Raw genomic sequence first — 55695 nt, 5'->3', positions numbered from 1 at the left:
ACTGGATCATCGAAGTCGTCGACGGCCTTGCCGCCAACGGCGAAGAGGGCAACGCCGCTGTTGAAGTCAAGGTCAAAGCCGAAGTCGAAGCCATGTGCGCTCGCTTCCCGATCTATCCCAACCTCTGAGCGAAGCAGCAACCCCGCCACAAAACAACAAAGGCTCCGACAGAAATGTTCGGGGCCTTTTGTTTTCTTTTGGGCAGCCAAAAGCTGCTAAGCTGACTTTGGCAACCGCGTGACCAATAGCAGCTTTCGTAGAGCTAGACATGCAGCGAAAAACACAATGGGCGGCAAATGCCTGGGGTGAGCTTGAGCCGAAAAATCTATCTGCGATGTCGCAACGTGGTTTGAAGTCAATTTTTCAAACACTTTGCACCGCCGAAAATATAGCGTGCTCCTGCCAGCTGTTTTCAACGCATGACAAAAGGATTTGCCATTGGGCTGTTAGACGTATCGATCCAAGTGGTTTTCGTGCGTGTATAGTCATGGATCGCATCGACCCCAGCCTCACGCCCGTAACCTGACTGATTGTAGCCGCCAAACGGAGCAATGGGAGAAATTGCACGGTAGGTATTCACCCAGCAAATGCCCGCATGCAGCCGCGCTGATACGCGGTGGGCGCGCGCAAGGTTTTGCGTAAAGACACCTGAGCCCAGTCCAAAGGGCGTGTCGTTGGCAATTGCAATGGCCTCTTCTTCAGTGTCAAAGGCTATCAACGACATCACGGGGCCAAACATCTCAACCTTCAGTGTATCGGTATCCGCGCCTGCGCATTCAACTAGGGTCGGGGCCATATAGTTGCCAGCCTGAGCAAGTGGCGCACCACCAAAGTGAATTTTCGCGCCCTGAGTTCTTGCTATGGCCAGTGTCGTCTCGATCTTATTGATCTGCGCCGCCGTGCAAACGGGGCCGAGGTGGGACTGGCCGTCCATTGGGTCGCCCACATTGATGTGCGCGGCTTTCTCAGTGATTTTCGCTATTAGCGCATCTAGGATCGGGCGATGAATTAACCCGCGCGACCCTGCAACGCAGCTTTGCCCTGACGCCCCAAAATTGCCTGCGATCAGGCCATTGGCGGCACCTTCCAAATCGGCATCATCAAAGACGAGAATCGGAGACTTCCCACCCAACTCAAGCGAAGTGACGGCGAAGTTTTCGGCGGAGTTTCTCACGACGTGCCGCGCGGCTTCTGGCCCGCCGGTAAATGCGATCCTGTCGACATCGGGGTGCAGTGTCAGCGGGATTGCGCAGCTTTGAGCGTCGCCAGTGATGATCGAAACCACGCCTGCAGGAAAACCTGCCTGATCAATCAATTTGGCAAACGCGAGCATCGGGGTAGGTGCGACCTCTGATGCCTTCAAAACAACCGTGCAGCCGGCGGCAAGCGCCGGCCCTATCTTGGTTGCCGCCAGAAACATCTGCGCGTTCCAAGGCACAATCGCCACCACAACACCAATGGGTTCGCGGCGGGTGAATACATGCATATCGGGTTTATCAATCGGCAGCACAGCGCCTTCGATCTTGTCAGCGAGGCCTGCATAGTAACGGTAATAGTCCCCAACATAGGCTGTTTGTCTCGATGTTTCGGCCAGTAATTTACCACTGTCTGTTGTTTCCAGACGGCCCAGTTCTTGCGCGTTTTCCTCAATAAGTTCCGCCAAACGATAGAGCAACTTTCCCCGCTTCGTCTGTGTCATGTCACGCCATGCGGGATTATTCAGTGCCCGCCGTGCACCCACAATTGCCCGATCTACATCGGCAGGTGCAGCACATGCGAATGTTGCCCAATCTTCACCCGTCGCTGGGTTTTGGCTGGCCATCGTTTGGCCTGCGGCCCCTTCAGTCCACGCACCATCGATATACATCTGAAAATGTGGAAGTTGTGTCATGGTGGTCCTCATGTAAAAGCGGGCATTACGTCATCAATGAACCGCGAGAGCGAAGCGCGTTTGCGCTCTGAACTCATGCCGCTATCGATCCAGAATGCATATTCATCGTAGCCTAAATCTTCATAGCGCCTAATTTGATCGATCACTTCCTGCTTGGTCCCAATGGTCAAATCACGCAGCATATTCTCGGGCGACATCATGGTGTTCTCTGCCATTTCTGCCTCGGTCAAAGCTTCAATCAACCCTTGACTGACTGGGCGCTTGTTTTGAAACCAAGCTCCAAAGTAGCAGTAAAAATCCGACAGCTCTTTGGCAGCAATCGCAACATCATCTGCGTTCGCACCTACATATGTGTGATGCAGCAACATGATCTTTGGGCGCGGGCCACTATAAGCAGCACAGGCGTCGTTAAATTTTGCCATTAAGTTTTCTATCTCCCCGATCCCCTGCCACAGCGGTGTCACCTGAATGTTGAAACCATGATCAACACCAAAAGAATGACTATTGGCATCTCGTGCCGCAATCCAGATTGGTGGGCCGTCTGGTTGCACCAGTTTGGGCACGGATGTCGTGGCCGGAAATTGATAGTAGTGCCCCTCATGCGCACAATCGCCAGCCCAAATCTGCCGCAACAAAGGTGCGCTTTCGCGCATCCGTTGGCCCGCGTTCCACGCGTCCATGCCAGGCTGAAGCCGTTCGTATTCATAGGAATAAGCGCCCCGCGCGATCCCCAACTCGATGCGTCCGTCAGTTATCAGATCGGCTGCTGCCGCTTCGCCTGCCAGCGCAATCGGATGCCAAAACGGCGCAATTACCGTGCCAGTGCCTAGCCGCAGGTTTTTGGTGTGATAGCTCAAGTCGACGAGGCTGATGAACGGGTTCGGCGCGATAGTGAAATCCATCCCATGATGTTCCCCCGTCCAAATCGCCCGCATGCCACCTTCGTCAGCTATCTTTGCCAGCGCAATCAAATCGCTGCGCAAGACGCGTTGATCTTGATCGGGGCGGGTCCGTTCCATATGTGCAAAAAGCGAGAAATCCATGGCTACATCCTTGTCGTCGCATTGTGGATTGCACCGTCGTCGGTGTTTCCTAGGTAAAGGGCGAAATTGCGGGTCTGCTGCTCAAGGGCGAAACGGGTCATCATCCGGGCGATAGGGGCGCTGGCAAAGCTCTGATTGGCAAGGTCCGCGATTGGCACAGCAACGATCCCGGCAGTGGGGTCTCAATATGACCTGTCGCCAAAAAATAGGTGTGATGCGCACGCGGCTTGACGCTTTCAAAAACCGAATAGGCTTGACCAGGTTCGGCCACGATCCCTTTACTCACGAGGGTCTCGCGCAGGTCGTTGATCAACCGCCCCCGCTCTGAATGGGTGCAATGTGATGGTTGCAATCCGTCCACCGTTTGAACCATCAGGACAGTGTCCCCATCTTCAACAATGGCCCCACAAATCGCCGTGCCACTTGTCTCGTCAAAGGCGGCACGCTCCAATCCAAGGCTAAAATACTTCCCGTTAACATAGCCAAGCCCTGACCCGTCGACATGTGTAAATCCTTCGATCCTGCCAATCAAAATGCAGTGGTCACCCGCGGAAATAATCTGTTCCGTGGTGAACGAAAATTGCACGATAGCGCCATCGATCAATGGCACGCCATGGGCATCAAGATGATGCGGCACCTGTGCAAAACGATTCCCTTTCGAGCTCGCGAATGTGTTGGAAATCGCCTCCTGCCCCTCGGACAGAATATTGACGGCAAAATGCGTGCAATTGGCAAAGGTCTCGTAACTCGACAAGAATTTCCCTGGACACAAGAGCAATAACGGCGGTTCAAGTGACACTGACGAAAATGAATTTGCAGTGAACCCAACTGGGGCGCCGTCGCCGCGAACAGCCGTCACGACAGTTACGACCGTCAGAAAACCACCAAATGCATTGCGTAGGGCGCGTGGATTATTTTTCGTCAATTTGCGTATCCTGAATGAACTTTTCCAAAATTGCGGTAACCTCTGTGGCATGGGTCATCGGCAACATATGCGCTGCCCCCTTCAAAACGGCGGCCCTACCAAATGGGGTCGATTCCGCCATCCGCCTAGACATTTGCGGGGTTGAATTTGGCTCGTCTTCGCCCGTTAAAAATAATGCGGGACATTGCAGGTTTCTGAGCGCCTTGTCCGATGGACCATCTTCAGCAGCAAACACGTGGTAGGCGTCGCGGTAGCCCGCTGGATCGACCTCACTGAGCCATTCTTGACAGGCACTCCGAGCGCCTGACGGCTCTGCACCAAACCAGCGGATAAGCGTCGCGTTTGGATCGGCAGTTATCTTGCCATCCAAACTTGCGGCACGCGCCAAGACGGCATCCTTTGCGGCCACATCTCTCTGAAAAATGCCATTCAGGGCGGCGACCCCAAGCACGAGATCTGAATACCTACTTGCCATATCCAAAGCGATCATCGCGCCAAAGGAGTGACCGATCACCACCACAGGCTCGGTCAGGGTCATCACAATAGCGTCGGTGAAATCGGCCATTTGCGGATTGCTAGCCAAACGAGAACTTTCTCCATGTCCAGGCATGTCCACCGCCATAACACGACACGTGCGCGCCAAGATTTCCAATTGCCCGCCCCACGCCTCAGCCCGTAAGCCGACTCCGTGAACAAGCAAGACCTTTGGGCCAGACCCACCCGTAATCGCGGCAAGCCTCCCGAACTTAGACCGCGGCTGGATTGTCCAAGTCATGACCCAAATCCTTCAAATCCTGGTATCGGTCGCCAATACGGTGATGTGGACGGCCACCTGTTGCGGCACCCAGCACAACAACGATTTCGTCGTCACGGGGCGCGTCAGGGATCGCGAATTGTATCGTGAGATAGTGAGAACGGCGGCCAGCGTCATTTTTATCCATCAACGGCACCATGATCGGCGCATTCGCCCCGCCACGTGTGTTTGTGAATGCAAGATAGGACTTCGCGCCCACGGCTTCACGGTAGTGATTGCCAAAGCGCAGCGTGTGGATCAGCCCCGAAGCATGTTCAATTTCGCCATTTAGCCCGACAACAGCAGCTTTGCCGTAAGCCTCAATCGCGTCACCTGAGCCTGCAAGTTTGATCATGCGCTCGGTCATCATTTCACCTAGAACAGGGCCGAAGGCATGGATTTCAGGCTTTAGATCCTCAACAAACCGACCGGCCCATGGGTTATGCACAACGGCGGCAACAGCAAACAATCGCCAAGGGTGCTTGGCCGGGCGAAACCCCTCGATAAGAACTTCCTCATCGTAGGTTACAATTTTTCGTATCTCTGGATGCATGCCGATGTCTCCCTGCAGTGTTAACGCAAAGTATCGAACGCGGGAGCATAATTTGACTAATAAATGATTATGATGCTTAGGTATTAGTATTACTAATGGGTAACTTGATCATGGTAAAAGCTTTACCTCCGCTCGCGTGGTTTCGCGCATTCGAGGCCGCCGCGCGGCAACTAAGCTTTACCGCTGCGGCGGCAGAAATCGGCATGACGCAATCAGCAGTCAGCCAACATGTCAGATCGCTGGAGACATCACTCGGTGTCGCTTTGTTTATCCGTCACGCACGCGGGCTCTCCTTAACGGATGACGGACGCAAATTATTGCCCCAAGTCGGTTCCGCACTTGAGACGCTGACCGCCGCCGCCCGCGCGTTTGAGACCGTACCGACTGAAAACGTGTTGACCATCGCCTCTTCGGTAAGCGTGGCGCAATGGATCATCTCACCGTATCTTTCTGAATTCACCAACAGTCACCCGAAGATACGATTGCGCTTTCTCAGCACTATTTGGCCAGACGATTTTCACACCGTCAGAGCTGACATCGAAATCCCGTTTGGATCACAAAAACAAGTTGGGCGCGACGCGGTTATGTTGGAGCCTAACGGTCTGATTGCCTTGAAATCGCCGACCCTTAAAGGCACCCTCGCAACCCTGCCATTGATTGAATCCGTCGGCACCTCTGACGGCTGGAAAGCATGGGGCGAGGTTGCGGGCGAAAATCCAAAACCCGAGATATTTGTAGATACCTACGGCGCGGCCCTAAACCTTGCAGTGCACGGAAACGGTGTCGCCCTTGTAAGCAAAGTATTGGCCCGGCATGCTATGCAAATGGGGCAACTAGTGCTGGCTCATGCAGCGGTCGTCCCATGTAAAGAAGGCTATTACTTGCGAGTTAATGAAGCTAACTCTACAGCAAAACAGTTCCGAGACTGGCTGCTTGGAAAAATCAGCATCAGTATCGAGTGAAAGCACTTAAAGCACCCCCTATGGATGACTGTCGCCCAAAGAGTCAATTTGCCTGTCCATCATCTTCGAAGCTGACATATTATCCAACTTCCCGCCGTGCAGATGGGCCTGTTGGACGGAAAGGTTAAGTATAAACATGCTGCGAATTGCACCTTGGGCCAGCTAAAGGCCTGCTTTGGGTTGATTTTTATTGGTTGCTTTGTAGGCTTCGCGATACCCGACATTCGCTGTAAGGTAGGAAATCAGCAAATTGGGCTCAAAGCTGACTTGTGCTGCACTGCGCATCACCCTTCCTATATACTGCCAACCAATGCACTATCACCACCACACACCCAACAAGACGAGGCCCACCCATGATCATCCATCCCGCAGGTTCCCGCCCCTCTGGCAAAGGCCCAGCCGAGTATTTCACCGGTACCGTGCGCATGGACCCGCTGATCACCGCACCTGACCCTGCGCGCCTGCGCGGCCTTACCGTCACGTTTGAGCCTGGCGCGCGCACGGCGTGGCACACGCATCCGCTAGGTCAGACGCTAATTGTGACGGCCGGCCTTGGGCTGGTCCAACGCGAGGGTGGTCCGATTGAGCAAATTCGCCCCGGTGACACCGTTTTCTTCGAGCCGAACGAGAAACACTGGCACGGCGCCGCCGCGGACGTCGCCATGACCCACATCGCGCTTCAGGAAGAACTGGATGGTTCCGCTGTGACGTGGATGGAACATGTCACCGATGCGCAATACGCAGGCTAGACGTAACCGCGCCACCAGAGCCAGATGACAAACAGCACCGCCACCACAATGATGTTGGCGACGATGGCACCTGCTAAACTCAGGATGCGGGCCTTACGCCTCTCGCCCACATCAACCGCCTCAAGGTGCGCGCGCACGACTTCATAGGCGCGCTCAATCGCTTCGGCATCCAATTGCCGCGCTGTCTTGGGGTTATGGGCCTGCATCTCTGCCCGCATCAACTCTGCCCCGCGTTTTCGTACCGCACGCGGCAGTTGCCTTCCCGCGCGGCGAAAGCTTTGGCGCAGATCACGCCCGCGCACATCCAGCTTTTGCTGCATTAGTCCGCGCAGCTTGCGCGACTTTGCGGCCATATCGTTATTCGTGATCATGAAATACTGTGTAAGCTGCTGGCCTTGGTGCTGCAATGGCGCTACGCCTTGGGATATGTTGAGCTTTACCGAACACGGGGACAACTTCCCCGATACGCCGCCTCTTGTGATCGCCCACGGACTTTATGGATCGGGGCGCAACTGGGGTGTGATCGCCAAACGCTTGTCTGATACGCGCCGCGTCATCACCCCTGACATGCGCAACCACGGCAACAGCCCGCGCGAGACTACGCAGAGTTATGAAGACATGGCAGGCGACCTTGCCGAACTGATCGAGCATATCGGCGGACCTGTTGACCTGTGCGGCCATTCCATGGGCGGCAAAGCGGCCATGGTGATGGCCCTGCGACATCCGCACCTGCTGCGCCGCCTCATCGTGGCCGATATCGCGCCAGTTCCATACGGCCACAGCCAATCCCACCAGATCGCCGCCATGCGAGCCGTTGATCTGAGTAGAGTGGCCCGCCGCTCCGAAGCGGCAGAGCAATTGGCCGCGCTAGGGGTGGAACCCGCGCTGCAAAGCTTCTTCACGCAGTCGCTGGACATCGCGGAAAAGCGTTGGCGGCTGAACCTTGATGTGCTTGAGGCAGAGATGGACAAAATCATCGGCTTTCCGGAGGTTTCCGGCAGCTTTGGCAACCCCGCACTGTTCCTGACCGGCGCTGACAGCGAATATGTCCGTCACGAACACCGCGAATTGATCAAGCGGCTGTTTCCTGCTGCGCGCTTTGCCAAACTACCAAACGCCGGTCACTGGCTGCATGCCGACCGGCCACGCGCGTTTGAAGCGGCTGTGCGAACATATCTGGACGCCTGAGCAAACAACCCCAATTCCGTCGAGATTCACTACCTAAAATAACGGAGAAATTTTGCCGCCGCCGTTCGTCTGCAAAACTGGGTATGATTCCGCCTTGCACCCGCTGTCCCCATGCCTATAACCCACAACAATTTGCACATTATAGGGGGTCCGGAACCATGCCAAAGAGAACCGACATCAAGTCGATCATGATCATTGGCGCAGGACCTATTGTCATCGGACAAGCCTGCGAGTTCGACTATTCGGGCGCACAGGCCTGTAAGGCCCTCAAAGAGGAAGGCTACCGCGTCATCCTCGTCAACTCCAATCCAGCCACCATCATGACCGATCCGGGCCTCGCCGATGCGACATACATCGAGCCGATCACCCCTGAGATCGTCGCCAAGATCATCGAGAAAGAACGCCCTGACGCCCTGCTGCCCACCATGGGCGGCCAGACAGGTCTGAACACCTCTCTCGCCCTTGAAGAGATGGGAATCCTTGAAAAATTCGGCGTCGAAATGATTGGCGCCAAGCGCGAAGCCATCGAGATGGCAGAAGACCGCAAGCTGTTTCGCGAAGCCATGGACCGCTTGGGCATCGAAAACCCCAAGGCGACCATTTGCACAGCGCCGAAAGGCGCAAACGGCAAGAAAGACCTCGCCGCGGGTGTTGCCATCGCGCTCGAAAGCCTCGAAGAAATCGGCCTGCCCGCCATCATTCGCCCCGCCTTCACCATGGGCGGCACAGGCGGCGGCGTGGCATACAATCGCGAAGACTATGAATTCTTCTGCCGCTCCGGCATGGACGCCTCGCCGATGGGACAGATTCTAATTGATGAGTCGCTGCTGGGCTGGAAAGAGTTCGAAATGGAAGTTGTGCGCGATACCGCCGACAACGCCATTATTGTCTGTAGCATCGAAAACGTGGACCCGATGGGCGTGCACACGGGCGATTCCATCACTGTGGCTCCTGCCCTCACGCTGACGGACAAAGAATACCAGATCATGCGCAACCACTCGATTGCAGTGCTGCGCGAAATCGGCGTGGAAACGGGCGGCTCGAACGTGCAATGGGCCGTGAACCCAGCCGATGGCCGCATGGTTGTGATTGAAATGAACCCGCGCGTTTCACGCTCTTCCGCGTTGGCGTCCAAAGCAACCGGTTTCCCGATTGCCAAAATTGCTGCGAAGCTGGCTGTTGGCTTCACGCTGGACGAACTCGACAATGACATCACTGGCGTGACTCCTGCCTCCTTTGAGCCGACAATCGACTATATCGTCACCAAAATCCCAAAGTTCGCCTTCGAGAAATTCCCGGGCGCCGAACCCTATCTGACGACCGCTATGAAATCCGTCGGCGAAGCCATGTCCATCGGCCGCACCATCCACGAGAGCCTGCAAAAAGCACTGGCGTCGATGGAATCAGGCCTTACCGGCTTTGACGAGGTCGTCATCCCCGGCGCGCCGGACAAAGCGGCCATAACCAAAGCAATCTCCAAAACCACTCCAGATCGCATGCGCACCATCGCCCAAGCAATGCGCCACGGCATGTCTGATGAAGACATCCATGCCACGACCATGTTCGATCCATGGTTCCTTGCCCGCATCCGCGAGATTATCGAGGCCGAGGAGATTGTGAAAACCGACGGCCTGCCCACCGACGAGACAGGCATGCGCCAGCTCAAGATGATGGGCTTCACCGACGCCCGCTTGGCCAAACTTACCAGCCAGACCGAAAAGCAAATCCGCGCCGCGCGTCTGTCTTTGGGCGTCAAGGCCGTGTTCAAGCGGATCGACACCTGCGCCGCCGAGTTTGAGGCGCAGACGCCCTACATGTACTCCACCTACGAATCCCCCATGATGGGCGATGCCGAGTGTGAGGCACGTCCATCGGATCGCAAAAAGGTTGTCATCCTTGGTGGCGGCCCGAACCGGATCGGCCAAGGGATCGAGTTTGACTATTGCTGCTGTCACGCTTGCTATGCCCTGACGGATGCGGGCTATGAGACGATCATGGTTAACTGCAACCCCGAGACTGTCTCGACCGACTATGACACCTCGGACCGTCTGTATTTCGAGCCGCTGACATTTGAACATGTGATGGAAATCCTCCGCGTCGAGCAAGAGAACGGCACGTTGCATGGCGTTATCGTCCAGTTTGGTGGCCAGACTCCGCTGAAAATCGCCCAAGCGCTGCAAGACGAAGGCATCCCGATCCTTGGCACCACGCCCGACATGATCGACCTTGCCGAAGACCGCGAACGCTTTGCCGATCTGGTCCGGTCACTGGGTCTGAAGCAGCCACACAACGGCATCGCCCACTCCGACGAAGAAGCCTTTGAAATCGCCAAGGTCATCGGCTTCCCGCTTGTGATCCGCCCGTCCTACGTGCTGGGTGGCCGTGCGATGGAGATCGTGCGCGATCAAGCCAATCTTGAGCGCTACATCTCCGAAGCTGTTGTCGTCTCGGGTGACAGCCCCGTGCTGCTGGACAGCTACCTGTCTGGCGCGGTTGAACTGGACGTAGACGCGATCAGCGACGGCAAAGACGTGCACGTTGCAGGCATCATGCAGCACATCGAAGAGGCCGGTGTCCACTCCGGTGACAGCGCTTGCTCACTGCCGCCCTACTCACTTTCCAAAGAGCTGATTGCCGAAGTCGAGGTCCAGACCAAAGCCCTTGCAAAAGCGCTGAACGTTGTGGGCCTGATGAACATCCAGTTCGCGATCAAGGACGGCGAAATCTACCTGATCGAAGTCAATCCGCGCGCCTCCCGCACGGTGCCTTTCGTCGCCAAAGCTACGGACAGCGCCATCGCCTCGATCGCCGCGCGCATCATGGCGGGTGAGCCTTTGTCCAACTTCCCGCTGCGCGCACCTTATGACGCCTCAGCGGCTTATGAAGATGTCCTGCCCTTGGGCGATCCCATGACGCTTGCCGATCCCAACATGCCTTGGTTCTCGGTCAAAGAGGCCGTATTGCCCTTTGCCCGTTTCCCCGGTGTTGATACTATCCTTGGGCCTGAAATGCGCTCTACCGGCGAAGTTATGGGCTGGGACCGCGACTTCCCCCGCGCGTTCCTCAAGGCGCAAATGGGCGCGGGCACAATGTTGCCGCGCAGCGGCACGGCCTTCTTGTCGATCAAGGATGACGACAAAACCGCCGATGTCCTGACCGCCGCCCGCATCCTGATTGAGCAATCCTTCAAGATCACCGCCACGCGCGGCACCGCCGCATGGCTGTCAAAGCATGACATACCATGTGAGATCGTGAACAAAGTCTACGAAGGGCGCCCTGACATCACCGATATGATGAAGGACGAGCAAATTCATCTTGTGATGAACACAACCGAGGGCACGCAAGCCGTCGAGGACAGCAAGAGCATTCGCTCCATCGCCCTATTTGATAAGATCCCCTACTACACGACCGCCGCGGGCGCGTATGCCGCCGCTCTTGCCATCAAAGCGCAGGCGGAAGATGAAATCGGTGTAAAATCTCTGCAGGGATAACCGCGACTTCCAAATAGAAATCCCCGCAGCAGGTGCGGGAATTTCCTTGGAGGGGCAGCACAGTTGGTCTCTTGTTTGTTAAGATCGAAGGTGTTCGGTCATGCGGTTTTGAAAGCTCGCCCGCGCGTGAGAGCCGTTGAAGTTTTCTCGTCTTTCTTAACGAACCCTTTCAGCCCTTCGATGCAACGTTCACTCGGGTTGATGCCAGCGCAGCTCAACACCGTCTGACCATCACGGGACGCGGCCCAACGCGCAATACTCTCAGCACCGTTGCCACGCTTCTGCTCATCCAAAATTGCATCGCCCAAAACCGCCAGGACAACAGCAGCAAATAGCTTTCGGTGTGGTTCACCGCTATTATTGAGGCTCGTATTTGTCATCTGCTTCTCCTTTTGCGGGTGCTAATATGTGAGTGCGCCCTCAAGAGGCACGACGACAACCTCAAGTAGAATAACGGCGATGTCTGGCAAAGGATCAGTGTTCTTTTTGGCTACATCTGGGTTATTATGGGGCACCACCCGATTTTTTTTGGGCTGGAGTTGCGTTAAGCGCATCCAAAGCCTTTGCCTACATGACCGCCGCATCAACTTACCTAGTTACCCAAGGCATATTCAACTTGGTTTGCGGCCTCCCTTCGGCTTTGTAATTCGCCATAGGCACTGATCTAAAAAACGGCTAGAACATCCTTCACATCAGGTGCAAAGGCGTATGCGACGACGCCGAGTGAAAGGCTTATCCACAGATACTTCTGGGGATAGCCGACTGATATTAGAGAGGAATACGAGATGTACACACCCGCAATTACCGGCTCCGGCGTTTTCACCCCTTCCGAAGCAATCACCAATGCCGAATTGGTCGAAGCCTTTAACGCCTATGTGGACATCTACAACGCCGAACACGCAGCAGAGATCGCCGCCGGCGACGTTCCCGCTAAGGAGTATTCTTCGGTCGAATTCATCGAGAAAGCCTCCGGCATAGAACAGCGCTATGTCATCGACAAAAAAGGCATCCTTGACCCGCATGTGATGCATCCACTGTTGCGTCAGCGCAGCGATGACGAACCTTCTTTGATGGCCGAAATGGCCTTGGACGCTGCGAAAAAGGCGCTTGAACAAGCCGGTAAAACAGCTGCCGATGTGGACGCGGTCATCTGCGCGGCCTCCAATCTTGAGCGGGCCTACCCCGCCGTTGCCATTGAGATTCAGCAGCTTTTGCACGTTAACGGTTTTGCTTTTGATATGAACGTCGCCTGCTCCTCCGCCACCTTCGGAATTCAGGCCGCAGCCGATATGATCCGCTCCGGCTCGATCCGCAGCGCATTGGTTGTGAACCCCGAGATTTGTTCGGCCCACCTCGAATGGCGGGACCGCGATTGCCACTTCATCTTTGGGGACGTGGCCACCGCAGTGCTCATCGAGCGGGCCGAGGATGCCGATGGTCCCTATTTTGAGATTAAATCAACGCGCTGCGCGACAGAGTTCTCAAACAACATCCGCAACAACAACGGCTTCCTGCGCCGCTCTCGTCCTGATGTCGTGGCGGACCGCCGCGACATGCAGTTCATGCAAAACGGGCGCAAAGTCTTCAAGGAAGTCCTCCCGATGGTCAGCGATCATATCGCCAATCATATGGCCGCGGAGGGTATCGAGGCTTCTGATCTGAAGCGCCTCTGGCTGCATCAGGCCAACAAATCCATGAATGACTTCATCGGCAAGAAGGTCCTCGGCCGCACTCCAGAACCAGGTGAGCAGCCTAACATTCTTCAAGACTATGCCAACACTTCTTCAGCTGGCTCAATCATCGCGTTTTCCAAGTATTCCAAAGATATTAAAGAAGGCGATATCGGACTCATCTGCTCGTTCGGCGCAGGCTATTCGGTCGGATCGGTGATAGTACAAAAGCACGGCTAGATTTCTTTGAGCGACACCCGCTCATGGACGTCTTCCGCGCTTTCCACACGTTCCGAGTACCGGTCCACCAGATAATCAGCACGGCCACGCACGAGCCATGTGAACTTAACCAGTTCTTCCATTACGTCCACCACACGGGCGTAAAACGGGCCCGCAGGCAGGCGGCCAGTCGCGTCAAACTCTAGCCATGCCTTTGGGATACTTGACTGGTTAGGGATAGTAACCATCCGCATCCAACGCCCCAAAATCCGCATCTGATTAACTGCGTTGAACGATTGCGACCCGCCTGAAACCTGCATGATTGCCAGCGTCTTACCCTGCGTGGGACGAATCCCGCCTTGCAAGGATAGCGGCAACCAGTCGATCTGAGATTTCATGATCCCCGTCATAGCTCCGTGCCGTTCTGGACTGGACCAGACCATCCCCTCTGACCAGACGGCCAAATCCCGCAGCTCTACCACCTTGGGGTGATCAGGCTCCGCATCATCCAGCTGGGGAAGCCCGCGTGGATCAAAAACCTTTGTCTCGCAACCAAGGTGTTGCAGGATTCGTGCAGATTCTTCGACGGCGCGTCGCGAATAGCTTTGCTCGCGCAGCGAACCGTAAAGCAGCAAAATGCGCGGTTTATGTCCGTCATCGTCGGGTGATTTCAGAAGAGCCACATCAATTGGTGGCAACGCATCGTGGACGAGCGCAGTTAGGTCGTCAGACACTTTCGTCTTCTAGATGTAGCTTCATGTCCACCAGCACCTGCTGCAACATTGTCGTCTCTTTCAACAGGCGCTTTGCTTCGTTCATGGTGATCTTACCATCTGCGATGGACTGCTGATATTCTGCCATCAACATCGCAAACCGCTGGGCCAACGCAATAACATCAGCGTTTACCCCGCCTTTGGAGATATCGTTCGGGCGGCGTTCATCAAAACCAAGATGGGCGCCTGAAAGTTCTGCAAGAGCTTGTGTCAGGTGCGGATAGCCTGCCGCCTCTTCAAGCGCCGCCACAGCGTCAACGGGCATGAACCGATCAGAGTGTTCGTAATGGTCCGAATAATAGCGGCCCAATGTCGCTTTCGACTTTCCGGTCACTTCACAGGCCACTTCAACACCTACAGCTTTCACCAAGGATTCTGTATGCTTTTTCAAATAGTTGCCGGCTGCGCCCATAGCGATACCCTTACTCCTGCCAATTCATAGCATAACATGAAGCCCATAATACCCTAGTCCTAGTGCAATCTCCCTTACAACATGTCAACTAGTCACAGTTTGACTTGCACTGGCGCTTTTGAAGCAGATAAATACCCAAATGGCTAAACTTTACTTCAATTACTCCACAATGAATGCCGGCAAATCGACGGTTCTATTGCAAGCGGCACATAATTACCGCGAGCGTGGCATGGTGTCTTATCTGATGACGGCACAGCTAGATAATCGCGCGGGTGAAGGACGTATAGCTTCGCGAATCGGGATTGGCCAAGGCGCCGACACCTATAGCGACAACGAAGACCTCTTCGCCAAGATCGCCGCACGACTTAATGCGGGTCCATGTGCGTGCATTTTCGTGGATGAAGCGCACTTTCTAAGCGAAGAACAGGTATGGGAGCTTGCTCGTGTGGTCGACGATCTGGGCGTGCCAATCATGTGCTATGGCTTGCGCGTAGACTTTCGCGGACAGCTATTCCCGGGATCGGCCGCGCTGCTAGCACTATCTGACGAGATGCGCGAAATCCGCACAATCTGCCACTGCGGTAAGAAGGCGACGATGGTCGTCAGACAAGACGCAGAAGGCAAAGTGATGCGCGAAGGGGCGCAGGTACAGATTGGCGGCAACGAGGCTTATGTCTCGCTGTGCCGCCGTCACTGGCGTGAGGCTATAGGCGACCGTTAAACCGCATTTGGCAGGGGATTACCGCGGAAGAAAGCTTGTATATTTTCAACTGCCATACCCCCCATATCCACACGAACCTCCTCTGTAGACGTACCCATATGCGGCAATAGGACGAGGTTATCCAACGCGCGCAGAGCTTCCGGCAAGGCAGGTTCAAACTCGTAAACATCCAATCCCGCACCGCCAATCACACCGCGCTGCAAAGCGTCAATCAGGGCTGCTTCTTCGACCACATCACCACGTGCGATGTTGATGAGCCGTGCATGGGGCTGCATCGCACCCAACACCTGAGCGTTGATCATATGGCGGGTCTCAGTACTTCCTGGAACGGCAGTGACCAGCACATCCACACAGGCGGCCAACGCGTTCAGATCGCTATGAAATGCAGCCTCAAAATCCAAGTCCTTCGGGCTACGCCCATAGTATCGTACATTCATGTCAAAACCAAAATGGCAGCGCCGCGCGATGGCTTGCCCGATCCGGCCCATCCCCACGATGCCAACAGTCTTACCCGTCAGATGAAGGCCTAGCATCTGGGTCGGGTGCCAGCCTTCCCACTTGCCCGCCCGCACAAGCCGCTCACCCTCGCCCGCGCGCCGCGCGCTCATCAGCATCAGGGTCATGGCAATATCCGCGGTGGCGTCCGTGACAGCACCGGGTGTGTTGGTCACGACGATACCGGCCGCTTTGGCAGCAGCCACGTCTATGTGGTTATATCCAACGCCGAAATTTGCCAAGATCTTACAACGCGGCTGCGCCACATCCGCGAAAACATCGGCCGAGTACTGATCCCCCAAGGTACAGAGCACGCCGTCGAACGCGCCCAGCGCCGCGCGCATCTCGTCTTTTGACAACGGAGACGTCTGATCCCGCCGCGTTACGTCCAGCCCTTCAAGCAACGGATACACTGCTTCTGGCAGAACTCTGGAAATTAGAACTTTTTTCATTGCATTCTCCCGCCGGTTGGCGTCTCTTGGTCCGGGCCTAGAAAAACCACCGCGCCGTTTTCATCTGGCACACCCAGCACCAGAACTTCTGACATAAACGGACCGATCTGGCGGGGCGGGAAGTTCACCACTGCCATCACCTGCCGCCCGACCGACACGTCCGGTGTGTAATGAACGGTGACTTGCGCCGAGGTTTTGCGCACCCCGATTTCATCACCGAAATCGATCCACATCTTGATCGAGGGGTTACGCGCTTCGGGAAAGGGTTCAGCTTTGATCACCCAACCCGCGCGGATATCCACCTTCATGAAGTCATCGAACGAGATTTCAGCCACAGGCCAGCTCCCGCGAGCGGTCAGCCGCCGCTGCAACCGCACGCCGCATCAGCGCGGGAAAGCCGTCCTTCTCATCCATCAGAACCTCAAGCGCGGCTTGGGTCGTGCCGTTGGGGCTGGTGACATTGATCCGGAGCTGAGCCGGGTCTTCGTCCGCTGCCATCGCCAACGCACCTGCGCCCGCCACCGTTGCCCGCGCAAGCTGCAGCGCCATCTCGGCTGGCAGCCCCTGCTCTACACCCGCGGCGGCCAATGTCTCGATCATGTGGAAAACATACGCCGGGCCAGAACCGCTGACACCAGTCACCGCATCAATCTGCGCCTCTTCGCTTAGGCGCACGACCTCACCCACGGCACTAAGCAGCAACTCGGCTTCGTCCAGCCCTTTTGCTCCGGCATGATCATTGCCGACAATCGCTGTGATCCCACGTGAAATTGCTGCAGGAGTATTGGGCATGGCGCGCACAACAGGCGTCTGCGCTCCCAGCGTCGCTTCAAAAAACGCGATCGGCGTGCCTGCGGCTACGCTAACAAACAGGGTGTCGCTGTTGCCCATTTCTTTGAGGGTCGGGAGAGCCTCGGCCATCATCTGCGGCTTGACCGCCACCAACACAATTGCAGGGTTTGCTGGCAAGGCTGCATTGATATGAACACCAGTGCCGCGCAGCCAGTCAGAAGGATGGGGATCCTGAACCCAGACAGATGCGGCTGGCAATCCGCGCGCCAGCCAGCCTTCCAGCATGGCAGAGCCCATTTTGCCGCAGCCCAGCAGCACCAGACCATCATTCGCGATACGTGAATTCTTCATAACATCCCCCAATTGCATCGGGGAACAGGATTACGCGCGGCCGTAAGCCTCTGCAATGGCGACTTGCAGTGCTTGCTTCGGAGACTGATCGCCCCAAACCACCAATTGAACGGCTGGGTAGTAGCGCTCGGCACTCATCACGGCGGCACCGATCATCGTGTCGACCTGTTCGGGCGAAGCCACCTGCCCGCCTGACAGCACAAGACCATAGCGGTAAACCATCATCTGCTGCTCGGCCCAGTAGGTGAAAGCACCCGCCCAGCAACGATCGTTCACATCGTTGAGCAATCCGTAGAGGGCTGGCAGCTTGTCTTCAGGCGGCTCCATCTCGAACGTACAAATCAGGCGCAGTGTTTCATCATAATCGGACCATGCAAGCGTGACCGAATAGGTCCGCCACTGCCCTTCGACAGTCATTGCGATTTGCTCGTCGGAGATACGGTCAAAATCCCATTCATGATGATTTGCCAACGTCTCAACGATGTCTATGGGGTGAATGTCGTCTTCCAGATACTGCTCGGACAGGGCCATTTTGCCACCTCTTTTTGTTTTCCCAGAGCAGTAAGGCCTATCGTCGCCCCTGTACTGTGGGTGCTTACGCTATAGAATGCGGGTTCGCCTGAGCATCCTACAATATATGGTGGCAAGCATGATAGGGTCTGGCAAGTCTTTTTCTGGGGATAACCACAATAAGCAGTGGATAACCGCAAAATATAGCGGAAATTTACCTATTCGGCCCAAGATACAGAAAAGAGAATGGATACCACGTCATCTGATATCGGCAATCAGGTGATGCGCGGCAGATAGAAAAGAAATCGCGCGGCAGCGCGTCCGGCAGATCGGGTTTACCTGATCACTTCGCCTCAAGCGCATCCAGACGCGCTTTGAGCGCTTCATTCTCTTCGCGCGCTTTTTGGGCCATTGTCCGCACGGCGTCGAACTCTTCGCGCGTGACAAAGTCACGGTCAGCCAGCCAACGGTCCATCATGCCCTTCATCGCGCTCTCCGCTTCGTCCTTCGCTCCTTGAGCAACGCCCATAGCGTTGGTCATGATCTTGCTCAGGTCATCGAAAATTTTATTGCGGGTTTGCATCGGGGTATCTCCACTGGCTGTTGTCCCTATATGGGGTGACCTGCGCCGCCATGCAAGGTTGACTTCCCCGCTCAGCCGCGCTCAATCACCGCATGCAAGCGCTCATCCCATTCCCCGACATCTCACCCGAGATCATATCCATCAATCTATTCGGCATGACATTCGCTCTGCGTTGGTACGCGATGGCGTATATCGTCGGTATCCTGTTGGGATGGCGTCTGGTGCTGCGCGCGGCAAACACGCCGCGGCTATGGCATGACAACAAATCTGTCATGACACCCGCGCAGATCGAAGACCTTCTGACATGGGTTATCCTAGGTGTGATCCTTGGCGGTAGGATTGGCTATGTGCTGTTTTACCAACCAGCCTATTACCTCAGTAATCCCGCGCAAATACTGCGCGTCTGGGAGGGCGGCATGTCCTTCCACGGCGGCGCCCTCGGGGTGATTGCCGCGGCTTTCCTCTATACGGGACGTCACCAGATTGCACGGATCAGCGCAGGCGATCTTGTCGCGCTCGGCATCGCGCCCGGTCTGCTTTTAGGACGCATCGCCAACTTCATCAACGCCGAGCTTTGGGGCCGCCCCACCGATCTGCCATGGGGCGTCGCCTTTCCCACAGAGGCCGCACAGTACTGCCCCGATGTAATCGGCATATGCGCGCGCCATCCGTCGCAGCTTTATGAAGCAGCGCTTGAGGGGCTGGTTCTTGGTGCGCTGTTGATCTGGCTCGTTTGGCGGCACAGCGCGTTCAAAACACCGGGTCTGATCATGGGAACTTTCCTCGCCGGTTACGGCGCTGCACGATTCTTGGTCGAATTTGTCCGTCAACCGGACGCTCAGTTCGCAACCCAAAGCAACCCGCTGGGATTGGCGTGGCATATGGGTGGCTACGGCCTCACCATGGGGCAAATCCTATGCCTGCCAATGATCGCTGTTGGCCTGTTCTTCATTATGCGAGCACGGCGGACAGCATGAGCCTGCGTGACCTTTTGATATCGCAGATACGTGCGCAGGGGCCGATGCGCCTTGATTATTATATGGCGGCCTGCCTTCTGCACCCAGAGCATGGCTATTACACCACGCGCACGCCGTTCGGCACCGCAGGTGACTTTATCACCGCACCAGAGATCAGCCAAATGTTCGGAGAGCTGGTGGGCCTCGCGCTTGCGCAGGCTTGGCTGGATCAGGGCGCACCGACCCCTTTCACGCTGGCCGAACTTGGGCCAGGGCGCGGGACATTAATGGCCGATATGCTGCGCGCAGCCTCTCGCGTGCGGGGCTTTACTGACGCCGCTGAGATTATCTTGCTTGAAGCCTCGACCGCCCTGCGCGACATTCAGGCAGACAGCCTAAAGGCCTATTCGCCCCGCTGGATTGACAACATTGAGGCGCTGCCAGAGCAGGCGACCTTCCTTGTCGCAAATGAGTTTTTTGATGCCTTGCCCATCCGCCAGTTTGTCCGCGATGGCAGCCGCTGGCGCGAGCGGCAGATCGGCGCGCAAGAAGATGCGCTGGTCTTCGGCCTTGGCCCCACGCAACCCCAGCCGGCCCTTGCCCAGCGCCTCGAAGACACAAAAGACGGTGACCTGATCGAGGATTGCGCCGCTGCTGCCCCCATCATTTCTACTCTGTCCGCCCGCATTACCGCTCATGGCGGTGCAGCACTGGTGTTTGACTATGGCGATTGGCGAACGCTTGGCGACACGTTGCAGGCCGTGCAAAACCACGCGCCCACTGATCCGCTTAACTCCCCGGGCCATGCCGATCTGACAGCGCATGTGGATTTTGAGGTGTTGTTGCGCGCCGTACCTCCCTGCACGCCCAGTCGCGTCACTCCGCAAGGCGTGTTTCTAGAGCGGCTCGGGATTACTGCGCGCGCCCAAACACTTGCCCAAACTCTCAGCGGTGCTGCGCTGGACTCGCATATAGCCGCGCATCGCCGCTTGACGCACCCGCAGGAAATGGGAAACTTGTTCAAAATATTCGGAATCGTGCCGCAAGGCGCTCCCATGCTGTCTGGATTGGAAATATGACCCTTGAAATCCTGACCTCGGACGCGCTGCCCGTTAAGCACGGCTTTTTTACCCGTAAGGGCGGCGCATCTTCCGGGGTGTTCGCCGGGCTCAACTGCGGCCAAGGCTCCACTGACCAGTCAGAAATCGTCGCGATCAACCGCAACCGCGTGGCAGACGCTATGGGTGTTCAGCCCGAGCATCTGGTGGGTGTTCATCAGGTCCATTCCGCCACTGCCATCACTGTTGACGCCCCGCTGACGGAAAAGCCACGCGCGGATGCATTGGTCACGTGCACGCCGGGCATTGCGCTGTCGGTGCTAACCGCGGATTGCCAGCCCGTTCTTTTTGCAGATGCTGAAGCCGGCGTGATCGGTGCCGCACATGCAGGGTGGCGCGGCGCACTAGACGGCGTCCTTCATGCTACTGTCGATGCAATGGAAGCCTTGGGCGCGCGCCGCGAGCGTATCAAAGCCGTAATCGGTCCGGCTATCAGCCAGCGCGCCTATGAGGTTGGGCCGGAATTCCTTGACAGCTTTATGGCCGAAGACCCCGAATATGCGCGCTACTTCATCAATGGAAACGGCGATAGAATGCTATTCGACCTGCCCGGGTTTGGTCTGAACCGGTTACGAGCAGCCGGTGTTGGCCATGCCGAATGGACGCGCCACTGCACTTTTTCTGATCCTGATCGATTCTATTCCTATCGGCGCACCACCCATGCCAAAGAAGCCGACTATGGCCGGCTGATTGCCGCCATCACCCTGTGATCCGGGCGGAAATGGGGCAACATGAGCCCCACCGGTGCCCGAATTGCGATCGGGAAGCTTGGAAACAATCGGCCCCATTGTTGCCCTGAAGCGCACAATCAGTACGATAATATCTGCTTTTATTCGCTTTGCGTGAATATGGCAGTGCCGCCTTATTCTGCGGCGCAATCAGTTCAAATTTTCCGATGATTTTTGTGAAATGCCCAAAACCAGCCAGATTGGCCCTTCATATTCAGTCTCAAGCTAGGGCAACGCCCCAAAACAAACTGACACCGAGGACCAGAGCCATGAAAACCAACGCACGCTTCATCAAGTCGATCACAAAAGCCGCCGCTGAAAATGATACGGTGATGCCGTGGGCCCGCGGCAGCCGTCGCGCTGCATTCAGTGCCAAGCGCCGCCTTGCACAAGAGCCCAAGCGCAAAAGCGCCTGACCCCTTTCCCCCGGTCGCGGGCCTTCACTTTTCCCCTCGTAAGGCCTGCATCCTCTTTCCCCTTCCTGCGTTGATTCGCAGGGAGGGGTTTTTGATTCAAGGCCGGAATGTGGCAACACCCCAAGCCAAAGAAGAAACAAAACCACTCAAATTATAGTGATTGATGCCTCGGACTTGCTAAATGTCATGCAACCTTTGACAATCAGCCGCAAACAAGGCGAATTAGGTCTCACGAAAGACACGAAATAGCCCAACCGTTATTTCCGTCGTTGTCGGTGGGGGCCGACGAAGGATGTGACAAACCAAACAGGTGACTCGCATGACACTGACTGCCAATCTAACTGCCGCTCATCCTGCAGCGCGTAAAATAGGGTACGGAATGATGACGTCTTCCATGCCACGATCGGCCGCTGATCCGACGGCGGCCGCACAGATGCCAAAGCGCACCTACGAAGTCGCCGCCCTGCGCGAAGACGGCTCGCTTTATATCGGTCAAAGCACAGCACCTGCGATACCGTTGTTTGAGGACGCATTCTCGGCAATGACGCACGGCAGTCTGGTGAAAACCACGATGGGCCTGATCGCCATAGAAGATTTGCAACCCGGTGACATGGTTCACACAAGCACTGGCGTAGCGGCTGAACTAACTTGGATCGGCACTTCGACCTTTAGCCCTGCAGATGCTGGCAAGCGCACCCCGCTTGTACGTATCATGCCCGACGCTTTGGGTGACTCACGCCCCGAGAGATCGCTTACCGTGGGTCCCGGTGCGCGCATCTTGCACACGCCCCCCGCCCTGCGCGGCATTGCCGATGGGCGCCAACTGCTGACGCTTGCGAACAAGCTGGTAGATGGCGTGAATGTGATCGAGATCACACCGCCCACAGCAACACGGATGTTCCACATTTGCTTGTCACGTCATGCGGTGATCAACGTGGATGGGATTGAAATGGAGACTTTCCATCCCGGCGCAAACGCGCCACGCGAAGTAAGCCATTCACTCCGCGACCGCTTTATTTCGCTGTTCCCGCGCATCAGCCATTTGTCTGACTTCGGCCCGCTGGCGCACCCACGGGTTCCCGATCTGGACCGACACTAATCCTCTCAGAGCGGACAGGTATCAGGCCTTTATGCTCAAACGTTCCTCCAAAACGTCAAACGGGACGCCGGGATCATCCTTGGCGTTCCGTATTACCAATGAGGTCTTCACGCTGGCCACATTCGATGCCGTCAAAAGCTCCCCTGTCAAAAAGCTTTGAAAGCTCGACAAATCAGGGGCCACGCATTTGAGCATGAAATCCACTTCACCATTGAGCATGTGACACTCGCGCACCAAGGGCCATGCGCGGCAGCGATCTTCGAACGCTGACAGATCAAATTCTGCCTGACTGCTCAGCCCGACCATCGCAAATACCTGCACCTCGAACCCCAGTTCGCGCGCATCTACATCGGCGTGATATCCTCGGATATACCCTTGCTCTTCCAACGCACGCACACGGCGCAAGCACGGCGGCGCAGAGATACCGACACGTTTGGCCAATTCGACATTGGTCATTCGCCCGTCAGCCTGCAACTCGGCCAAGATTTTCCGATCAATCGGATCAAGTCGCGTACCAGCCATATATCCCCCAGTGAATTTGCGATTGTTATACAGATAACACAGTCACACGCAATATTGTTTCACGCTCGCGCAAGATTAGAAATGCGTCCCGCAGAAATGGCGGCGTCCATGAGGCGCATTTACCGGCTCAATCGAATGATCAGCGCCTTGCGTGGCTTCACTGGCCCGCACAGGGGTTTAAGACTTCTGATGGCGGGTATATATCCCAGCCAACACAGATTCATGCAGAGAAGAGCACACCATGGCCGAGACACGCAAAACCAAGCTTTTGATCATTGGCTCCGGCCCCGCAGGATACACAGCCGGCGTCTATGCCAGCCGTGCGATGCTGGACCCGATCCTTGTGCAAGGGATTGAGCCCGGCGGCCAGCTGACCACCACCACGGAAGTTGAAAACTGGCCCGGCGACGCCGAGGTACAAGGCCCCAACCTGATGATCCGCATGGAAGAGCATGCGCGCAAAATGGGCACAGAAATTATCGGCGACATCATCACCGATCTGGACCTGAGTAAGCGCCCCTTCACCGCCATAGGCGACAGCGGCACCACTTATGTGGCGGACGCGGTGATCCTTGCCACAGGTGCACGCGCTAAATGGCTGGGGCTTGAATCAGAAGAGAAGTTCAAGGGTTTTGGCGTATCCGCATGCGCCACCTGTGACGGCTTTTTCTACCGCGGTCAGGAGATCGTGGTCATTGGCGGCGGCAACACAGCCGTAGAAGAGGCACTGTTCCTGACCAACTTCGCCTCCAAGGTTACTCTGATCCACCGCCGTGATGAGCTGCGCGCAGAGAAGATCCTGATCGACCGGTTGATGAAGAACTCGAAGATCGAGCCCCTGTGGTTCCACCAGCTTGAAGAGGTTTATGGCACCGACAGCCCGCTCGGCGTTGAAGGCATCAAGGTCAAGCACACCACAACAGGTGAGATCACCGACATTCCCTGCAAGGGCGTTTTTGTCGCCATCGGCCACGCGCCTGCGAACGAGCTGGTGAAAGACACGCTTGAGACTCATATGGGCGGCTACGTTGTGACCAAGCCTGACAGCACCGAAACCTCGATCCCCGGTGTGTTTGCGGCGGGCGATCTGACCGACCATAAATACCGTCAGGCCGTCACCAGCGCAGGTATGGGCTGTATGGCTGCATTGGAAGCCGAACGGTTTCTCGCAGAAGTCGAAGATTAGGCTTAACCACCTCTTACAGCGGGACGAATACTATGACAGCCAACAAACGCATCGTCGTATCAAGTGACCACGCCGACATCACCATGCGCCAGATGATCGCCTCCCACATCGCCGAGCGCGGGTGGGAAGTGGTCGATATCGGCCCTACGACCGCAGAAAGCACCGACTACCCCAAGCACGGTGAGGCCGCTGCACGCCGTGTCGCTTCGGGCGATTGTGCGCTGGGGGTTATCCTGTGCGGCACCGGCCAAGGCATCATGATGGCCGCGAACAAAGTGGATGGCATCCGCTGCGGTGTATGCTCTGACACCTTCTCGGCGCGGATGATACGACAGCACAATGACGCCAACATGCTCTCTATGGGTGCGCGCGTGATCGGAGCGGGTCTGGCGATCGATATCGTTGATGCGTTTCTGGACGCGGAATTCGAAGGCGGGCGTCATGCAACGCGGGTCGATATGATCACCGCGCTGGAAAGCGCTGACTGATCCCGCCTGTCGCGACGCAGGTGGCTGTTGCCAAACTCCCACAATAGACCCAAGGTCAGCAGGGCAGAACGTTTGTTCTTTGATGAACGCACCTTCTGCCCTATGCGTTCACGCGTGAACAATACGTGAGTCGTCATCAATGGCCATGTCGCCCGAAAAAATAACCTCCGAGCAGGAGGACCAGATGTTCCGACTGCTGCGACAGTTGGACCTATCGCATGACATGTCTCAACGCGGGATGGCTGCTGCTATTGGCATTTCACTGGGTCGGCTGAACGCGCTGCTGCGTACAGCCACTGATATGGGTCTGGTGAAAATCAGCGAACGCGCAGGCCCCGATAAACGCGCACGTTATACTTATTCGATCACTTCGCGCGGCGCGGCGGAGAAAAACCGCCTCACCGATCAATTTCTAACCAGAAAATTAATGGAATACGACGCTTTGCATGCAGAGCTGACCGGCACGACATCGGGCGTGACGCCCTTCAATAACAGGACCAAACTGATGGAACACAACCTTTCCCCCATTCCCGAACTTTACGTTTCATATGATTCAGCACAAAAGCTGAAGGTTGAAGCGGCCGATCTGGTCAGCCACGATCTGACGCCCCGCCAAATCTGTGATCTTGAGCTTTTGATGAATGGCGGCTTCAACCCGCTTAAAGGCTTCCTCAGCCAGGCCGACTATGAAGGCGTCGTAGAGGACATGCGGCTTGCGGATGGCAGCCTGTGGCCTATACCCATCACTCTGGACGTTTCCGAAGAGTTCTCCGTTAAGCTCGAAATCGGTCAGGACATTGCCCTTCGCGATCAGGAAGGCGTGATCCTCGCCACCATGACCGTCACCGACAGCTGGGTGCCAAACAAAGCGCTCGAAGCCGAGAAAGTATTCGGCGCGGATGATGATGCGCACCCAGCCGTGAACTACCTGCACAATCAGGCAGGCAAAGTATACCTGGGCGGCCCGATAACAGGCATCCAACAACCTGTTCACTATGACTTCAAAGCACGCCGCGACACGCCAAACGAACTGCGCGCATACTTCCGCAAAATGGGCTGGCGCAAAGTTGTTGCGTTCCAAACACGCAACCCGCTGCACCGCGCGCATCAGGAACTGACCTTCCGTGCGGCCCGCGAATCCCAAGCCAACCTACTGATCCATCCCGTTGTCGGCCTGACGAAACCAGGCGACGTAGATCACTTCACCCGCGTACGTTGCTACGAGGCAGTGCTGGATCAGTACCCGCAAGCCACGACGTCCATGTCGCTGCTGAACCTCGCCATGCGCATGGCTGGCCCGCGTGAGGCTGTTTGGCACGGCCTGATCCGCAAGAACCACGGCTGCACCCACTTCATCGTAGGTCGCGACCACGCAGGCCCCGGCAACAACTCCAAGGGCGAAGATTTCTATGGTGCCTATGATGCGCAGGACCTGTTCCGCACGCATCAGGAGGAAATGGGCATCGAGATGGTCGATTTCAAACACATGGTCTGGGTGCAGGAACGCGCGCAGTACGAAGCCATGGACGAGATCAAAGACAAAGATGACGTCACCATCCTGAACATCTCCGGCACCGAGCTGCGCCGCCGTCTACAAGAAGGTCTGGAAATCCCTGAGTGGTTCTCCTTCCCCGAAGTGGTCAAAGAACTGCGCCGCACTAAGCCGCCACGCGCCAGCCAAGGCTTTACAGTGTTTTTCACCGGCTTCTCGGGCTCTGGAAAATCCACCATCGCAAACGCGCTGATGGTCAAGCTGATGGAACAAGGCGGCCGCCCTGTGACCCTGCTCGATGGTGACATCGTCCGCAAGAACCTCAGCTCCGAGCTGGGCTTCAGCAAAGAACACCGCGATTTGAACATCCGACGCATTGGTTATGTTGCCTCCGAGATCACCAAAAACGGCGGCATCGCGATCTGTGCACCCATCGCGCCCTATGCCACTACTCGCCGCGCGGTACGCGAGGATGTCGAAGCTTTTGGTGCTTTTGTCGAAGTTCACGTCGCGACCTCGATCGAGGAATGCGAGCGCCGCGACCGCAAGGGTCTCTACAAACTGGCGCGCGAAGGCAAGATCAAGGAATTCACAGGCATCTCCGATCCTTACGATGTGCCCCAAAATCCGGAATTGAGCGTCGAGACCGAAAACGTAGATGTCGACAACTGCGCGCACCAAGTGCTGCTCAAGCTCGAAAGCATGGGCCTGATCAAAGGCTGATAGCGCCTCTAATCACCGAAGCATGGGCCAGCCTTACGAGGCTGGCCTTTTGCGTTCACACCTGCGGGGAATTTCAGGCTTGAGGCCAAAACTTCAGTGACTTCCGTGCCGGAAATTGCAAGCTGGAGCTGAAAGAACTGGCCAAGCTAAGTGTATGAATAAAAACTACCTGGTGATCGAACAATTTAGGTTGTTTGCCTGGAAAGTGGCTCCAAGAGCTTCCACACTGAAGGTAGACTTCCGCCAATTGGACTTAACTATCCGAATGCGTCGAAAAACAGGGATCTTTCAATTTGCTACCTCCTTATGGAGACAAATTTATCCGAGCCGTTTGACCCGTGGTTCTTTATTTGCACCGATCCTGAGGAGTTAAAATTGACCCCAATCAATTGCGAGATTTCTAGCGAAACCGAGGCAACTCAGCCCGCAAAGTAGACCCAAGCCATTGGAGTAGTTGACAGCTGAGTTCTCGAACGCTCAGGATTAGTCACGTCGCCGCCCTGCGACTACTATTCTCTTTGTGCTCTGGAACCAGAAGGCTCCATTCTGTCGGCAATGTCGCGCTTGAATAACCTTCGGGAAGAGAGCGGGTAATTTCTTTAGAGCCGCGCGGGTCCGCTTCTAAGGCGCTGGCCGCATGAAACACCCTTTTCATCACGCAAAACGGCAACAGAGTTTCGGCCAGAAGTTTACCTCGCGCGCGCTCGGTAGTCGGCTGCGCGATCTCTCTTAAAGCCACATTCCCGCGCCTATCTAAAATATCAACTGCTCAAAACGAGGCTTGCGCATGACGCGGCGCTGCGTAAGCTGTGATCTAGAACAATGGGGAGATGATCCAAGATGAAAATGCATCGGTTAGCAGGAGTAGCGGCGCTTGCAGCGTTTTTTGCGGGCGCTGTTGTGGCGGGCCCCTTGAAACTGAAACCTGCGGACCCGCAACCTAAAAGTGTGAACGCGGGGCTGGCTGTTGATTACGCCTTCCCTGGGGATGTTAAGTCACTGCGCGACGCCTATATCGCGCTGGGAATTGGGGCGAAGTCAGGCCCACCATTGGTGGGGTTGAATTATGTGAGTTCCAATAGCGAACCTTACGCGCTCACTTCGGAGCAGGAAACACGGGTGGCCGCCCGCATCAAAGGCTATATTCGCTTCGACGCGGCAGGTACCTACACGCTTGAAACCTATTCCAACGACGGGCTCGAACTCAGCATCGGCGGCAGCGAGGTCGCGAAGGTAGACGAGAAACGCTCGTGCGACCCGATCGGCGCTGTCGAAGTGAATGTCCCGAAAGCCGGATGGTACGAGCTTGAAGCGCTTTACTGGCAGCGCAAGGGTGGAAGCTGCCTGATAATGGAGTGGGCAGCCGAAGGCGGCAAGTTGAGCACGGTGCCCAATGAGGCGTTTGGCTACAAGTAAGGCCGACGAAATTTGGGGGAGAAGACAGACACAACCCTATGCGTCTTCCCCCTCAATTGGCTGATCAGACTGAGGCTAGTGAATTGCGAAGCCAGCATTATTGCCAGCCCCGTCATGGCCTGTTGATAGCTGGATTTTTCTGTTGCCCAGTATATCAAAAGGCCGCCCTCACCCCAGATAGACTTCACCCGACATCACCAGCGCGCCCTGTCCCGACACTTTCACGCCTGTGATCGCATTTCGTGGACCCAGCACTTCGACCTGTGCTTGCCCTGCTCGACCCATACCGTGTCCCTGTTCTGCATTAAAATTTGGCGCATCAATCAAACCATTCGCCCAGAGATAGGCTGCCATGCATCCAGTTGCAGAGCCGGTAAAGGGGTCCTCAGGTGGGCTGGGCGGTGCGATAAGCAGTCGGCTAAATGTGTCACCGCTTTCTGTCGCCCCCTCCAGACACACCCAGAACGGCTCCATAATATCCGAAGCGTCATGACCCAACGCCGAGGCGTACGCGGCAAGCCCGTCGTAGTCCAGCGTCACCCGCTCCAACGTGGCGCGGTCTTTCACGACGGTGATGCAGAAGGGCAGTCCCGTTGAAACAATCTGCGGCCTATGCAGGATGTCCGCGGCCTCAAGGCCTCCGACTGCGGCGACAAGAGCTGCATCTACCTTCGCACCAAACACAGGCGCGTTCTGGGTCATGGTCACGCGGTCGCCCTGCACCTCTACCGGTATAAGACCTACCTCAGTTTCCAGCACCAGCGGCCCATCTGCGATCATACCGCGGTGGCGCATTGCAACCACAGTGGCCACCGTCGGGTGACCGGCAAAGGGAATTTCGCGGCTTGCCAGAAAATACCGCACACGAATGTCGGCCACTTGGGACGGGCCAGTGAATGTACATTCAACCAAAGACGTTTCGCGCACGTAAGCCATGCAAACATCATCGCTGTGTCCTGCACCACCGTGCACCACAGCACACCCGTTGCCGCCAAATACCACATCCGAGAAGGCATCGACCCAATCAAATTCAAATGACATCGCGGTCTCCTTGATACAAAAAAAGGGGCCGCACCTCTGCGCCCCCCCCTAGCATCTCTCACTGACCTGTGCGGTCAACCGGTTTAATGTACCAATACAGGCGCGTAGTTATGCTCGCGCGCGAGCACAAACGCCAGCTTGCGATCACCGACCAAAGCAAGCTGCTGACCTTCGGCATCATGCACCGCGTAAAGGTGTTCCAGCCCCTCTGCCTGATCACGCACTTCGCGGGGCAGATCGGTCACGGCGATTGTCTTGACGTATACCGTCCGGTCGACTGGTCCTGTCATATCGTTATTTCCCATGGTTTACCCCTTTCGAATGTTGATCGTCTGCACGACCGTTTCAGGCTTGGCTTGGGTCAAATCCACATGCAGCAGACCATTCTCCATCAGCGCCTCACCTACCTCAACGCCGTCAGCCAGCACGAAACTACGCTGGAATTGGCGGCCTGCGATGCCGCGGTGCAAGAACACGCGGCCGTCGCTGTCGTCATTCTGCCGTCCCCGGATAACCAATTGACGGTCCTCAATGGTGATTGACAGGTCATTCTCGGAGAAGCCGGCTACAGCCAGCGTTATGCGGTAGCTCCGATCCGAGGTTTGTTCGATATTAAAAGGCGGATAGCCTTCATTTCCGGCTTTTGCGCTGCGTTCCAGCACGCGCTCCAGCTGTTCAAATCCCAACATATGGGGATAAGAGGCAAGCGTTAGTTTCGTCATGTGCGACACGTCCTTATCATCTCAAGCGACAGTCCTGTGCCGTCCCGCAATGGCAACGACACACCATCAATATGGGAATTGGTTGCAAGCAGCGCAAGGGCTAGGCGAAACAGCGGTTAACGCATATGCTTCGAGGTCTAAATATCAGCCAGAATCAGAGCCTCCATGAACGAACAATCAGACCTGTCCATGAAAAATGACGAGGTGCTGCGGGTAGAGCTTGAAGTATTCCGTCACGAGCACCGCGATCTGGACGATGCAATACGCGCCTTGATCGAGCGTGGAACAGCTGACCAACTGACACTGCAGCGGCTCAAAAAGCGCAAACTGCGCCTGAAAGACCGGATTGCGCAAATTGCAGACCGCCTGACACCGGATATTATCGCGTAGTCGGACCGCCTCGCTTAGATTTCGCGACGCATTGGCCATGTAATTTCTGCTGAAATTTTGCCCACCCCGCCGCATTGCCCCGCCGCGCCGATTGGCTATAGTGACCGCTTACTTTCTCCTGACGCAAAGGCCAAAGCGCTATGAGCACCCCTCCTGTCGGCATTATCATGGGCTCTCAATCAGATTGGTCCACCATGCGCGAAGCTGCCACGCTTCTGGACGAGCTTGGAATTCCCTTCGAGGCGCGGATTGTCTCTGCGCATCGCACGCCGGACCGGCTGTGGGAGTATGGCAAAACAGCTGTGGATCGCGGGCTGCAGGTCATTATCGCAGGGGCTGGCGGTGCTGCGCATCTGCCCGGTATGATGGCGTCGAAAACACGCGTGCCGGTGATCGGCGTCCCCGTCCAGACCAAAGCCTTGTCAGGCGTAGACAGCCTTTATTCCATCTTGCAAATGCCGCGCGGATATCCTGTTGCCACCATGGCGATCGGCGCTGCCGGTGCCGCCAACGCAGCACTGATGGCCGCAGGCATTCTTGCCCTGCAAGACTCCGCACTGGCCGAGCGTTTGGACGCTTGGCGCACAGCCCTCTCTGCCTCTATTCCGGAAGTGCCAACTGATGACTAACCCTCTCCCCACCGGCGCCACCATTGGTATTTTGGGCGGTGGCCAGCTTGGCCGCATGCTATCAGCCGCGGCATCGCGTCTGGGTTTACGTACCCATGTTTATGAGCCGGGCGCTAATCCGCCGGCCGCAGATGTTGCCCACTCGGTCACGACGGCACGTTATGACGATGCAGAGGCGCTTACGACCTTTGCCCGCTCGGTAGATCTGGTGACTTACGAGTTCGAGAACATTCCGACCGAGGCTCTCGATATTATCGAAGCGATCACGCCGATCCATCCCAACCGCCGCGCCCTTGGCACATCCCAGGACCGGCTGGTGGAGAAGGCGTTTCTCCAAGATATAGGCCTTACGGTTGCCCCCTTTGCCGACATCACGGATGCGGCCAGTCTTGATGCGGCCATCACCAAAATCGGCACGCCCGCCATTCTGAAAACACGGCGCTTCGGCTACGATGGCAAAGGCCAGTCGCGCCTGAAGTCGTCTCAAGATGCGGCCACCGCGATTGCTGATATGGCAGGAGCACCCGCCGTTTTGGAAGGTTTTGTGAATTTCGCTTCCGAGATTTCGATCATCGCCGCGCGCAATCCGCAGGGCGAAGTCGCGTGCTATGATCCCGGTGAAAACATCCACCGCGACGGCATCTTGCACACCACTACTGTACCGGCCACCATCCCTGCCCGCCTGCGCACGGATGCGGTCCTGCTGGCCGCAAAAATTCTGAACACGCTTGAATATGTTGGTGTGATGGGGGTCGAACTGTTTGTGACCCCAGAGGGGCTGATCGTGAACGAGATCGCTCCGCGTGTGCACAACTCGGGTCACTGGACGCAAAATGGTTGCGCGGTTGACCAGTTTGAACAGCACATCCGCGCCATCGCGGGCTGGCCGCTGGGCGACGGTAGCCGCTTTGCGGATGTGGTGATGGAGAATCTGATTGGCGATGATGTCGACAAAATCCCAGCCCTTGCAAAAGAGCCGAACTGCGCCATTCACCTTTACGGCAAGGTCGAGACCAAGCAAGGCCGCAAGATGGGTCACGTGAACCGGATTAAAAGCCGCACCTAAAACACGTGCGTTATTTGCGAACCCCCGCCGCCATTGCGGGTGGTCAGCTCATAAACCGAGCGGCCACATCGCCGGTCATATAGCTCACGCGCCCTTGAACGAAGGTGGCAGCAACGCGCAGGCTTTCGCGCTCAAGCACGACAAAGTCCGCGCGCTTACCCGCCTCTAGCACGCCACGGTCTGTCAATCCTAGCACGGCCGCTGGTCCGGCAGAGACAAGGCTCCATGCCTCCGCGAGGTGGCGCATGCCGTTCTGCCAAAGCATCAGGGCTGCACGCCGCGCGCTGGGATAGTGGTAATCGGACGCGAGCGCATCACAATAGCCCATCGCGATCAGATCAACCGCTGAGACGTTGAGGTTATGCGACCCGCCCCGCACCACATTTGGCGACCCCATCACAACGATGCCGCCCTGCTCTGCGGCGGCCTCTGCCGCCTCTAGCGTCTCGGGGAATTCGGCCACACGTACGCCACGGGATGCCCAAACTGCACGGCCCTCGGCAGTGCTGTCATCATGGCTTCCCATGGTGATGCCCGCAGCGGCCAACCGCGCGCAGAGCGCGTCCAAGGCGGCGGGCACTTCTTCGCGGCGCGTCTCCATCGCCTGCATCATCGCAAGATGTTTTTCCGGGCTGCGCCGCGCCTTCAGCGCCTGAGAAACAAGCCTGCGTGGCTGTCGACCATCCTGCAAACGGTCATGCGGGAGGTGATCGTTGAACACGATATAGCGAAGCCCCCATTCGGCCATCCGCTCAGGCAGCGTCTCGAACAGATCAAGTTGATAGGTTTCAAAGCGAAGCTGGCCGCGTAAATCGGTTACCATACTGGGGGCCACATCCCGGAGATGACTGAACACCTGCTCGGCGAATTCAAGACTCCGTACGCCACCTTCCCAACTGACAAACTGCGCCAGAGTGGCTGTTGTTATACCATTGGCCGCCAGTTCCGCCTCGACAGCTACCAGCCCTTCGGCCATTTGTTTCATCGCACCACGGCGTGGCGCAAGGTGTCGCTCAAACCCGTCACCGTGCACGTCTACGATGCCTGGTAAGACCAGATAACCAGACAGATCCACCGCACGCCCGACAGGCGTATCCACAACCACGCCGTCCGCAAAGGACAGCCCGTCACGGTGCAGCCCTGACGGGCCAAGCACCTCAGCTCCAGTAAAATCAAGGTTTAACATCCGACCCCTCAATTCCGGGCAGACATTCCGCTTCGGGGCAGCCCAACTGCTCTAGCACCGCGCCCAAAAGGGTCAGCTCCGGATCAAACCGGCCAGTCCGGAGGAACGTCACCGTTTGCGCAATGACGCGCGGATTGTTCATCATAAAAGTATGCGTCACGGGCAGCGTAAGGTGGGTTTTCATCCCCCTAACCCGCGTCGATTTCACCGAAACCTTCCCGTCATCCGGCCCGGGCAGTAGCGACGAGAAGTAAGGATTGAGCGATTGGGAACCCGCGATCACCCCTAGTTCAAAATTCACCGGAGGCAAGCTGCGCGGCAATGACTGCGCGCCCGTGCCAAGCTGCATTCCCGCGGGCCCATTGATCCAGTCAAACGCAATGACATCCCGCAGAGTATCTACCACTTCGCTGCCTTGATTGGGCGGCGACAACATCACAACACGGCCTATCCGGTCAGCACCCGCCTCGGCGACCCATTGGCGCAGCAAGATGCCCCCCATGGAATGGGTCACGAAATCGACTTTCGCGGTCCCGCAGGCCGCAACGGCGTCTGGCAGCGTGATGCGCGTCAGTTCTTCGACAGGTGCTTCGGTAGAGGGATATCCGGGGCGCACAACACGCCAGCCTTCCGCCTCCAGCGCGGCCTCCATCAGGGCAAAAGACGTCACGGTCCGCGCAAGCCCATGCAACAGTACTACACAGCGCGCCTCAGCAGTACTTGCCGCCATCCACAGGGCGCATATGATCGCAATCAGTCTCATGTCCCGCTATGTAGTGGCAATCCGCGCACTTGTAATCCCCCAACGCTTCGTCACCGAAAAAGGAGCGCCCGAATGACACCCAGCACGCCACCACGCCTCGCTGTGCGCGCAATTATCATGCACGAAGACCGGTTGCTGCTGGTCAATGCATGGCCCGAAGGCAAGAGCGACCTGATGTGCGCACCGGGTGGCGGGGTAGAACGCGGCAGCGCCTTACCCGACAATCTGGCGCGCGAGGTCTTTGAAGAAACCGGCCTGAATATAGTGGTAGGGACGCCCTGCCTTGTGAACGAATTTCACGACCCCAACGGCAGCTTTCACCAAGTTGATGTCTACTTTCGCTGCACCCTCGTGGGAGAGGCAACGCTGGACCACGACTGGCAGGATGTGGATAAGATTGTGACCAATCGCCGATGGGTCAGTCGGACGGAGATGGATGCCTTGCGGGTGAAGCCCGACAGCCTTGCTGCAGTGGCATGGCAGGATGCAGACGCCCCGATGTACGATCCGCTGGAGCCAATCATCGCCTAGCCGTAACAGCCCAACCAATGCCGCCAAGAACCAACAGCGCGGCGATGGTCACCTTGAAGGAGACCGCCTCTCCGAGCAGCAGCGCGCCCGCGACTATGGCGATGACCGGCACGCTCAGCTGCACGACAGCCGCCGTGGTGCCCGTGATCTGTCGCAGCACCATATACCAAAGCACATACCCCAACCCGGAGGTCAGCGCGCCAGACAAAATAGCAAGCAGAAAGCCAGTCGCGTCACCTTGCATTTCTACCCCGGTCAGCACCAGTAGCAGACAGATCAGCGGTAGACACAAAATGAAATTCGCAGCCGAGGCGGCAAGTGGATCCGCCGCCCCACGCCCCGCGATGGAATAGACCGCCCACCCCAGTCCAGCCAAAACCATCAGCCCCGCACCGAAAGGATCAGTGAAGCTTTCCGCACCGGGCCAGAGAACCAGAACCAGACCACTAAAGGCGATAGCTGCGCCTGATATCTGCCGCACGTCAGGCCGCTGTCCGGTCATTGCGGAATGGGCAAACATGGTGATCTGAGTGACGCCGAACAGGATCAGCGCCCCAAGCCCCGCATCAAGGCTCAGATATGCCAGTGAGAAACCCGCCATATAGACGGTCAGGCTGAAAGCGCCGACCAGCCGCGCAGGGCGCATCAACGGGAATGCCCCACCGCGCCACATCACCAGCGCCCCCAGCGTTATGGCACCTGCCGAGACTCGCACGATGGCAAAGGCTGCCGGGCCAAGGTGCCCGCCATCGACTGCCGCGCGGGTCAGCACAGAGTTCGCGGCAAAGGCACACATCGTCAGGGTAATGATCAAAAACAGGCGCATGACTTCGCCTACCCCGCCGTACACGCCGCGCCAAGCCCGCATTCAAGCCAGACGGTTAACGAAAGATAAATTCATCGTCATCTTCAAGGCCGGCAAGCAACACATCAAGCTCACTGTGGTCCTGCATCGCCCACGGTGTTTGTTGTTTGGCCATTGCCTGATCAAACTGGTCTTTGAACAGGGCAACCACCGTGCCTTGCACCTCACGGTCTTGCAAAGCGGCGGTAAGGCCTTGGCAGATCACCTCACGCTGGTGCGCGGTTTGCGCGGCCGCATCCCGTTGGGCCGCGCCGACTCCATCGCCCCGACCATCGCGAATCGAAGCTGGTCCGGCGTCATAGTGTCTTTTGTCAGAAAATCGTGGCAGCCGTTCCGCATTGCGGTCACCGCAGTCTCCATATCGCCGTCGCCAGTGATCATAATGGTTGCCGCACCCCTGTTGAGCTGGCTATTCTGGATATGAGAAAGCACATCTAACCCGTCGCCTTGCGGTAACCGATAATCCATCAGGATAAGGTCAAAGGCCGCCGCCGCAACTGCTGCTTTCAGTTCGGGGATATCACACACTTCTTTAAGATCGAGCATCAGCTGAGTTTCCCGGCTCATCCGGCGGATGCGCGCCCGGTCAAACCTGCTGTCGTCCAGCAAAAGGGTTTTAATAGCATTCGGATAATACCGCTCTTCGGGGCCAAGAACTTCCACTGGTAATGACACGATTTAAACTCTCCCAATGATACCCACCTACCGCAGGATACTTCGGGGAGTGCTATGAAAGGATCAACACGCGCCCGATGAACGCGTGCTATTTGCAGCGCATTCGCCGCGAATTCCTGGCAAATTAGCGGCTTATATCAGACTGATCGATCGGCTCGCCATGAGGGATCAGCACGTCCACACGAAGACCGCCACCCTCTGCCGATATCTCTGACAGGGTGATCCTGCCGCCATAGTGCTCGGCAATTTTTCGAACGTTCGCCAACCCCATGCCGGTCCCCTCCACCTCGTCGCGCGGCCGAAGCGTGGTCATCGCAGACAACGCTTTTGAGTGGAACCGCGCGGGGATGCCTGGGCCATCATCACACACTGTAATACGGATCATTTCCCCTTCGCGGCGGGTGGTGACATGCACCTCTCCGCTACCGGTATGATGATGTTTGACCGCATTCCCGACCAACGCGCTCAGCATCAAGAGTGAGTCCTGCTCCCCCATCACCACCTGCTGACTATCCAGCTTGTGACCAAGTTTAATCCCATCGGGCAACTTGAGGCCCATCATGACGTCCTCCAATGCAGCGGCAAGGTCTACACGGATCACATCCTGCATGCGCCCGATGCGCGAATAAGCCAGCAAATCCATCAGCATCCGGTCAAGCCGGGCCGTATGGCGGTTCATCATATTGATGGAGTTAGCAACCGGTCCGGTCACTTCTATACCTGCCTCAAGAAGGTCGTCCGCAATCCACTGAGGCAGTTCCAGCAGCGCACGCACCGACGCTCTGACATCATGGCTCATCAGATAGATGAAATCGTCGATATCCTGTGTTTCATTTTCCGGTCCCTCCAACGGGGCCGCTTGAGCAAGGCTCGCTGTGCGCATGAGATGGTACCTTTCTCGGTTATTTACCCAATAGATACCAAGTGAGGCGTTTATCCGCGGTTAACGGCATCAAGATAGAAGCCTGCGCCCAGACGTAACAAAGGGCCCACGAGGGGCCCTTTGCATTTGGATTTGATCGGTGAGTAGCGTCCCCCACATGACAGTCTCCGAAGGAACCATTCAGCGAGGGTGCATCACATCAGCTAAGCTGATGTGTTTACATCATGCCGCCCATGCCGCCCATTCCGCCCATGTCCGGCATGCCGCCACCGGCGCCGTCTTTGGATGGACGATCAGCAACCATTGCTTCGGTTGTGATCAACAAGCCTGCAACAGATGCCGCGTCTTGCAGCGCTGTGCGGACAACTTTGGCCGGGTCAATAACACCAAACTTGAACATGTCGCCATATTCTTCAGTCTGTGCGTTGAAGCCGAAAGTGACGTCGTCGCTCTCGCGGATTTTGCCCGCAACAACGGAACCGTCAACACCGGAGTTTTCAGCGATCTGGCGCAGAGGCGCTTCGATTGCCTTACGGATGATTGAAATACCAACATCCTGATCGGAGTTTGCACCTTTGAGATCTTTCAGAACCTTGCCGGCCTGGATCAGAGCAACACCACCGCCAACGACGATACCTTCCTGAACAGCAGCGCGTGTCGCGTTCAGTGCATCGTCAACGCGGTCTTTACGCTCTTTGACTTCTACTTCGGACATACCACCAACGCGGATCACAGCAACACCACCAGCCAGTTTGGCTACGCGCTCTTGCAGTTTCTCTTTGTCGTAGTCGGATGTTGTTTCTTCGATCTGGTTACGGATCTGGGCAACGCGCGCTTCGATCTCGGCCTTCTCGCCGCCGCCCTCAACGATTGTTGTTGTGTCTTTGGTGATCGAGATTTTCTTGGCGGAACCCAGCATGTCCATTGTAACGGACTCAAGCTTCATGCCCAGATCTTCGGAGATCACTTGACCGCCGGTCAGAACTGCAAGGTCTTGCAGCATGGCTTTGCGGCGATCGCCGAAACCAGGTGCTTTAACCGCAGCAATTTTCAGGCCGCCGCGCAGTTTGTTCACAACAAGTGTTGCAAGCGCTTCGCCTTCAACATCTTCGGAGATGATCAGCAGTGGCTTCTGAGACTGGATAACCTGCTCGAGCAGGGGAACCATTGGCTGCAGGGAAGAAAGCTTCTTCTCGTGCAACAGAATGATGCAGTCTTCCAGCTCAACAGTCATCTTGTCAGAGTTGGTGACGAAGTAAGGGGACAGGTAACCGCGGTCGAACTGCATGCCTTCAACAACATCGGTTTCCGTTTCCAGACCTTTGTTTTCTTCAACGGTGATAACACCTTCGTTGCCGACTTTTTGCATCGCGTCTGCGATCTGACGACCGATTTCCGCTTCGCCGTTGGCGGAGATTGTGCCAACCTGAGCAACTTCGTCGCTGTCGGAGACAGGGCGCGCTGCTGCGATGATCGCTGCAACAACGGCTGTGGTTGCCATGTCGATGCCGCGCTTCAGATCCATAGGGTTCATGCCCGCTGCAACTGATTTCATGCCTTCGCGAACGATGGCCTGAGCCAAAACAGTTGCTGTTGTTGTACCGTCGCCTGCTTCGTCGTTGGTGCGGGAAGCAACTTCCTTAACCATCTGTGCGCCCATGTTTTCGAACTTGTCTTCCAGTTCGATTTCTTTGGCAACAGATACACCGTCTTTGGTGATGCGTGGGGCGCCGAACGATTTGTCCAGAACCACGTTACGGCCTTTGGGGCCGAGTGTTACCTTAACGGCGTCTGCCAGGATGTTTACACCCTTAAGCATCTTGTTGCGCGCTTCGGTACCGAATTTGACGTCTTTTGCAGACATATTCAAAGTCTCCTAAATTGGGTTGATGGTCGGCGTGTCATGTGGGGGCTATGCAGCCCGCCCGTCCTGTGATCAGGACAGGATCCCCATGATGTCGCTTTCTTTCATCATCAGCATTTCTTCGCCGTCGACGGTGACTTCTGTGCCGGACCATTTGCCGAACAGAATACGGTCGCCCGCTTTTACCGCTGGTGCGATCAGTTCGCCGTTGTCCTTGCGTGCGCCTTCGCCCACAGAAACAACTTCACCTTCGGAAGGCTTTTCTTTTGCGCTCTCGGGAATATACAGCCCGCCTGCGGTTTTATCTTCGCCCTCTGTGCGCTTAACCAGCACGCGGTCGTGAAGTGGTGTTAATGCCATCTTTGTAGCTCCTTGATGCTCAAAGTTATCTCATAGGACCAGCCCTTCACCCGAAGCAGCCGGCCGTTATCACTCACCTTGGTCGAGTGCTAACGAGTTGTACTTAGGCATGCTCCGTAAGCGAGTCAACAACCATGAAATTAAAATTCCAACGCGACTTGCAGCGCTCAGTTCGCGCCCAGCACCCGAGAGGCCACTGCAACGGCGTCGGCCCCCACAGGGGTCAGGCCATAAATGCCTTTTTCGACTTTTTCAAACCAGCCGTAGTGGTTGTCGCGCATCATGGCAGTCGCACGTTTGACGCTCGTCTCGCGCGCGACATCCGCGCCCTTGCTGGCCCCTACTTCAAAGAGATAAACTGCCAGTCTAACCGCATCTTGGCGGTATGCCGTGACCAGCCCTGCGCGCGTCTGGCCGCCGTCATTCGGGTCTCCCTGCCGACGCGCAAATTCACGCAGCAATGTCGCCTTGCGCTTGGCATTCTTACGTGGCGCGTAGGGCCCGGGATCGCAATGCACAGACACCAGCCCGTCTTCGATCCGCACCGTCATCAGCCCCAACCCCAAGCGGCGAGCGAGCGCAGTATTCGACTTGACCGCCTTATAAAAGGCCTTGCCCGGCTTATGCGCTACAGCAAGATAGACCTCATCGCTGACCTTCAGCCGCTCTACACACTGATGAAACAGCGCCAGCGAAAACCCCAGCTTGAGCTCTACGACGATTGGCGGCTCTGCACCGCGCACCGCGACAACATCGGCCGCGCCGACCTCTGCTTTCACGACATATCCCTGATCCTCCAGAAAGGATTTTACAGGAGGGTATAGATCGGTTTCGCGGGTGCTCATGCGCGCAACGTTATCATCATTCCCAAACCGCCCGCGACCCCCTAATCTGCCTGTATGACCCGTGAAGAATTGACCGCATTCTGTGCCGCCCTGCCCCACGCCACCCTTGTGGTTCAATGGGGTAATGCAAATGTCTACAAGATCGGCGGCAAGGTCTTTGCCATCATCGGGCTGGGTCAAACTGGCGACACCGTCACCTTCAAGACATCCCATATGGCTTTTGAGATACTGTCAGACAGTCCGGGCCTGCGCCCTACCCCATATATGGCCTCTCGTGGTTTGAAATGGATACAGCAGTTCGAAAAACCCGGCCTGTCGGACGATAGCTTGCGCGATCACATCCGCGCTTCCTACGATATGGTGGCAGCAGGATTGACCCGCAAACTGCGAGCCTCCCTCGGGCTCTAGCCGCGCCAGCGATAGCAGAAAGCCTGTGAACAGCTCATACTTAAAGATTCGTCCCCCCGTGACACCATGCGTGATCCTGCTATAAGGCGCGGAAATCGCCTTATTCCCCTGCAGGAGCACATGATGACTACTCTCGTTTTTGGCCATAAATCCCCCGACACCGACAGCACAGGCAGCCCGATCATCTGGGCGTGGTACCTGAACGAAATCATGGGTGTAGAGGCCAAGCCCGCGCTTCTCGGTGAGCCAAATACCGAAGCGCTGTTTATGCTGGACCACTGGAAATTGGACAAACCGGAAATCATTTCTGATGTGGCCGATGACCAGCCGGTTGTTATCGTCGACACAAACAACCCTGCAGAACTACCCGCCAACATCAACAATGCCGACATCCGCGCCATCATCGACCACCACAAACTGGTCGGCGGCCTTGAGACAAAGGGCCCCATTCACATCGTGATGGAACCACTTGCCTGTACCGCCACAATCATGTGGAAGATCATCGGCAAAGACATGGCCCAGATGCCATCCGAGATCAAAGGCGCGATGCTGACGTGCATCCTGTCTGACACGCTCGAATTCCGCTCCCCCACCACCACGCAGGAAGACAAAGCCATCGCATGGTCACTGGCCGAGAGCCTGAGCATCGACATCCCGACATATGCCGCGCAGATGTTTGCGGCAAAATCCGACGTGTCTTCCTTCTCCGAAGCAGAGCTTCTGCGGATGGACAGCAAGGAATACGAAGTCGGTGGCAAGCAGTTCCGCGTCTCCGTTCTTGAGACAACGTCACCTGCGTCCGTGCTGGACCGCAAAGACGCGCTGATGGCCGCTATGCCCGGCGTGGCCGAAGCAGACGGCGCCGATCAGGTGCTGCTTTTTGTCGTGGATATCCTGAACGAAGAAGCAACCATGTTGATCCCCAACGAGTTGAGCAAATCCGTTGCCGAGAAATCATTCGGCGCGACAGTCTCAGGCGATACAGTGGTTCTGCCCGGCATCATGAGCCGCAAAAAACAGATCATCCCGAACCTCAAGGTCTGACCTTTCAGACTGACCTAATCCGTATCAGGGCTCCCTTGGCAACAAGGGGGCCTTTTTCTTGGCCCGCACCAGGCCAGTCACGCCTCTTTGCATCCCTGCAATGCTCCGGTATCTGGGACATAAACCAGCTGACAGGAGCCATCCTTATGACCCGCATCATCAACGCCCTTTCCGAAGTCTCCGCATCATATGATGCCCTTTTCGTGGATTTGTGGGGCTGTGTTCATAACGGGGTCAGGGCGATCCCCAGCGCTGTCGCCGCCTTGCAGGAGTATCGCAAGATTGGTGGAAAAATCATTCTGGTCACCAACTCACCGCGCTCACGCGCAGGGGTAACCAAACAGCTTGCCCACTTCGGCGTCCCCGAAGACGCCTATGACGCGATTGCAACCTCAGGCGATTCTGCGCGCTCGGCCATGTATCGCGGTGTGGTTGGCACGCAGGTCTGGCACTATGGCCCAGTCACCGACAGCCGCTTCTTCGATCCGCTGGATATTCTGGAAAATCCTGTCGAAATAACGCGCGTCCCACTCGAAGAAGCGACCGGCATTGTGTGCACGGGTCCCTTCAACGAACAAGCCGAGCCCGAGACATGGCGCCCCGATCTGGAAAAGGCGCTTGCACGCGGTCTTGAGCTGCTCTGCGCCAACCCAGACATCGTAGTCGACCGTGGCGACGTCCGTGAATGGTGCGCCGGCGCCGTTGCTAAGATGTACACCGAGATGGGCGGTGAGAGCCTGTATTTTGGCAAGCCCCACGCGCCGATCTATGATCTGGCCCGTCGGCGCCTGCACAAGCTCGGCAACACGATCGCTGATGACCGCATTCTCGCCATCGGAGATGGCATTATAACCGACGTTAAGGGCGCCATTGATGAGGGCATTGATTCGCTTTTCATCTCCGGCGGGCTGGCAGCAGGTGAGACGAAAACTGTCATCCAACCGGATGAACAGGCACTAACCGCCTACCTTAAAACGGAAAAAAAAGATCCGACCTTCACGATAGGTCACTTGCGCTGACTAACTTTTTCCTTGCATTTCTGCACCTGCAAAGTAATTAAGTTGCGAAAAGGGCGCAGCCCTCGAACTTTTATTACCGAGAGGGCAAGCATGTTGGACAATCTTCCGCGCGGCACCATCGTTATCGAAGACATCGAAATCGGCATGTTCCGTTATCTGCGCAAACAGGTGACGGACGAAGATATCGAAATGTTTGCCACGATCTCGACCGACCGTAACCCCGTGCACCTTGACGATGATTATGCGCAGGACACCATCTTTCAGGGCCGTATTGCCCATGGCATGCTAACGGCCGGCCTGATCTCTGCAGTAATCGGAGAGCAGTTGCCCGGCCACGGCACGGTCTATCTGGGGCAAACGATGAAGTTCCTGCGCCCTGTGCGGCCAGGTGATACCGTCTACGCCGAGGTGAAGGTCACGGACATCGATCCCGCCAAACGTATCGTAAAGATGGATTGCCACTGCTCCGTTGACGGAAAAAAGGTGCTGGTGGGCGAAGCCACTGTTCTTGCACCGTCACGCAAGTTCGACTGACCTTGCACGCATCCGCACAGGCCGCTACTCAAGGCCCATGCGGATCATTTCTGACTATCAGTTCGTAGAAGAGACAGATCGTGGCGCCACCGCCGCGATTGGTAACTTTGATGGGGTACACCTTGGCCACCGCTCGGTGATCGAGATGGCGCGCGACGCCGCCCCAGACGCCCCTCTTGGCATCGTGACGTTCGAACCGCATCCGCGCGCCTACTTCGCACCCGAGGCCCCGCCCTTCCGGTTAATGAGCAGCGCAGCCCGCGCTTCGCGCCTTGCCAAGGTTGGTGTGGAAAAGCTGTATCAGTTGCCGTTCAACACTGCGCTTGCCTCGCTCACCCCGTTTGAGTTTGCCGACAAGATTCTGCACCGTGGCCTTGGCCTGCGGCATGTGGTGGTGGGCGCTGATTTTTGTTTTGGCAAAGGCCGCGCTGGCACCGCAGCAGACCTACAAAGCTTTGGCGATCAGCTTGGCTTTGGCGTCACCATCGCGCCGCTGATGGCGCAGTCCGAACAAACAGTTTCCTCCACCGCTATCCGCCGCGCACTATCCGAGGCGCGCCCGCGTGACGCGGCCGCAATGCTGGGCCACTGGCACCGAATTGAAGGCCCTGTCATCGGCGGTGAACAGCGCGGCCGCGAGCTGGGCTATCCTACCGCCAATATGTCCATCGACGGGCTGCACCCGCCCGCTTTCGGTGTCTATGCCGTGCTGGTGGATGTGCTGGAAGGCGCGCACGTAGGCAGCTACCACGGCGTTGCCTCGATGGGCGTGCGACCGATGTTTGGTGAGAACAAACCAAATCTTGAGTCCTTCATTTTCGATTTCAAAGGGGACCTCTACGGCACCCCCCTTTCCGTGGCGCTGGTTGAACACCTGCGCGGAGAAGAGAAATTCGACAGTCTGGAGGCGCTGATCACCCAGATGGACGCCGACAGCCTGCGCGCCCGTGCCATTCTGGCGGCAGTATGAGCGATCCGATCGACCGCAACGGCCTTGGCAACCGCTTTTGGGAGCGCAAGTCACTTAAATCCATGAATACGAAGGAATGGGAAGCGCTGTGTGACGGCTGCGGCAAATGCTGTCTGAACAAGCTCGAAGATGAAGACACAGGTGAAGTTGCATTGACCAACGTGGCCTGTCGCCTGTTGGATGACGCGACCTGCCGCTGCGCGCAATACGAAATTCGCCATCAATTTGTGCCTGATTGCATCGTCATGACACCAGAAAACATCGACGATCACGCCTATTGGATGCCCCATACCTGCGCCTATCGCCTTCTGTGGAAAGGCGAACCGCTGCCCGAGTGGCACCCGCTGATCACAGGCACCGCTGAAAGCGTACACAAAGCTGGTGTTTCCATGCGCGGCCGTACGGTCAGCGAATGGGAAACCGCGTTTGAAGACTGGGAAGACCACATCATTGAGGAGCCTCTGTAATGTTTTTCGCCTCTGACAATTCTGGCCCTGTTCACCCCAAAATCATGCAGCGCATGATGGAGGCGAACTCTGGCTACGCCATGCCTTACGGCAAAGACGAGATCATGGAGGAAGTTCGCGAGGGCATTCGCAAGACCTTCGAGGCGCCTAACGCGGCCGTCTATCTTGTGGCAACAGGCACCGCTGCCAACTCACTGGCATTGGCGTGCTACACCCAGCCGTGGCAGACAATTTTCTGCGCCCAGTACAGCCATATCGAAGAAGACGAGTGCAACGCACCCGAGTTCTATGCGGGCGGCGCAAAGCTCACGCTCATCCCCACCGACAACAAGATGACACCGGAAGGCTTGGCCGCTGCCATCGCCCGCCGCCCTGCGGACAACGTCCACATGGCGCAGGCGGGTCCTGTCTCTATCACTCAAGTGACCGAGTTCGGTTCGGTCCATTCACTTCAAGAACTTCGCGCCCTGACAGCCATTGCCAAGGATGCAGGGCTGCCCGTGCATCTAGATGGCGCGCGCTTTGCCAATGCTGCGGTCGCGCTTGATTGCACGGCAGCCGAGATGACGTGGAAGTCTGGCGTTGACGTGGTGAGCTTCGGCGGCACCAAGAACGGCTGTATGGGTGTCGAAGCAGTCGTCTTTTTTGACGAAGCGGAAGCATGGGAGTTCGAGCTGCGCCGCAAACGGGGCGCGCATCTGTTTTCCAAGCATCGCTATCTTTCGGCGCAGATGGCAGGCTACCTGCAAGACGATCTGTGGCGGGAGATGGCGCGCAGCGCTAATGCTGCCTGCGCCCGCCTCGCAGCAGGTCTGCGCGCCAACGGGGCCGAGATGATCCACGAGCCGCAGGCGAATATGATCTTCGCCCGCTTCCCTCGCAGCGTCCACCAGCAGCTTCACGCCAGCGGCGCGAAATACTATGTGCTGGATGGCGATGTCGCGTTAGTCGACGGCGATGAAATGCTCGCCGCGCGCCTTGTGTGTGACTGGTCGATGACCGATGCGCTCATCGACCAATTCCTGAGCCATTTCTGATTTCAGCTGCGCGCCAAAAGCGCGCGGATCGGCTCCACTACAGTTTCGGGATGGGTCACGGGCAGCATGTGCCCTACCCCTTTGATCACCACGCGCTCCGCGTCTGGCAGACGTTTCTGGAGCGCAATGTTGACCTTTGCACTAAGCGCCGGTGATTGATCGCCCTCAAGCAGCAGCGTCGGCATGGTGGCCTGCGCCAGACGTCCTGGAGCCAACATGCCCGCGCTGTCCTTGAATAGGAATTCGGAACTGGCAGGCACAAAATGCACCAAACGGGTCAAATGCTCACGCAGCCGCTCTGGCAATTCGTCCCACGGCGTTCCGCCCCCCCAGCCACGGTTGAAAACGCGCGCCGCTTCACGTTCGTCACCTGAGGCAAATGCCGCGTCCATCTCTGCATTGCCGCGCTTGTATTCTTGGATGAACCCAGGTTCATCCGCTGCTGCAACGGCGAAGAACACCGGTTCAATAAGCGTCAAACTCCGGACCAATTCTGGGTTTTCGACCGCCAGGCGCAAGGCGACCGTTGCGCCAAATGAATGGCCGATCAGGTCCATTGGCTCTTCTATCAAAGCGCGGCCCATGGCGGTGGCGATGTCATGCACGTTGCCTGTCCGGTCCCAGACGCCGGATTTCCCGTGGCTGGGTAGATCATAAGCCAGCAGGCTTAGATCATCTTTCAGCGCCGCTGCGACACCGCGCCATGCGCCACTATGGCTGAGCGTACAATGGATAGCCAAGGCGCGCCGCGAGGCACCCTCGTAGAGGTGGGTATGTGTATGAAGTGTCACAGCTTGCCCTGCAGATAGAGGTCCAGATCAGCAATCCGGTCCTGCCCCCAGAACCGTTGGTCGTCGATGATGTAGAACGGGGCGCCGAACACACCGCCTGCAACAGCATCTTCTAGGTTGCGGCTATAAGTCTCGGCACCTTGCAACAGGTCGCTGTCGGACAAAGCAGGGTCAAATCCCGCCTCTGTCAGGCATGCGCGGATGACATCATCTTGTGCGATATCTTTATCTTCGGCCCAGACGGCACGCGTAATGATATGAGCAAGCAGCCCCAGATCACCGCCGCCTGCGTTTTGCGCAGCGATAAATGCATAGGCCGCTGGTGCGCCGTTGGTTGGCCAATGCGCAGGCTTGATACTAAACGGCAAACAAAGCTTTTTCGCCTGACGCGGCAGTTCCTGCGCACGGTATTCGATCCTGCTGATATGGCGATCCTTGGGAGGTAAGCCTCCCGTCCGGCCAAAAGCCTGCCCCAGATCAAAAGGCTTATAGGCGATCGTTGCGCCATGTTTTTCAGCAACCTCTTCCAATCGGGTCCCAGCGAGGTAGCAATAGGGAGATAGCGTCGCAAAATAATAATCTATATGGGCCATTTGGACCTCCTAGGTGGTGTGTCGGCTTTGCCTGACCCTAGGCACATGTTAATCGGGGTTCAACGTAACGATTCTGTAAAACCGCTGCCACGGAGCACCCCCCCTCATGCGAAGCACCCCAGAGCCAAAGCTGATTTCCGGCAATGCCAACATGCCGCTTGCGAAAGCCATTGCGCGGCGGATGTCGCTCCACCGGGGGGTCAACGTCGGATTGGTTGATGCACGGGTCGAACGGTTCAACGACGGTGAGATTTTCGTGGAAGTGTTCGAAAATGTCCGCGGCGAGGACATGTTCATTATCCAGTCGACATCAAACCCCGCCAATGACAACCTGATGGAACTGCTGATCATGGCCGACGCGCTGCGCCGGTCCTCTGCCCAACGGGTTACAGCGGTTCTGCCCTACTTTGGCTATGCCCGTCAGGACCGGCGCACAAAAGCGCGCACGCCGATCACGGCCAAGCTGGTCGCCAACATGCTGGTAGGCACGGGCATTGAACGGATCTTGACGATGGATCTGCACGCCGCCCAGATCCAAGGCTTCTTCGATATTCCAGTCGACAACCTCTATGCATCTCCAGTCTTTGCGCTTGATATCAAACATGCATTTAAAGATCAGATGGAAGATCTGCTGATCATCTCTCCAGATGTGGGTGGCGTGGCACGCGCACGCGAATTGGCCAAACGCCTCAATGCTCCGCTCGCTATCGTGGACAAACGCCGCGAAAAGGCCGGCGAAATCTCTGAAATGACTGTGATTGGCGATGTGAAAGGTAAAACTTGCATTATCGTTGATGACATCTGCGATACCGCAGGGACGCTTTGCAAAGCTGCCGAACTATTGATGGAAAACGGCGCCAAGGAAGTACACGCCTATATCAGCCACGGCGTGATGTCCGGGCCCGCCGTAGAGCGCGTCACCAACTCAGTGATGAAGTCTTTGGTCATCACCGATAGCATCCAGCCTACTGACGCGATCAAAAAGGCCGCGAACATCCGCATCGTGCCAACCGCACCAATCTTTGCTCAGGCGATCCTGAACATCTGGAACGGCACATCAGTGTCATCCCTGTTCGAGCAGGACACGCTCGGCCCGATCTACGATGGCATGTACACGTCAGACTGATCTTGTACACACTTCTAAAGCTTTATCTTAAACGATATTTATGCGGGCTCTCTTCCAAGGGAGCCCGTTAGCCGACGTCCCAGGCATCAGCATCTTCAAGCTCGCCGAATGCCGTCCAAGCAATGCGAACACGGGCAACCTTGGTGTCGCCCCATGTGCGAAACACCATATCAAATCCCTTTTCAGTCACCGCCTCAGCCGTAACATCCGCGCGCAGAACCGAGCCTGCATCCATATCCCACAGAGAGATGGAGAGCTGCACGGTTGGTTCGCTGAGGTATTTCTCGGAAAACTTGATCCGCCGACGCCGCTCGCGCTGGCCGCGGCCGGTCCACATCTCACCGCCGTCCTCAAAATCTTCGAACAAGACCTCGTCGCCACTGTCCACGCCAACAATAAGACTACGCAATTTTTTCATAATGAGCTTTCCTGTGGTGGTGATCGCAACGGAACTACATCTAATTTATGGTAAAATTTCTGCACTGTGAAACGCAAAAGGCCCCGCCTTATGGCGGAGCCTCTTAAAGTCTCTAGGAAAGGGTCATTCCTTGGCGGTCAGGCCCATATGCTCACCCATCGCGACCATGTCCGACAGCAGCTTGGCTGCATCATCCACAGGACCAGGTTCATTTTCGAATTCCTCTTTCACCTTGGAGTAGGTGTTTTTGGCTTCTTTCATGATCTCGTCCATAGTCTCTTGGGTCATGTCTTCTCTGGCGAGAGCGCGCTCTGCCAGAACTGACACACCCTTCGCTGTGATCTCGGCGAAGCCGCCGGTCACAACGTACTGGGAATGGCCGTCAGGACCATCCACGGTCAGGATGCCCGGACGCAGAGTGGTGATGGTTGGCGCATGATCCGGCATTGCCGTCATGTCGCCATCCGTCCCCGGAATCTGCACCGAAGCTACTTGAGCCGAGGCAAGGCGCCGCTCAGGTGACACCAGATCGAATTGCATCGTGTCTGCCATTACAGAGCCCCCTTAAGCAGCAGCTTCAGCCGCCATTTTCTCGGCTTTCGCCTTCACTTCTTCAATGCCGCCTACCATGTAGAACGCACCTTCTGGAAGGTGGTCATACTCGCCAGCAACAACCGCCTTGAACGAGGCAACAGTCTCGGCCAGTGGCACCTGCTTACCGTCTGCGCCGGTAAAGACCTTCGCAACGTCAAACGGCTGGGACAGGAAGCGCTCAATCTTACGTGCGCGGGCCACGGTCAGCTTGTCGTCCTCTGACAGTTCATCCATGCCAAGAATGGCAATGATGTCCTGCAAGGATTTGTAGCGCTGAAGAATCTGCTGAACGTCTGTCGCAACTTTGTAGTGCTCTTCACCGATAACCAGTGGATCGAGCAGACGCGACGTGGAGCCCAGCGGATCAACCGCAGGATAGATGCCTTTTTCCGAGATCGAGCGGTCCAGAACTGTTGTCGCGTCGAGGTGCGCAAAGGATGTCGCTGGTGCAGGGTCGGTCAAGTCATCCGCAGGAACGTAAACGGCCTGAACGGAGGTGATGGAACCGGACTTCGTGGAGGTAATACGCTCCTGCATCTGGCCCATATCGGTGGCCAGTGTCGGCTGGTAGCCAACCGCAGACGGGATACGACCCAGCAGAGCGGACACTTCGGAACCAGCCTGTGTGAAGCGGAAGATGTTGTCCACAAAGAACAAAACATCTGTACCGGACTGGTCACGGAACTGCTCGGCCAGTGTCAGACCCGTCAGGGCGACGCGCATACGCGCACCTGGAGGCTCGTTCATCTGGCCATAGACTAGCGCCACTTTGGACTCTGCGAGGTTATCGGGAACGATAACGTTGGATTCGATCATCTCGTGATAAAGGTCATTCCCTTCACGCGTACGCTCGCCCACACCCGCAAAAACGGAGTAGCCGGAGTGCACTTTGGCGATGTTGTTGATCAGTTCCATGATCAGAACGGTTTTACCAACGCCGGCACCCCCGAACAGACCAATTTTACCACCCTTGGCGTAGGGCGCCAGAAGGTCGATAACTTTGATGCCTGTTTCCAGAACCACGGATGTGGTTGCCTGCTCCGCGAACGCAGGCGCGTCGGCGTGGATCGAGCGATATTCGGTCGCTTCAACCGGGCCTTTTTCGTCAATAGGCTCACCCACGACGTTCAAGATGCGGCCCAATGTGGCGTTGCCCACAGGGATAGTGATCGGTGCGCCGTTGTCAGTCACGCGCTGACCGCGCACCAGACCTTCGGTCGCGTCCATCGCAATGGTGCGGACCGTGTTTTCGCCAAGGTGCTGCGCCACTTCGAGGATCAGCTTCTTGCCGTTGTTTTCAGTTGTCAGAGCGTTGAGAATCTGTGGCAGATTATCCTCGAACTGGACGTCAACGACCGCGCCGATGACTTGGGTGATTTTGCCGACTGCTTGTGCCATGTCGTGTTACTCCAATATCTTACAGCGCTTCCGCGCCGGAAATGATTTCGATCAGTTCGTTGGTGATGACGGCCTGACGTGAGCGGTTATAGACGATCGTGAGATCATCGATCATATCTCCCGCGTTACGCGTCGCGTTGTCCATGGCGGACATCCGCGCCCCCTGCTCGGAGGCACCGTTTTCCAACAGAGCCGAGAAGATGGCCGTTGCCACACCACGCGGCAGAAGGTCGGCGAGGATCGCCTCTTCGGAAGGCTCGTAGTCGAACAGCGTCTCGGGCGCACCGCCCTCAGCTGCTTCGAACTTCGCCGGAATGATCTGCAGCGCTGTCGGGATCTGGGTGACCACGTTGACAAACTCTGCATAGAACATCGTTGCGACGTCATATTCGCCTTCGTCGAAGCGGATCAGCACATCCTTCGCGATGCCCTGCGCATCGGTATAGCCGATACGCTTGACCTCGGTCAGATCGATGTGCCCTACGAAATGCTTGGACAGGTCCCGCTTAAGCTGGTCCCGGCCCTTCTTGCCAACGGTCAGGATTTTCACCTCTTTACCTTCGGCAATCAGCTTTTGCGCATGTGCACGGGCCCTTTTGGCGATGTTGCCATTGAAGCCACCGCAAAGGCCTTTCTCGGCTGTCATAACGATCAGCAGATGAACGTCATCCTTGCCCGTACCGCTCAGCAGTTTGGGCGCGGAATCAGATCCACCTACGGACGCCGCAAGCGACGCCATTACCGCATTGAAACGCTCCGTGTAAGGACGGGACGCTTCGGCCGCTTCCTGCGCGCGGCGAAGCTTCGCCGCGGCAACCATTTGCATGGCCTTCGTGATCTTACGGGTGTTTTTCACACTCGCGATCCGGTTTTTAAGGTCCTTGAGATTGGGCATTGCCTATCTCTCCTTAAGCAAAGTCAGCAGCGAACGCGTCGAGAGCCGCTTTGATTTTATCTTCCAGTTCACCTTTAACCTTGCGGTCGTTGTTGGTGATATCTTCCAGAAGGTCGGCGTTTTTGCCGCGCAGGTGCTTAAGCAGACCAGCCTCGTAACGGCCAACCTCTTTTACATCTACTTTGTCCAAGTAACCGTTCGTACCTGCATAGATGACGCAGACGATTTCGGCGTTTGTCAGCGGGTTGTACTGTGCCTGCTTCATCAGCTCTGTCAGACGCGCGCCACGGGCCAGCAGTTGCTGGGTGGATGCGTCAAGATCGGAACCGAACTGAGCAAAAGCTGCCATTTCGCGGTACTGAGCGAGGGACAGTTTCACAGGACCGGCAACAGAAGACATCGCTTTTGTCTGGGCCGAGGAACCAACGCGGGAAACCGACAGACCTGTGTTCACAGCAGGACGGATGCCCTGGTAGAACAGCTCGGTCTCTAGGAAGATCTGACCGTCGGTGATCGAAATCACGTTGGTCGGAATAAACGCGGAAACGTCACCACCTTGAGTTTCAATGATCGGCAAAGCTGTCAGGGAGCCGTTACCAGCTGCATCGCCCAGCTTCGCGGAACGCTCAAGCAAACGAGAGTGGAGGTAAAAAACGTCACCAGGATAAGCTTCACGCCCGGGCGGACGACGCAGCAGAAGTGACATCTGACGGTAAGACACAGCCTGCTTGGAAAGATCGTCATACACGATCAGGGCGTGACGGCCGTTGTCGCGGAAGTGCTCTGCCATGGCTGTCGCAGAGTAAGGCGCGAGGAACTGCATCGGAGCAGGCTCGGACGCTGTCGCGGCCACAACGATGGAATAGTCGATCGCACCGGTTTCTTCGAGCTTCTTAACCAGCTGTGCCACTGTGGAGCGCTTCTGACCAATCGCGACGTACACGCAGTACATCTTTTTGCTCTCGTCGTCGCCTGCGGCTTTGTTAACCTGCGCCTGGTTCAGCATCGCGTCGAGTGCGACAGCTGTTTTACCGGTCTGACGGTCACCAATGATCAATTCGCGCTGGCCACGGCCAACAGGGATCATCGCATCCACAGATTTCAGGCCGGTTGCCATTGGTTCGTGTACGGATTTACGCGGGATGATGCCCGGCGCTTTGACTTCGGCGAGGCCACGCTTGGTGGTGCCCAGTGGGCCTTTGCCGTCAATCGGGTTACCCAGACCGTCAACAACGCGACCCAGCAGTTCGTCACCGATTGGCACGTCCACGATGGAGTTTGTGCGCTTAACGGTGTCGCCTTCTTTGATGTCACGGTCGGAACCGAAGATAACAACACCAACGTTGTCCGATTCAAGGTTCAGGGCCATACCCTGAATACCGCCGGGGAATTCAACCATTTCGCCGGCTTGGACATTGTCCAAACCGTATACGCGCGCGATACCGTCACCAACGGAAAGCACGCGGCCTACTTCGGCTACTTCAGCTTCCTGACCAAAATTCTTGATCTGGTCTTTCAGGATCGCAGAAATCTCTGCAGCTTGGATACCCATTTATCCGACCTCTTTCATTACATTCTGAAGGGAATTTAGCTTCGAGCGGATCGACGTGTCGATCATCTTGGAGCCTACTTTAACGATCAAACCGCCGATAAGAGTCTCATCTACGGTTTGGTGGAGTGTCACGGTCTTGCCCGTTGTCTTCTTGAGCGACGCGGCCAGTTTGTCGGCCTGCGTCTTGGTCAGTGTTTTTGCGGAGATAACGTCCGCAGTCACTTCACCTTTGTCTTCGGCGATGATGTCGCGCAGGTTCTGGACCAGCTGCGGCAACACAAACAGGCGCCGTTTTTGCGCCATAAGTGCCAACGTGTTGGCGACCATGGGCGACAATTTCATCTTTTTTGCAATCGCAGTGATGGCACCACCCTGCTGATCACGCGTGTAGATCGGAGAGCTGATCAACGCACGGAAATCATCGCTGGTGGTCATTGCATCATGCAAAACGGTCAAATCCGCCTCAACGGCTTTAACCTTTTTGGCCTCTTTGGCCAATTCAAATACGGCTGTCGCATAACGATGTGCGATAGCGGTGGAGATCGAAGCTGGTTCGGACACGTCCATCCTCTCATACAATCGCACCTGCACGCGGTCATCGCGGTACAGGTGTGTCGGCGCGGCCTGACAAGGATGCCAAGCGGTGAAATCAGAGGCGATGTAGCAGACCGTTGTTCATGTCGCAACATAGTATAGTGAGGACCAGTACACTTCCTGCTCCCTGTTTTCAAGGACTTGGCCAATTTGCGACCTTTTGACCACCGTCAAAAATTGGTGTGGTACCTCAACTTCTATCAATTCTGCGCGATTCTGCCTCTCCCCCCGAGCATCAGTGTTAACATCAATTTACCGTCGCTATGGCAAACAATTCCGACATTGGAGGCCTTTTGTCTCGGATTAAGGCAAGACTTTACAATTCCAGATGGCTCTCAACGAGCAAGGTTGAATCGACGACGATCAGTGTCAAATGTTAACGCAATGGTGGAGGATCAATTATGTCTGAAAGTGAGTTCATAGCCCTGATCAGCGTTACTGTGTTTTTACCCGTTTTTTTCGCAAACGAAGATGACGCGTCGATCGATACAGATTCCAACCCTGCACTGCTGGACATAGATCAATCCGCCAACCGAACGACTGGTGCAGATGATTTGGATGCGCTGATTGAGCCGACTCTGAATGAGATGGATGGCCGTGACACCCTAACCGCGAGCGTGGCCAGTTTGGGCGACACGCTGAATGGCGATCTATTTAACGATATCTTGCAGATCAATACGGGCTCCGCCAGCGAAGGTAGTGTTCACCACGGCGTTGCCGAAATCACCGATGCCGCTGACGGCAGCTTTACCGAGGACATTGACCCCACACTTGCAACCATCTCGCTCAAACCTGCCACCGGCGTGACCAAAAGTGATTTTGAACTTACAGTGCCACAAGCCGGAACGCTCTGGGACGGGGGATGAGACCTTGCTCGTCAAAGATGTCGAAATAGACGCAACAAGCAGCGACAGTATCGATCTTGCCTTGATGGGAGTTGTCACTGATTTCACCGCAAGAGAAGATAAGATCTTCGTGGACCCTACGCAGGTCATCCGCGAATTCGTAGCGGTTTACGGAAATGAAGATGATCGCGATTTCACGGCCAACTTCCCCCTGACATTCGCCCTGAGCAGGATGCCGAAGGGGCGTTCACCGATCTTGAATTTACCTTCACTGCAATTGCTGTCGGCGATCAGATGACCGACGTCATCCGCCTCGAAGGGATTGCTGGTACCACGTCAGAAGATATCACCTTTGCCAAGCTTGAAACTGCGGCACCTATTTTTTGTACGCTACGGATTTTCCGCTGGAATCTAAACCGGCTTGGCCTCCGGTGCCATCACGCCAATAGGGTTGCGGACGCGTTTGCGCGCTACGCGGCCTTTTGGTGGATAGACCAGCTTGGTCGCTTCCACCATGAAGGCGCCGCCTGCCAAGATGGTGGGCACGTTGCGCCCTACCCGCTCGAATATCCCGCCGGATTTCATCCACATCCGTTGACCGGACGGGAACTGATAGAGCGCACCCGCATGACGTTCGGGCAGGAATTGGTGCTTGCGCAATTGCGCGTCCAACTGCCCCGGTGAATAAGGCCTGCCATATCCGAACGGCGTGCGGTCCCGTCGTGCCCAAAGCCCCGCACGGTTAGGCACAATGAACAGCGCTTTGCCCCCTGGTCCCAGCACGCGCCAGCATTCCTCCAAAAGGTCCGAGGGACGCTCGCAGGTTTCGAGCCCGTGCAGCAACACCAACTTGTCTACATGTCCGGTCTCGAT

Annotated in this window: 66 protein-coding genes (2 of these 66 running past the window's edge); 30 read left to right on the top strand and 36 right to left on the bottom strand. The window is 56.5% G+C overall.

The features are described from left to right. Positions 1-128 carry the end of a serine hydroxymethyltransferase gene (glyA, locus tag V7730_RS03025; RefSeq protein WP_335746112.1) on the top strand. 1162 nt of this gene lie to the left of the window's left edge, so the window shows 128 of its 1290 coding nt (coding positions 1163-1290); its start codon lies off the left edge, out of view; its stop codon occupies positions 126-128. Positions 129-412: 284 nt separating this feature from the next. Here glyA and V7730_RS03020 read toward each other — a convergent pair whose 3' ends face one another. The 5 genes from V7730_RS03020 to V7730_RS03000 form a co-directional block, all read right to left on the bottom strand. Continuing rightward, entirely contained in the window at positions 413-1891 is a 1479-nt protein-coding gene (locus V7730_RS03020; RefSeq protein WP_335746111.1) for an aldehyde dehydrogenase, read from the bottom strand. Positions 1892-1899: 8 nt separating this feature from the next. Then, positions 1900-2934: an LLM class flavin-dependent oxidoreductase gene (locus V7730_RS03015; RefSeq protein ID WP_335746110.1), complete on the bottom strand. Its 1035-nt coding sequence runs from the start codon at positions 2932-2934 to the stop codon at positions 1900-1902. 100 nt (positions 2935-3034) lie between these two features. Next, positions 3035-3910 (bottom strand): flavin reductase family protein, encoded by an 876-nt coding sequence (locus V7730_RS03010; protein WP_335746109.1) that lies wholly within the window; start codon positions 3908-3910, stop codon positions 3035-3037. Further along, the gene (locus tag V7730_RS03005; protein WP_335746108.1) at positions 3846-4634 is read right to left on the bottom strand and encodes an alpha/beta fold hydrolase; all 789 of its coding nucleotides are present in this window, start codon (positions 4632-4634) and stop codon (positions 3846-3848) included. Before V7730_RS03005 ends, V7730_RS03010 begins: the two co-directional genes overlap by 65 nt. After that, entirely contained in the window at positions 4606-5205 is a 600-nt protein-coding gene (locus V7730_RS03000; protein ID WP_335746107.1) for an amino acid synthesis family protein, read from the bottom strand. The genes V7730_RS03005 and V7730_RS03000 overlap by 29 nt, the downstream gene beginning before the upstream one ends. Before the next feature lie 110 nt (positions 5206-5315). On the opposite strand from V7730_RS03000, the gene V7730_RS02995 reads away from it, so the two are divergent. Both V7730_RS02995 and V7730_RS02990 read left to right on the top strand, forming a co-directional pair. Further along, positions 5316-6167 carry a LysR family transcriptional regulator gene (locus V7730_RS02995; RefSeq protein WP_335746106.1) on the top strand — a complete coding sequence of 284 codons (852 nt, stop codon included), beginning with the start codon at positions 5316-5318 and terminating at the stop codon, positions 6165-6167. Between the two features lie 353 nt (positions 6168-6520). Continuing rightward, the gene (locus V7730_RS02990) at positions 6521-6916 is read left to right on the top strand and encodes a (R)-mandelonitrile lyase (RefSeq protein WP_335746105.1); all 396 of its coding nucleotides are present in this window, start codon (positions 6521-6523) and stop codon (positions 6914-6916) included. Here the strand turns inward: V7730_RS02990 and V7730_RS02985 are convergent. Next, the gene (locus tag V7730_RS02985) at positions 6913-7287 is read right to left on the bottom strand and encodes a hypothetical protein (RefSeq protein WP_335746104.1); all 375 of its coding nucleotides are present in this window, start codon (positions 7285-7287) and stop codon (positions 6913-6915) included. The two genes, V7730_RS02990 and V7730_RS02985, sit on opposite strands and share 4 nt — an antisense overlap. Positions 7288-7342: 55 nt before the next feature. Here V7730_RS02985 and V7730_RS02980 point away from each other — a divergent pair, with 55 nt between their 5' ends. Together V7730_RS02980 and carB are read left to right on the top strand one after the other, a co-directional pair. Further along, positions 7343-8104 carry an alpha/beta fold hydrolase gene (locus V7730_RS02980; RefSeq protein ID WP_335746103.1) on the top strand — a complete coding sequence of 254 codons (762 nt, stop codon included), beginning with the start codon at positions 7343-7345 and terminating at the stop codon, positions 8102-8104. A gap of 158 nt (positions 8105-8262) precedes the next feature. Continuing rightward, on the top strand, positions 8263-11595 hold the full coding sequence (gene carB / locus V7730_RS02975) for a carbamoyl-phosphate synthase large subunit (protein WP_335746102.1): 3333 nt from the start codon (positions 8263-8265) through the stop codon (positions 11593-11595). A gap of 98 nt (positions 11596-11693) precedes the next feature. On the opposite strand, the gene V7730_RS02970 is transcribed toward carB, so the two are convergent. Further along, positions 11694-11975 carry a DUF6280 family protein gene (locus V7730_RS02970; protein WP_335746101.1) on the bottom strand — a complete coding sequence of 94 codons (282 nt, stop codon included), beginning with the start codon at positions 11973-11975 and terminating at the stop codon, positions 11694-11696. A 405-nt stretch (positions 11976-12380) separates the two neighbouring features. On the opposite strand from V7730_RS02970, the gene V7730_RS02965 reads away from it, so the two are divergent. After that, entirely contained in the window at positions 12381-13505 is a 1125-nt protein-coding gene (locus tag V7730_RS02965; RefSeq protein ID WP_335746100.1) for a beta-ketoacyl-ACP synthase III, read from the top strand. Here V7730_RS02965 and arsH read toward each other — a convergent pair. Further along, positions 13502-14218, bottom strand: coding sequence for an arsenical resistance protein ArsH (gene arsH / locus V7730_RS02960; protein ID WP_335746099.1), 717 nt, complete (start codon positions 14216-14218; stop codon positions 13502-13504). The genes V7730_RS02965 and arsH overlap by 4 nt on opposite strands. Beyond that, positions 14211-14669: a hypothetical protein gene (locus V7730_RS02955; protein WP_335746098.1), complete on the bottom strand. Its 459-nt coding sequence runs from the start codon at positions 14667-14669 to the stop codon at positions 14211-14213. Before V7730_RS02955 ends, arsH begins: the two co-directional genes overlap by 8 nt. 139 nt (positions 14670-14808) lie before the next feature. Here V7730_RS02955 and V7730_RS02950 point away from each other — a divergent pair, with 139 nt between their 5' ends. Further along, a complete protein-coding gene (locus V7730_RS02950; protein WP_335746097.1) occupies positions 14809-15390 on the top strand; it encodes a thymidine kinase in 582 nt (193 codons plus the stop codon). Here V7730_RS02950 and V7730_RS02945 read toward each other — a convergent pair. From V7730_RS02945 to V7730_RS02925, 5 genes are all read right to left on the bottom strand, one after another. Next, a complete protein-coding gene (locus V7730_RS02945) occupies positions 15387-16337 on the bottom strand; it encodes a 2-hydroxyacid dehydrogenase (protein WP_335746096.1) in 951 nt (316 codons plus the stop codon). The two genes, V7730_RS02950 and V7730_RS02945, sit on opposite strands and share 4 nt — an antisense overlap. Next, positions 16334-16672 (bottom strand): tRNA-binding protein, encoded by a 339-nt coding sequence (locus V7730_RS02940; protein WP_335746095.1) that lies wholly within the window; start codon positions 16670-16672, stop codon positions 16334-16336. The genes V7730_RS02945 and V7730_RS02940 overlap by 4 nt, the downstream gene beginning before the upstream one ends. Continuing rightward, positions 16665-17480 (bottom strand): pyrroline-5-carboxylate reductase, encoded by an 816-nt coding sequence (gene proC / locus V7730_RS02935; RefSeq protein WP_335746094.1) that lies wholly within the window; start codon positions 17478-17480, stop codon positions 16665-16667. The genes V7730_RS02940 and proC overlap by 8 nt, the downstream gene beginning before the upstream one ends. Before the next feature lie 30 nt (positions 17481-17510). Continuing rightward, positions 17511-18011: a YbjN domain-containing protein gene (locus V7730_RS02930; RefSeq protein WP_335746093.1), complete on the bottom strand. Its 501-nt coding sequence runs from the start codon at positions 18009-18011 to the stop codon at positions 17511-17513. A 322-nt stretch (positions 18012-18333) separates the two neighbouring features. Then, entirely contained in the window at positions 18334-18573 is a 240-nt protein-coding gene (locus V7730_RS02925; protein ID WP_335746092.1) for an accessory factor UbiK family protein, read from the bottom strand. 92 nt (positions 18574-18665) lie between these two features. Between V7730_RS02925 and lgt the strand changes: the two genes are divergently transcribed. The 5 genes from lgt (at position 18666) to V7730_RS02900 (ending at position 22890) form a co-directional block, all read left to right on the top strand. Next, positions 18666-19550, top strand: a complete 885-nt coding sequence (lgt, locus tag V7730_RS02920) for a prolipoprotein diacylglyceryl transferase (protein WP_335746091.1) — start codon at positions 18666-18668, stop codon at positions 19548-19550. After that, on the top strand, positions 19547-20608 hold the full coding sequence (locus V7730_RS02915; RefSeq protein ID WP_335746090.1) for a class I SAM-dependent methyltransferase: 1062 nt from the start codon (positions 19547-19549) through the stop codon (positions 20606-20608). The genes lgt and V7730_RS02915 overlap by 4 nt, the downstream gene beginning before the upstream one ends. Further along, positions 20605-21357, top strand: a complete 753-nt coding sequence (pgeF, locus tag V7730_RS02910; protein WP_335746089.1) for a peptidoglycan editing factor PgeF — start codon at positions 20605-20607, stop codon at positions 21355-21357. The genes V7730_RS02915 and pgeF overlap by 4 nt, the downstream gene beginning before the upstream one ends. A gap of 287 nt (positions 21358-21644) precedes the next feature. Then, the gene (locus tag V7730_RS02905; RefSeq protein ID WP_335746088.1) at positions 21645-21791 is read left to right on the top strand and encodes a hypothetical protein; all 147 of its coding nucleotides are present in this window, start codon (positions 21645-21647) and stop codon (positions 21789-21791) included. Between the two features lie 319 nt (positions 21792-22110). Further along, on the top strand, positions 22111-22890 hold the full coding sequence (locus tag V7730_RS02900; RefSeq protein WP_335746087.1) for a Hint domain-containing protein: 780 nt from the start codon (positions 22111-22113) through the stop codon (positions 22888-22890). Positions 22891-22911: 21 nt separating this feature from the next. Here the strand turns inward: V7730_RS02900 and V7730_RS02895 are convergent, their stop codons facing one another. Continuing rightward, positions 22912-23412, bottom strand: a complete 501-nt coding sequence (locus V7730_RS02895) for an Lrp/AsnC family transcriptional regulator (RefSeq protein ID WP_335746086.1) — start codon at positions 23410-23412, stop codon at positions 22912-22914. Positions 23413-23653: 241 nt separating this feature from the next. Here V7730_RS02895 and trxB point away from each other — a divergent pair, with 241 nt between their 5' ends. From trxB to V7730_RS02875, 4 genes are all read left to right on the top strand, one after another. After that, entirely contained in the window at positions 23654-24598 is a 945-nt protein-coding gene (trxB, locus tag V7730_RS02890; RefSeq protein ID WP_335746085.1) for a thioredoxin-disulfide reductase, read from the top strand. Positions 24599-24630: 32 nt separating this feature from the next. Then, on the top strand, positions 24631-25086 hold the full coding sequence (gene rpiB, locus V7730_RS02885; RefSeq protein ID WP_335746084.1) for a ribose 5-phosphate isomerase B: 456 nt from the start codon (positions 24631-24633) through the stop codon (positions 25084-25086). A 184-nt stretch (positions 25087-25270) separates the two neighbouring features. Next, positions 25271-27301, top strand: a complete 2031-nt coding sequence (locus tag V7730_RS02880) for a bifunctional sulfate adenylyltransferase/adenylylsulfate kinase (RefSeq protein WP_443070179.1) — start codon at positions 25271-25273, stop codon at positions 27299-27301. Positions 27302-28213: 912 nt separating this feature from the next. After that, a complete protein-coding gene (locus V7730_RS02875) occupies positions 28214-28717 on the top strand; it encodes a PA14 domain-containing protein (protein ID WP_335746082.1) in 504 nt (167 codons plus the stop codon). 168 nt (positions 28718-28885) lie between these two features. On the opposite strand, the gene V7730_RS02870 is transcribed toward V7730_RS02875, so the two are convergent. The 3 genes from V7730_RS02870 to V7730_RS02860 all read right to left on the bottom strand — a co-directional run bounded on the left by V7730_RS02870 (position 28886) and on the right by V7730_RS02860 (position 30480). Next, positions 28886-29758, bottom strand: coding sequence for a PhzF family phenazine biosynthesis protein (locus V7730_RS02870; protein WP_335746081.1), 873 nt, complete (start codon positions 29756-29758; stop codon positions 28886-28888). Positions 29759-29841: 83 nt separating this feature from the next. Then, positions 29842-30063, bottom strand: coding sequence for a DUF1150 family protein (locus tag V7730_RS02865; protein WP_335746080.1), 222 nt, complete (start codon positions 30061-30063; stop codon positions 29842-29844). A 3-nt stretch (positions 30064-30066) separates the two neighbouring features. Then, positions 30067-30480, bottom strand: coding sequence for an Hsp20 family protein (locus V7730_RS02860; protein WP_335746079.1), 414 nt, complete (start codon positions 30478-30480; stop codon positions 30067-30069). Positions 30481-30645: 165 nt separating this feature from the next. Here V7730_RS02860 and V7730_RS02855 point away from each other — a divergent pair, with 165 nt between their 5' ends. The 3 genes from V7730_RS02855 (at position 30646) to V7730_RS02845 (ending at position 32565) form a co-directional block, all read left to right on the top strand. After that, the gene (locus V7730_RS02855; protein WP_335746078.1) at positions 30646-30870 is read left to right on the top strand and encodes a YdcH family protein; all 225 of its coding nucleotides are present in this window, start codon (positions 30646-30648) and stop codon (positions 30868-30870) included. A 140-nt stretch (positions 30871-31010) separates the two neighbouring features. After that, a complete protein-coding gene (purE, locus tag V7730_RS02850; protein ID WP_335746077.1) occupies positions 31011-31499 on the top strand; it encodes a 5-(carboxyamino)imidazole ribonucleotide mutase in 489 nt (162 codons plus the stop codon). Continuing rightward, positions 31492-32565, top strand: coding sequence for a 5-(carboxyamino)imidazole ribonucleotide synthase (locus V7730_RS02845; RefSeq protein ID WP_335746076.1), 1074 nt, complete (start codon positions 31492-31494; stop codon positions 32563-32565). Before purE ends, V7730_RS02845 begins: the two co-directional genes overlap by 8 nt. A 43-nt stretch (positions 32566-32608) precedes the next feature. Here V7730_RS02845 and V7730_RS02840 read toward each other — a convergent pair whose 3' ends face one another. Together V7730_RS02840 and V7730_RS02835 are read right to left on the bottom strand one after the other, a co-directional pair. After that, the gene (locus V7730_RS02840) at positions 32609-33751 is read right to left on the bottom strand and encodes an alpha-D-ribose 1-methylphosphonate 5-triphosphate diphosphatase (RefSeq protein ID WP_335746075.1); all 1143 of its coding nucleotides are present in this window, start codon (positions 33749-33751) and stop codon (positions 32609-32611) included. Next, positions 33738-34514, bottom strand: a complete 777-nt coding sequence (locus tag V7730_RS02835; RefSeq protein ID WP_335746074.1) for an alpha/beta fold hydrolase — start codon at positions 34512-34514, stop codon at positions 33738-33740. Before V7730_RS02835 ends, V7730_RS02840 begins: the two co-directional genes overlap by 14 nt. A 72-nt stretch (positions 34515-34586) precedes the next feature. Between V7730_RS02835 and V7730_RS02830 the strand changes: the two genes are divergently transcribed. Next, positions 34587-35045: an NUDIX hydrolase gene (locus tag V7730_RS02830; RefSeq protein WP_335746073.1), complete on the top strand. Its 459-nt coding sequence runs from the start codon at positions 34587-34589 to the stop codon at positions 35043-35045. Here V7730_RS02830 and V7730_RS02825 read toward each other — a convergent pair. The 7 genes from V7730_RS02825 to V7730_RS02795 all read right to left on the bottom strand — a co-directional run bounded on the left by V7730_RS02825 (position 35035) and on the right by V7730_RS02795 (position 40537). Then, a complete protein-coding gene (locus tag V7730_RS02825; protein WP_335746072.1) occupies positions 35035-35871 on the bottom strand; it encodes a DMT family transporter in 837 nt (278 codons plus the stop codon). The genes V7730_RS02830 and V7730_RS02825 overlap by 11 nt on opposite strands. A gap of 55 nt (positions 35872-35926) precedes the next feature. Next, positions 35927-36115, bottom strand: a complete 189-nt coding sequence (locus tag V7730_RS02820; RefSeq protein WP_335746071.1) for a hypothetical protein — start codon at positions 36113-36115, stop codon at positions 35927-35929. Further along, positions 36112-36585, bottom strand: a complete 474-nt coding sequence (locus V7730_RS02815) for a response regulator (RefSeq protein ID WP_335746070.1) — start codon at positions 36583-36585, stop codon at positions 36112-36114. The genes V7730_RS02820 and V7730_RS02815 overlap by 4 nt, the downstream gene beginning before the upstream one ends. A 124-nt stretch (positions 36586-36709) precedes the next feature. Beyond that, positions 36710-37468 (bottom strand): sensor histidine kinase, encoded by a 759-nt coding sequence (locus tag V7730_RS02810; protein ID WP_335746069.1) that lies wholly within the window; start codon positions 37466-37468, stop codon positions 36710-36712. A 217-nt stretch (positions 37469-37685) separates the two neighbouring features. Then, positions 37686-39332 carry a chaperonin GroEL gene (gene groL / locus V7730_RS02805; RefSeq protein ID WP_335746068.1) on the bottom strand — a complete coding sequence of 549 codons (1647 nt, stop codon included), beginning with the start codon at positions 39330-39332 and terminating at the stop codon, positions 37686-37688. 72 nt (positions 39333-39404) lie between these two features. Further along, the gene (locus V7730_RS02800; RefSeq protein ID WP_335746067.1) at positions 39405-39692 is read right to left on the bottom strand and encodes a co-chaperone GroES; all 288 of its coding nucleotides are present in this window, start codon (positions 39690-39692) and stop codon (positions 39405-39407) included. Between the two features lie 167 nt (positions 39693-39859). Then, positions 39860-40537 (bottom strand): DUF2161 domain-containing phosphodiesterase, encoded by a 678-nt coding sequence (locus V7730_RS02795; protein WP_335746066.1) that lies wholly within the window; start codon positions 40535-40537, stop codon positions 39860-39862. Between the two features lie 54 nt (positions 40538-40591). On the opposite strand from V7730_RS02795, the gene V7730_RS02790 reads away from it, so the two are divergent. From V7730_RS02790 to V7730_RS02760, 7 genes are all read left to right on the top strand, one after another. Continuing rightward, positions 40592-40945, top strand: coding sequence for an MmcQ/YjbR family DNA-binding protein (locus tag V7730_RS02790; protein WP_335746065.1), 354 nt, complete (start codon positions 40592-40594; stop codon positions 40943-40945). Positions 40946-41068: 123 nt separating this feature from the next. After that, entirely contained in the window at positions 41069-41989 is a 921-nt protein-coding gene (locus V7730_RS02785; RefSeq protein ID WP_335746064.1) for a manganese-dependent inorganic pyrophosphatase, read from the top strand. Between the two features lie 146 nt (positions 41990-42135). Continuing rightward, positions 42136-43008: a TIGR01459 family HAD-type hydrolase gene (locus V7730_RS02780; protein WP_335746063.1), complete on the top strand. Its 873-nt coding sequence runs from the start codon at positions 42136-42138 to the stop codon at positions 43006-43008. Between the two features lie 90 nt (positions 43009-43098). Continuing rightward, on the top strand, positions 43099-43542 hold the full coding sequence (locus V7730_RS02775; RefSeq protein WP_298858094.1) for a MaoC family dehydratase: 444 nt from the start codon (positions 43099-43101) through the stop codon (positions 43540-43542). A gap of 37 nt (positions 43543-43579) precedes the next feature. Further along, a complete protein-coding gene (locus tag V7730_RS02770; RefSeq protein WP_335746062.1) occupies positions 43580-44512 on the top strand; it encodes a bifunctional riboflavin kinase/FAD synthetase in 933 nt (310 codons plus the stop codon). Beyond that, positions 44509-44979 carry a YcgN family cysteine cluster protein gene (locus V7730_RS02765; RefSeq protein WP_335746061.1) on the top strand — a complete coding sequence of 157 codons (471 nt, stop codon included), beginning with the start codon at positions 44509-44511 and terminating at the stop codon, positions 44977-44979. Before V7730_RS02770 ends, V7730_RS02765 begins: the two co-directional genes overlap by 4 nt. Continuing rightward, positions 44979-46016: a threonine aldolase family protein gene (locus V7730_RS02760; protein ID WP_335746060.1), complete on the top strand. Its 1038-nt coding sequence runs from the start codon at positions 44979-44981 to the stop codon at positions 46014-46016. The genes V7730_RS02765 and V7730_RS02760 overlap by 1 nt, the downstream gene beginning before the upstream one ends. 2 nt (positions 46017-46018) lie before the next feature. Here V7730_RS02760 and V7730_RS02755 read toward each other — a convergent pair whose 3' ends face one another. Together V7730_RS02755 and V7730_RS02750 are read right to left on the bottom strand one after the other, a co-directional pair. Next, positions 46019-46807: an alpha/beta fold hydrolase gene (locus V7730_RS02755; RefSeq protein ID WP_335746059.1), complete on the bottom strand. Its 789-nt coding sequence runs from the start codon at positions 46805-46807 to the stop codon at positions 46019-46021. Next, positions 46804-47400, bottom strand: a complete 597-nt coding sequence (locus V7730_RS02750) for a 2-hydroxychromene-2-carboxylate isomerase (RefSeq protein WP_335746058.1) — start codon at positions 47398-47400, stop codon at positions 46804-46806. Before V7730_RS02750 ends, V7730_RS02755 begins: the two co-directional genes overlap by 4 nt. 106 nt (positions 47401-47506) lie before the next feature. Between V7730_RS02750 and V7730_RS02745 the strand changes: the two genes are divergently transcribed. Beyond that, the gene (locus tag V7730_RS02745) at positions 47507-48526 is read left to right on the top strand and encodes a ribose-phosphate pyrophosphokinase (RefSeq protein WP_335746057.1); all 1020 of its coding nucleotides are present in this window, start codon (positions 47507-47509) and stop codon (positions 48524-48526) included. Between the two features lie 67 nt (positions 48527-48593). Here V7730_RS02745 and V7730_RS02740 read toward each other — a convergent pair whose 3' ends face one another. The 6 genes from V7730_RS02740 to V7730_RS02715 form a co-directional block, all read right to left on the bottom strand. Continuing rightward, positions 48594-48944, bottom strand: a complete 351-nt coding sequence (locus tag V7730_RS02740; RefSeq protein ID WP_335746056.1) for an H-type lectin domain-containing protein — start codon at positions 48942-48944, stop codon at positions 48594-48596. A gap of 123 nt (positions 48945-49067) precedes the next feature. Then, a complete protein-coding gene (locus V7730_RS02735) occupies positions 49068-49496 on the bottom strand; it encodes a F0F1 ATP synthase subunit epsilon (protein ID WP_335746055.1) in 429 nt (142 codons plus the stop codon). A gap of 12 nt (positions 49497-49508) precedes the next feature. Beyond that, the gene (gene atpD, locus V7730_RS02730; protein ID WP_335746054.1) at positions 49509-50936 is read right to left on the bottom strand and encodes a F0F1 ATP synthase subunit beta; all 1428 of its coding nucleotides are present in this window, start codon (positions 50934-50936) and stop codon (positions 49509-49511) included. A 19-nt stretch (positions 50937-50955) separates the two neighbouring features. Next, complete coding sequence (locus V7730_RS02725) at positions 50956-51831, bottom strand: F0F1 ATP synthase subunit gamma (RefSeq protein ID WP_335746053.1); 876 nt, start codon at positions 51829-51831, stop codon at positions 50956-50958. Positions 51832-51844: 13 nt separating this feature from the next. Beyond that, positions 51845-53383, bottom strand: coding sequence for a F0F1 ATP synthase subunit alpha (gene atpA / locus V7730_RS02720; RefSeq protein ID WP_335746052.1), 1539 nt, complete (start codon positions 53381-53383; stop codon positions 51845-51847). Next, a complete protein-coding gene (locus V7730_RS02715; protein WP_335746051.1) occupies positions 53384-53944 on the bottom strand; it encodes a F0F1 ATP synthase subunit delta in 561 nt (186 codons plus the stop codon). 434 nt (positions 53945-54378) lie between these two features. Between V7730_RS02715 and V7730_RS02710 the strand changes: the two genes are divergently transcribed. After that, the gene (locus tag V7730_RS02710; protein ID WP_335746050.1) at positions 54379-54843 is read left to right on the top strand and encodes a hypothetical protein; all 465 of its coding nucleotides are present in this window, start codon (positions 54379-54381) and stop codon (positions 54841-54843) included. A gap of 4 nt (positions 54844-54847) precedes the next feature. Beyond that, positions 54848-55120 carry a hypothetical protein gene (locus V7730_RS02705; protein ID WP_335746049.1) on the top strand — a complete coding sequence of 91 codons (273 nt, stop codon included), beginning with the start codon at positions 54848-54850 and terminating at the stop codon, positions 55118-55120. A gap of 113 nt (positions 55121-55233) precedes the next feature. Here V7730_RS02705 and V7730_RS02700 read toward each other — a convergent pair whose 3' ends face one another. After that, a protein-coding gene (locus tag V7730_RS02700) for a methyltransferase domain-containing protein (RefSeq protein ID WP_335746048.1) crosses the window boundary here: on the bottom strand, positions 55234-55695 show its 3' portion. 273 nt of this gene lie beyond the right edge of the window; only the last 462 of its 735 coding nucleotides appear in the window; the start codon falls outside the window, past its right edge; its stop codon occupies positions 55234-55236.

Origin of the sequence: Sulfitobacter sp. (assembly GCF_036961165.1) — a bacterium.
Classification (GTDB): Bacteria; Pseudomonadota; Alphaproteobacteria; order Rhodobacterales; family Rhodobacteraceae; genus Sulfitobacter.
Note: the sequence above shows the minus strand (reverse complement) of the source record. Positions and strands in the feature narration are given on the sequence as shown.

Coding starts and splice junctions, on each gene's coding strand:
- V7730_RS02785 (WP_335746064.1), top strand. CDS start 41,069: ATGACTACTCTCGTTTTTGGCCATAAATCCCCCGACACCGACAGCACA.
- V7730_RS02855 (WP_335746078.1), top strand. CDS start 30,646: ATGAACGAACAATCAGACCTGTCCATGAAAAATGACGAGGTGCTGCGG.
- V7730_RS02990 (WP_335746105.1), top strand. CDS start 6,521: ATGATCATCCATCCCGCAGGTTCCCGCCCCTCTGGCAAAGGCCCAGCC.
- V7730_RS03000 (WP_335746107.1), bottom strand. CDS start 5,205: ATGCATCCAGAGATACGAAAAATTGTAACCTACGATGAGGAAGTTCTT.
- atpD (WP_335746054.1), bottom strand. CDS start 50,936: ATGGCACAAGCAGTCGGCAAAATCACCCAAGTCATCGGCGCGGTCGTT.
- V7730_RS02710 (WP_335746050.1), top strand. CDS start 54,379: ATGTCTGAAAGTGAGTTCATAGCCCTGATCAGCGTTACTGTGTTTTTA.
- V7730_RS02900 (WP_335746087.1), top strand. CDS start 22,111: ATGACACTGACTGCCAATCTAACTGCCGCTCATCCTGCAGCGCGTAAA.
- pgeF (WP_335746089.1), top strand. CDS start 20,605: ATGACCCTTGAAATCCTGACCTCGGACGCGCTGCCCGTTAAGCACGGC.
- V7730_RS02780 (WP_335746063.1), top strand. CDS start 42,136: ATGACCCGCATCATCAACGCCCTTTCCGAAGTCTCCGCATCATATGAT.
- lgt (WP_335746091.1), top strand. CDS start 18,666: ATGCAAGCGCTCATCCCATTCCCCGACATCTCACCCGAGATCATATCC.
- V7730_RS02770 (WP_335746062.1), top strand. CDS start 43,580: ATGCGGATCATTTCTGACTATCAGTTCGTAGAAGAGACAGATCGTGGC.
- V7730_RS02880 (WP_443070179.1), top strand. CDS start 25,271: ATGTTCCGACTGCTGCGACAGTTGGACCTATCGCATGACATGTCTCAA.
- V7730_RS02945 (WP_335746096.1), bottom strand. CDS start 16,337: ATGAAAAAAGTTCTAATTTCCAGAGTTCTGCCAGAAGCAGTGTATCCG.
- V7730_RS02865 (WP_335746080.1), bottom strand. CDS start 30,063: ATGGGAAATAACGATATGACAGGACCAGTCGACCGGACGGTATACGTC.
- V7730_RS02845 (WP_335746076.1), top strand. CDS start 31,492: ATGACTAACCCTCTCCCCACCGGCGCCACCATTGGTATTTTGGGCGGT.
- V7730_RS02970 (WP_335746101.1), bottom strand. CDS start 11,975: ATGACAAATACGAGCCTCAATAATAGCGGTGAACCACACCGAAAGCTA.
- V7730_RS02740 (WP_335746056.1), bottom strand. CDS start 48,944: ATGAAAAAATTGCGTAGTCTTATTGTTGGCGTGGACAGTGGCGACGAG.
- rpiB (WP_335746084.1), top strand. CDS start 24,631: ATGACAGCCAACAAACGCATCGTCGTATCAAGTGACCACGCCGACATC.
- carB (WP_335746102.1), top strand. CDS start 8,263: ATGCCAAAGAGAACCGACATCAAGTCGATCATGATCATTGGCGCAGGA.
- V7730_RS02965 (WP_335746100.1), top strand. CDS start 12,381: ATGTACACACCCGCAATTACCGGCTCCGGCGTTTTCACCCCTTCCGAA.
- V7730_RS02825 (WP_335746072.1), bottom strand. CDS start 35,871: ATGCGCCTGTTTTTGATCATTACCCTGACGATGTGTGCCTTTGCCGCG.
- V7730_RS02925 (WP_335746092.1), bottom strand. CDS start 18,573: ATGCAAACCCGCAATAAAATTTTCGATGACCTGAGCAAGATCATGACC.
- V7730_RS02775 (WP_298858094.1), top strand. CDS start 43,099: ATGTTGGACAATCTTCCGCGCGGCACCATCGTTATCGAAGACATCGAA.
- V7730_RS02810 (WP_335746069.1), bottom strand. CDS start 37,468: ATGCGCACAGCGAGCCTTGCTCAAGCGGCCCCGTTGGAGGGACCGGAA.
- V7730_RS02750 (WP_335746058.1), bottom strand. CDS start 47,400: ATGGCCCATATAGATTATTATTTTGCGACGCTATCTCCCTATTGCTAC.
- V7730_RS02795 (WP_335746066.1), bottom strand. CDS start 40,537: ATGAGCACCCGCGAAACCGATCTATACCCTCCTGTAAAATCCTTTCTG.
- V7730_RS02930 (WP_335746093.1), bottom strand. CDS start 18,011: ATGGCCCTGTCCGAGCAGTATCTGGAAGACGACATTCACCCCATAGAC.
- V7730_RS03010 (WP_335746109.1), bottom strand. CDS start 3,910: ATGCCACAGAGGTTACCGCAATTTTGGAAAAGTTCATTCAGGATACGC.
- V7730_RS02955 (WP_335746098.1), bottom strand. CDS start 14,669: ATGGGCGCAGCCGGCAACTATTTGAAAAAGCATACAGAATCCTTGGTG.
- V7730_RS02790 (WP_335746065.1), top strand. CDS start 40,592: ATGACCCGTGAAGAATTGACCGCATTCTGTGCCGCCCTGCCCCACGCC.
- V7730_RS02985 (WP_335746104.1), bottom strand. CDS start 7,287: ATGATCACGAATAACGATATGGCCGCAAAGTCGCGCAAGCTGCGCGGA.
- V7730_RS02840 (WP_335746075.1), bottom strand. CDS start 33,751: ATGTTAAACCTTGATTTTACTGGAGCTGAGGTGCTTGGCCCGTCAGGG.
- V7730_RS02800 (WP_335746067.1), bottom strand. CDS start 39,692: ATGGCATTAACACCACTTCACGACCGCGTGCTGGTTAAGCGCACAGAG.
- groL (WP_335746068.1), bottom strand. CDS start 39,332: ATGTCTGCAAAAGACGTCAAATTCGGTACCGAAGCGCGCAACAAGATG.
- V7730_RS02860 (WP_335746079.1), bottom strand. CDS start 30,480: ATGACGAAACTAACGCTTGCCTCTTATCCCCATATGTTGGGATTTGAA.
- V7730_RS03005 (WP_335746108.1), bottom strand. CDS start 4,634: ATGACTTGGACAATCCAGCCGCGGTCTAAGTTCGGGAGGCTTGCCGCG.
- atpA (WP_335746052.1), bottom strand. CDS start 53,383: ATGGGTATCCAAGCTGCAGAGATTTCTGCGATCCTGAAAGACCAGATC.
- trxB (WP_335746085.1), top strand. CDS start 23,654: ATGGCCGAGACACGCAAAACCAAGCTTTTGATCATTGGCTCCGGCCCC.
- V7730_RS02745 (WP_335746057.1), top strand. CDS start 47,507: ATGCGAAGCACCCCAGAGCCAAAGCTGATTTCCGGCAATGCCAACATG.
- purE (WP_335746077.1), top strand. CDS start 31,011: ATGAGCACCCCTCCTGTCGGCATTATCATGGGCTCTCAATCAGATTGG.
- V7730_RS03020 (WP_335746111.1), bottom strand. CDS start 1,891: ATGACACAACTTCCACATTTTCAGATGTATATCGATGGTGCGTGGACT.
- V7730_RS02905 (WP_335746088.1), top strand. CDS start 21,645: ATGAAAACCAACGCACGCTTCATCAAGTCGATCACAAAAGCCGCCGCT.
- V7730_RS02735 (WP_335746055.1), bottom strand. CDS start 49,496: ATGGCAGACACGATGCAATTCGATCTGGTGTCACCTGAGCGGCGCCTT.
- V7730_RS02895 (WP_335746086.1), bottom strand. CDS start 23,412: ATGGCTGGTACGCGACTTGATCCGATTGATCGGAAAATCTTGGCCGAG.
- V7730_RS02995 (WP_335746106.1), top strand. CDS start 5,316: ATGGTAAAAGCTTTACCTCCGCTCGCGTGGTTTCGCGCATTCGAGGCC.
- V7730_RS02725 (WP_335746053.1), bottom strand. CDS start 51,831: ATGCCCAATCTCAAGGACCTTAAAAACCGGATCGCGAGTGTGAAAAAC.
- V7730_RS02915 (WP_335746090.1), top strand. CDS start 19,547: ATGAGCCTGCGTGACCTTTTGATATCGCAGATACGTGCGCAGGGGCCG.
- V7730_RS02760 (WP_335746060.1), top strand. CDS start 44,979: ATGTTTTTCGCCTCTGACAATTCTGGCCCTGTTCACCCCAAAATCATG.
- V7730_RS02830 (WP_335746073.1), top strand. CDS start 34,587: ATGACACCCAGCACGCCACCACGCCTCGCTGTGCGCGCAATTATCATG.
- V7730_RS02835 (WP_335746074.1), bottom strand. CDS start 34,514: ATGAGACTGATTGCGATCATATGCGCCCTGTGGATGGCGGCAAGTACT.
- proC (WP_335746094.1), bottom strand. CDS start 17,480: ATGAAGAATTCACGTATCGCGAATGATGGTCTGGTGCTGCTGGGCTGC.
- V7730_RS02765 (WP_335746061.1), top strand. CDS start 44,509: ATGAGCGATCCGATCGACCGCAACGGCCTTGGCAACCGCTTTTGGGAG.
- V7730_RS02980 (WP_335746103.1), top strand. CDS start 7,343: ATGTTGAGCTTTACCGAACACGGGGACAACTTCCCCGATACGCCGCCT.
- V7730_RS02870 (WP_335746081.1), bottom strand. CDS start 29,758: ATGTCATTTGAATTTGATTGGGTCGATGCCTTCTCGGATGTGGTATTT.
- V7730_RS02950 (WP_335746097.1), top strand. CDS start 14,809: ATGGCTAAACTTTACTTCAATTACTCCACAATGAATGCCGGCAAATCG.
- V7730_RS03015 (WP_335746110.1), bottom strand. CDS start 2,934: ATGGATTTCTCGCTTTTTGCACATATGGAACGGACCCGCCCCGATCAA.